Origin of the sequence: Nocardia caishijiensis NBRC 108228, assembly GCF_001612825.1 — a bacterium.
Lineage (GTDB): Bacteria > Actinomycetota > Actinomycetes > Mycobacteriales > Mycobacteriaceae > Nocardia > Nocardia caishijiensis.
On sequence record NZ_BDBE01000050.1, the window covers coordinates 1 to 57,671 of the forward strand.

Sequence of the window (57,671 nt, forward strand, 5' to 3'; positions counted from 1 at the left end):
GCCTCCATCTTCTTCACCACGCGCTGGACGGTGAGCCAGGTGCGGGTGGTGATGTCCTTGCCGTAGGTCTTCTCCAGGCGGGCCATGAAGTCGGGGGTTTTGCCGGTGCTGTTGTCGATGACGGTGAGGAAAGCGCGGGCGGCGGGGTCGTAGCCGATCACGCGGGTGAGCGGGTCGTCGTCGAAGGCCTTCGTGTCCGCTCGGCGCATGGTGTGTTTGAAGAAGGTGACCGTGAGGTAGGAACCGCGTTCGTGGGTGAGGCCCTCGAACGGGTCGCGGTCGAGCAGTGCGCGCAGTTCGGGGTGGCTGCGCACGATGGTGCCGCCGGGGATGCCGAGTTCGGTCGCGAGTCCCTGCTGGATGCGGTCTTCGAGATCGTCGCGTTCGTCGTCGGTGCGGAACACGACGTTGCCGCTGCTCAGCACGGTCGCGACCCGGTCGAAGCCGAGCCCTTCGAACACCCAGCGCAACTTGTCGTTGCGCATGTTCGGGTTGGTCGGCATGATCCCGCGCAGCAGCGCCGCATAACTGTCCACGCCGCGACCGTACCGATCTCCACCGACAGCGGCCGGGCATGCCGGTGGAGTGTCGCTCAGGCTTGGGCGCCCGCGTTCTTCTTGCGTTCGATATCGGCCAGCGCCGCCAGGTACGCCTCGCGCTCGGCGGCACCGGCGTCCCAGGCCACCTTGCGGTTCTTCACGACCTTGGCGGGCGCGCCGACGGCGATGCTGTAGTCGGGGACATCGCCGCGCACCACCGCGTGCGCGCCGAGCACACAGCCGCGTCCCACCCGGGTGTCGCGCAACACCGTCACCTTGGCGGCGATCCAGGTGTCGGGGCCGATGCGCACGGGGCTCTTCACGATGCCCTGGTCCTTGATGGGCAGGGTGATGTCGTCCATCTTGTGGTCGAAGTCGCAGATGTAGCACCAGTCGGCGACCAGGGTCGATTCACCGATCTCGATGTCGAGGTAGGTGTTGACGACGTTGTCCTTGCCGAACACCACTTTGTCGCCGATGCGCAGCGAACCCTCGTGACAACGGATGGCGTTGCCGTCGCCGATATGCACCCAGCGGCCGATTTCCATGCGCGCGAATTCGGGGGTGGCGTGAATTTCGACATTGCGGCCGAGGAACACCATTCCGCGCAACACGATGTGCGGATTGGTGAGCCGGAATTTGAGCAGCCGGTAGTACCGCACCAGGTACCAGGGGGTGTAGGCGCGATTGGCGAGCACCCAGCGCAGCGAATCCCTGGTCAGAAAACGCGCCTGCTGCGGATCGCGGCGGCGTGATCCACGCCAGCGCGCGCTCAGCGGCGCGCCCCACATGCTCGTCACGAACTACTCTCCTCTTCCGACCGAGACGGCGTCCACCGGGTGAGCCCCGGGGATTCGGTCATCGGGTACACAGAGTACTTTCGCAGGGCACACTTACCGTGCCATACCCCGATCCTCGGCCCGATTACCCAGGAGATCAGCAGGTGCGAACTCGGACTCGCGTCGTGGCCTCGCTCGCTGCCGCCGGTGTGGTGGCGCTGGCCGGTTGCGGCACCGATGTGGACGACATCACCGTCGGCTCCGGAAAGGGTTGGCCCGCCGCCCATCACGACGGGCGCAACAGCGCCGCGAGCCCGGCGAGCGGTGCGTCGGCGATGACGTTGAGCTGGTCGCGTCCGGTCGGTGGGCCCATCGCCCAGCCGGTGACCATCGGTGGCGAGGGCCAGCTGTTCGTCACCACCAGCACCGGCAACTGCGCGGTGTTCTCCTATCAGATGCAGACCGGCCGTAAACGGTTCTGCAACCCACTCGGCCCCTCGACCATCGAGGCGCCCACCGTGGTCGATGGCATCAACAACGTCTACGTCGGCGACGACGGCGCGGTGAATTCGTTCAACTACCTCGGTCAGCCGCGCTGGCGCACGCCCGTGGCCGGGGTGCCGGTGGCGATCCAGTTCACCGGTGACGGTCGCGTGCTCACGGTGACCCAGTCCGGCCAGGTCGACGTGCTCAGTCGCCAGACCGGCGAACGCGAGGTGCCGACCCTGCAGTTGCTCGGCGAACCCGACTTCCTGAAGTACCCAGGCCTGACCCGTCCCGCCTCCGGCGACGGCCTGGACGACTGCCAGGTGGGCGGCCCCCGCTGCGCGGTCGCCAACACCACCGCCGTCGACCCCGACTCCGGTCGCTTCTTCGTCACCGTGTGGGAACCGGGCAAGGCGATGGCCTCGCTGCGGGCCATGTCCTACGCCGACGGCACCGTGACGCAGCTGTGGAGCGCCGACATGCTCACCGACGGCAGCGCGACCAGCCCGGCCCTGTCCGCCGACGGCACGACGGTGTACGTCGGCGACAACAGCGGTCGCCTGATCGCGGTGAACACCGAGGACGGCAGCACCCGCTGGACCCACGCGCTCGGTTGGACCCCGCGCGGTCGCATCGCCCTGGTCGACGACCTGATCCTCCCGTCCGGTGACGACGGCTACCTGGCCGCCATCCGCGACCACGGCGACCGCGCCGACCGCGCGTGGGAACGCAAGGACCTGGCCCAGCGCGGTAGCGCCGCCCTGACCTCCGGCGAGATCGGCTACACGGTCGCGGCCATCGGCGCGGGCCTGAACCTCATCACCTTCGACATCGCCACCGGCAACACCGTCGACTCCGATCCGCTGCCGAACGCCACCGGCACCACCACCGGCACGTCGATCGGACCCGAGGGGCAGGTCGTCGTCGCCACCCGGCTCGGCGAGATCTTCACCTTCACCCCGGACGAGTAGCTCAGTACGGGTTGGCCCGCGCGGTGAAGCGCGGGTTCAGCTCGCCCCCGCGGTCGCGCGGGAACGAGACCCGCGCGGGGTCGCCGTCGGCGGTGTAGCGGTCGGCGGGGTGGGCGGCGAGGTGATCGAGCCAATAAGCCGAGTCGAAGGGCACCGCGCCCCGGCCGGAACGGATGCGTGGCACCCCGGTCGGATCGAGCCCGGCGTAGGGCGCCGGGGCCGGGTTGGAGCCGACGAGCATCACTGCGTCGAAGGTGTAGGTCGTGCCCGCCCAGGTGCCCGAGGTGGTCAGGGCGGCGTTGTCGGGGTGGATGCCAAGTGGTAGCGCCATCGTCCGCACGGTGACCCCGGGGGCCGCGGCCGTCACCGCGCGCACGTTCTCGGCGAACTCGCGCCGCACGCTGTCGTCGTCGAGCGTCGACAGATTCGGGTGCGTGGCGGTGTGGGCGCCGATCTCGTGGCCGTTGGCCACCAGCCAGGGCAGGGCCCGTGGGTCGCCCCGGAACGGTTCGTTGTTCACGTAGAAGGTGGCGACCGGCCGGAAATCGGGGTAGCGGGCACCGAATTCGGCGAGGATGCCCGCCGCGCTGTCGGGCGCGACAGTGCCGGTTTCGGTGAAAGCGAGTTGGCTGGTGGTCGAGTCGTCGAAGGTGAGGACGACCGGGTGGGTGCCCGCGGGCAGGTCGAGGTCGCCGGACACATAGGCGGCGACGGTCACGGGGCGATAGCCCTCGCGATAGAGACGTTCGAGTTCGTCGCGGAATTCGGCTGGGGTCTGGTCGTATTCACCCGCCGGGTCCGCCGAGATCTGGTGATACATCAACACCGGAACGAGCCCGAGCTCGTTGGCGCCGACGTCGGCCGGGTTCGGTGGGGGTGTCGTCGTGGTGTGGGCGGCGGGTGGATCGACCGAGGCCGCCTCGGTACTCACGTCCGTGCACGCCGTGAGCGCGGTGGTCAGCGCGAGGATCGGCAGGAGCCGCGAAAGGGCAGGAGAACCGCCTGTCATCAATGCGATATTACGCGGCGGCCTCGGTTTACAGTTGATCTACCGATACCCGCCACATCCGTGTCGGAACCGCGAAATAGTTGGCGTGTCAACAGTATTGGAAGGCGGTGTTGGCGTTGGGTTTCTCATTCCGTTCGGCCGTACGGTGGCGGTGGACCCGCACCGTCGTCGGTGTCGGTCTCGCGATCGTCGCCGTCGCTCTCGTTGCCGGATTCGCGTTGAGCAGATCGGCCGTGGTGCCGCTCGCCGACACCGTGCCGCCGACATTGACCGTGACTCCGGCCGAACCGGTGACCTCGTATCGGTCACCGGTGGTGGTGCGCGGCACCGCCGTCGACGCCACCCGGGTATCCATCGGCGAGAAGTCGGTGACTCCCGGCGAGGACGGGTCCTTCGAACTCGCGGTGCCGTGGGCGCCCGCCTTCGACGTGGTCGCGGCCGACGCCGACGGCAACGCGGCCCGCAGCACCGTCGTCACCGCGCGGACCCTGCCGAGGATGCGGGCCGTGCACGTCACCGCGCACGCGTGGTCGCACGACGGTTTGCGTGAATCCGTTCTCGAACTGGCCCGTCAGGGTCGCATCGACACCGTGCAGCTCGACATCAAGGACGAGGACGGTGTCGTCGGCTACGACTCGCAGGTTCCGCTCGCCCGGGAATCGGGTGCCGCCACCACGATCTACGACGCGCCCGCCGCGCTTCGCCAGCTGCACGACATGGGTGTGCAGGTGGTCGGGCGCATCGTCGCGTTCCGTGATCCGGCGCTCGCTTCCTGGGCCTGGCACAGCGGACGTCACGACTGGGTCGTCCAGAATCCTTCCGGCCAGCCGTATTCCAGCCATTACGGGCCGATCGCCTTCACCAATTTCGCGAACCCCGACGTGCGCCGCTACAACATCGACCTGGCCGTGGAAGCCGCCCGGCTCGGGTTCGACGGTGTCATGTACGACTACGTCCGCCGCCCCGACGGCAGCCTCACCAGCATGATCTTCACCGGCCTCACCGACACCCCGTCGGTGGCGATCGCGGCGTTCCTCGCCGAGAGCAGGCATCCGGTGAACAGCGCGGGCGCCCATCAGAGCGCCGCCGTCTACGGCATCGCCTCCACCCGCCCCGACCAGATCGCCCAGGACATCCCCCTCATCGCCCGCCACGTCGACTTCGTCGCGCCCATGATCTACCCCTCGCACTGGAACCCCGGCGAATACGGCGTGGCCAACCCCAACGCCCAGCCCTACGACATCGTCTACCGCTCGCTGCAGGACTTCATCACCCAGACCAAGGGCACGAATGCCGGTATCATCCCGTGGCTGCAGGACTTCTCCCTCGGCGTCGCCTACAACGACGCCGAGGTCCAGGCCCAGATCGACGCCACCCGAGCAGCGGGCATCGACGGCTTCTTCCTCTGGAACGCGGCAACCCGCTACCACGGCGGCGGAATCCACCCGGCGTGACCGGGGTCGCCCTACGACTCTTCCTGACCGATATCCGCCTGCCGAGGCGCGGCGGGAACCCATTCGCGTAGCGGCTGAACCACCGACCCGTAGAAGGTGTCCGTCGCGGAGGTGACGCTGGAGATGAAGCTGGCCGCCGTCCCGGCGCGCCGGTTGCCCATCGGGAAGCTCTGTTCGAGGGTGAACGAGACGATGGCGCCTGCTCGCCCGTCGGTGAGCGATTTCGGATTCGCCCGAACGACGTCGAGCAGTTCGCAGCTCTCGTTGCCGCGTTCGGAGAACACGGCCTCCACCTGAACCCGGCCCGGCGCCTCGGTGAGCTGCTTGAGCAACCACGACACGCGCCGCGCGGAGGTGCCTTCGTCGGGTGCGGTTACGCCGACCCGGCAGCGCACCTTGTTGGTTCGCACGTCGGCGACCACCGTGAGATCGCCGACGGTATCGGGAATGCGCAGCACCGCCTCGAAGCACCCGTCGGCGGCCAGCCGTTCGGCGATGGCGGTGGCGCGAGCGGCCGGGTCGGCGTGGAACTTGCGGGGCATGATGTGTTTGACCTCGACCCCGAGTTCGGCGGTGAGCCGCAGCGCGAGGTGCCTGCTCAGCGAGACCCAGGTGTCGGCGACGGTCAGGGCCTTCTGATCACCCGCGCGCAAGGTTCCCGCCGTGACCGCGTCCCGCACGACCACCCAATGCCTGCCCATGTCGACGAATTCGGCCGCCCCGGAACGTGGATGGTCGAGGTAACGCAGGAACTCGCCGAGGATCCAGGTCTGCAGCGGGTCATCGATACTGCCGTGCGAAAGCAACATGCGTGCTTCGTGCGCCACCTCGGCCCACGACAGATGCCGCAGCGCGACCTTCGCCAGTTTGCGGCGGTCCACCTGCACCGGCAGCTCGCCCGGACCGGCCGGGATGTCGTTGGACAGGCTGACGACAACGTCGTACTTGCGCCGCCGGGCGATATCGAGATAGCTCTCGAGCTGGTCCTTGCGGAGCTTGCCGTTACCGGTCTTCACCTCGAGCAGTCCGGTCCACTGCTTGCTGCCACGGCTCACCCGAAGGACGGCATCCGGAATCACCGTCGAATCGCCCGCCTCGTACTGCACTTCGATATACCCCTCGAACGCGCCGACCGGCGCGCCCATCCTGGCACAGACCGCCCGTGCGAACGGCCGCACGGCCTGCATCGTCGCGACGAGAGCCGAGGTGGTCCGCCGTTCCTGCTCCTCGCCCGCACCGATCCCGAAAACCGAGAACAGCCGGGCGGGCTGCCACGAGTCCGCTTCGGCCTGACGGAACTCGATCGGCTTGCCTCAACCCCGATTCCCAGCCCTGACCGACGGCCCGCACCTTCCACGCGCCGTCCCGGCGGTAGACCTCACCGAACACGAAGGCCGACTCGGTATCGGCGTCGGCGGTCACGTACTCGGCGAGGGACCGCCCCGCCGCGTCGATCACATGCAGGGCGAGTTTGCCGAGGGTCCCGAAGGTGCCCGTCCCGACGCTGCCCGCCGGCGCGACGGCGTGGATGCCAGCGGGAATGGCGGCGAGATCGATCGAGATCCTGGCCTGTCGCCCTTCGTCGGTCACGCTCGTCCCGAGGAATCTGACCGAGCCGTCGCGAGATTCGGGCTGGTTGTAGAAGACGAGATCGGCGTCGGAGCCGACGCGGCGATCCGTGCCGAGCAGCAGGGCCGAGGCATCGAGTTCGACGGCCGGTTCGGGCCAGCCGATGACGATGTCGATGCGGTCGACATCAGCAGGCAACGCGATGTTCTGGCCCTTGGACAACAGTGGAGACGACACAGAAGCTCACCCTTCGAGGCTCGGCACGGCAGACACCGCAAGGTGAATACGGCTGACCGGCCGCCGACCCCCTTGCCGCACACCGCGATTCAGCGATGCCGAGGGTTATCGGTTCCGAATGGGAACTGTTACACAGATCACGTTCGAATGGTGACGATGGTGAGATCGCGCTGACGGAAGCGGGACGCTACTTCGGATCCCGTTCCGGCAGCGGACGTTCGGGGATGGTGGGGCGGCCGAGGGGAGTGCGGACCCGGCGTTTGGCGGTGGTGTACACCTGGGTGGTTTCGGCGGCGACCACGTCCCAGGCGAAGTCGGCGGTGAGGCGTTCGCGGGCGGTGTAGGCGCGGTCCTGGGCGGTGAGCGGGTCGTCGAGGACGGCGCGGGTGGCGTCGACCAGGCCGTCGATGTCGGCGGGGGCGAAGGAGGCGCCGGTGACGCCGTCGATCACCGCTTCGCCGAGTCCGCCCGCGGTGGAGGCGATCAGGGGCACGCCCGCTGCCGCCGCCTCGAGGGCGACGATGCCGAACGGCTCGTAGCGGCTCGGCAGGACGATGGCGTCGGCGCCGTGCAGCCAGCCGAGCAGTTCGGTGTGGCCGAGATTGCCGACGAAGTTCACCGCACGCGCCACCCGATGCACCCTGGCGCGCTCACGCAACCAGTCGAACTGGGTGCCGACACCGGCAACGGTGAGTGTGGTTCCGGGGTGGGCGCGCCGGATTCGTGGCAGCGCCGCGATCGCGTCCTGCACACCCTTCTCGTACTCGAGCCTGCCCACGTACAGCAGCCGGGGCGGCCCGGAGCGTGGCGCGCGCGGCCGGAATGTCCACGAGCCGACGTCGATGCCGTTGCGGATCACCGTGATCGGCGGAAGTTCAGGACCGTAGAGCCGCTCCACCTCGTCCTGCATCGACGTCGAGCAGGTGATGAGCTGATCGGATTCGTTGGCGAGCCACCACTCCACCGAGTGCACCTGCCGGTTGACCCGCCCCGACACCCAGCCGCTGTGGCGTCCGGCCTCGGTGGCGTGGATGGTCGACACCAGCGGTACGTCGTAGAACTCGGCCAGCGCGATCGCCGGATGGGCGACGAGCCAGTCGTGGGCGTGCACCACGTCCGGCGTCCAGCCGTCACCGACACCCGGCTTGCCGAGGGAAACGCCCGCGCGCACCATCGCATGCCCCATGGCCAGCGTCCAGGCGAGCATGTCCTCGCCGAAGTCGAAGCACGGCGAGTCCTCGGCCACCGCGACGACCAGGACACCATCGGCGATATAGGAGTGGGTCGGGTGCGTGAGCGCGTCGGTGCCGGTTGGCCTGCGGGCGAGTACGACCACTTCGTGCCCGGCCGCGGCCAGTTCGACGGCAAGGTGATGCACATGCCGACCGAGCCCACCGACCACGACCGGCGGGTACTCCCACGACACCATCAAAATCTTCATGACGATCCTTCGGCGACCGACGGGACGGCGGTCGGCAACCGCCGTGCGTCCAGACCTGGGAAGAGTCCGTCGGCCGCGCTCCATCCTGCCGCGAGACGGGTGGCTTTGGCGAACTGACCGGCACCGATCGCCTCGGCGAGCTCCCGCACGGCGTGCGCGTGTTCGTGCGCGCGGTCGCGTGCGTAACCCGCGGCGGAGTCCTTGCTGACCATGAACGCCCAGTCGCTGGAGGCGGTGAGAATGGCTTCGCGCAGCAATTGATCGGCGACCGGATCGCGCGGCGAACCGTCGCGGCGCACCTTGTCGAGGGTGTCCAGCGCCAGCCGCACCACGTCGGCGTTGAGCTCCACGAGGTCGGCGACCTGGTCTCCGGCCCACACCCGCCAGTCCTTGCCCGATCCCCACGACGAGTCGTTGAGCTGCACGGGTTCGCCGACGAACCCGTTCGCGCGGGCGTCGGCGAGGGTGCCGACGGTGACCCCGGCTTCGGGCAGCGCACGCAGTACCTGCTCGAGCCACTGCGGTCCCTCGTGCCACCAGTGGCCGAACAGTTCGGTGTCGAACGCGGCGACCACGAGCGCCGGACGGCCGATCCGTTCGGACTCCTCGAACAGTCGGGCGCGCACGGTCTCGACGAAGTCGGCGACGTCGCGGGTGACGGCTTCGGCGGCGAGGTCGGGATCGTAAGGGGCCTTGTCAGGACCGGCGACCGTTTTGCCGGTGACCCGCGACGGCTTGAGCCCCGTCGCATGGTCGTAATGGTGGAAATCGCGGTAGGCGCTCTGCCCCGGGTAGCCCTGCTTGGGCGACCACACCCGGTAACTCACCTGCAGATCCCGCCCGAAGGCGACCACGTCGGCGTCACGCACCGGCCTACCGAGGCTGGTGTCGCCGCGCAGCGACGGACCGTCGACCATGAAATGTGTCACACCCGCGGCGTCGTAGCCGAGTTCCATGCCGGGGGTGTAACCGCATTCCGGCGCCCAGATCCCGGTGGGGGTGGTGCCCCAGCGCAATCGCGCGTCGGCCAAGCCCTCGGTGAGCTGGAACTGGCGCAGTCGTGCGTCGAGCAGCGGCTGGAAGGGGTGGGCCAGCGGGCCGCCGAGCAGTTCGATGGCGTCGGCGTCGATCAGGGAACGCCAGACGGGTGCGCTGCCGTGGCGCCAGTCCTGCTCGAAATCGGCCAGAGCCCTTGCGGCGAGCCGATGTTCGTGCCTGCCGAGCGCCACATTGCCCGCCATGGACGCCTCGTCGGCGCGCAACTGCCAGTTGCCGAGCCAGTGATGCATGCCCGCCAGGCAGTGCGGGTCGTCGAGCTGGGCGGCGAGCACCGGCGTGATACCGAGGCTCAACAGGTGCGAACGACCTTCGGCGGCAAGGGTTTTCAAGACCCGGACCAGGGGGAGGTAGGACGCGGCCCAGGACTGGTACAGCCATTCCTCGCCTACCGGCCAGCGACCGTGATGGGCCAGCCAGGGCAGGTGGGAGTGCAGGACGAGGGTGAACTGGCCCGGCACGGAACCGGACCCGGCGGAGCGAGAGTCGGTCAATTTCTTGCCGCTCCGGCGCTTGCCTTCTCGGCGATCGCGACCAGGTCGAGGCTGGCGTCGATATCGCCCGCGCGCAGGTCGAAATCATCGATGGTCACGGCGGCGACGTCGGCGGTGAGGTCGGCGGGCCACGGCTCACCGGCCAGCGCACGCTCGATCTGGGCGTCGATGAACGACCCACCGTGCTTGGCGTCCAACGCTTTCAGGCTCGCGCCGTGATGCACACCGAGCATCTCCGACACCACGAAACCGGCCTCCACGAGCAGTTCGGTGAGCTCGGCGGCATCGAGTTCGCGCGTGTGGAACGGGTTGAGGGGGGTGTCACGGCCGGGGGAGAAGGTGATGCGGTTCGGGGTGCTGATCAGCAGCGTGCCGCCCGGCCGCAGCACGCGCAGGCACTCGCGCAGGAACTGCGCCTGGTCCCACAGGTGTTCGATGACCTGGAAATTCACCACCACGTCGACGGATTCGTCGTCCAGCGGAAGTTCGGCGAGGTTGCCCTGGATCATCTCCACGCGCGGGTAGCGCGCGCGGACGTGCGCGACGGCGCCCTCGTCGTAGTCCACGCCGATGACCCGCGCGGCGACACCGGCGATCATGTCGGCGCCGTAGCCCTCGCCGGATCCCGCCTCGAGCACGGTCTTGTCGACGCAGTGGTCGAGCAGCCGGGCGTAGGCGATCTCGTGCCGACGGAACCAGTAGTTCTCCTCGGCGATACCCGGCACCGTCCGCTCACCGGTCAGCGGCAGTGGTTCATGTGTTGCGTCCACCGGTGCGGCAGGGATCACAGCCTCGCTCATGGCCTCGACGTTACTGGTACCGGTGGTCCGCTCAGGAGTCAGGGACCTGTTGTCAAAGAGGTTACCCACGGGTAACTTAGCGTAGGGTACTGTTCCCCTCTGAGCACCCACACGGACGTACGGCCCAGCTCGTGCGGCCAACCACTCACGTGTAACCCAGAAGGAGGTCGACGAAGACCGATGCCGAACATCGTCGTACTCATCAAGCAGGTCCCCGACACCTGGTCCGAGCGCAAGCTGACCGATGGTGACTACACCCTCGACCGTGAGGCCGCCGACGCCGTCCTCGACGAGATCAACGAGCGCGCCGTCGAGGAAGCGCTGCTGATCAAGGAGGCCCAGGGCGGCGAGGTCACCGTGCTTGCAGCCGGTCCGGATCGCGCCACCGAGGCCATCCGCAAGGCGCTGTCCATGGGTGCCGACAAGGCCATCCACATCAACGACCCGGCCATCCACGGCTCCGACGCCGTGCAGACCGCCTGGGTGCTCGCCGGTGCGCTCGGCCAGGTCGAGGGCGTCGAGCTGGTCATCGCGGGCAACGAGTCCACCGACGGTCGCGCGGGTGCGGTCCCGGCGATCATCGCCGAGTACCTGGGCATCCCGCAGCTGACCCACCTGCGCAAGCTCACCGTCGACGGCGACAAGATCACCGGCGAGCGCGAGACCGACGAGGGCGTGTTCAAGCTCGAGGCGAGCCTGCCCGCGATCGTCTCGGTGAACGAGAAGATCAACGAGCCGCGCTTCCCGTCCTTCAAGGGCATCATGGCCGCCAAGAAGAAGGAAGTTCAGGTCTTCACCCTCGCCGACCTGGGCATCGACCCGTCGACCGTCGGTGTGGCCAACGCGGGCACCGCGGTCACCGCCGCCACCCCGAAGCCCGCTCGCACCGCGGGCGAGAAGATCGCGGACGAGGGCGAGGGCGGCAACCAGATCGCCACCTACCTCATCGGCCAGAAGATCATCTGATCCGGACCGTCCGAGAACTTCCTAGGAGAAAGAACAATGGCTGAAGTACTTGTGCTCGTCGAGCACGCCGACGGTGCCGTGAAGAAGGTCAGCACCGAACTGCTCACCGCCGCGCGCTCCCTCGGCACCCCGGCCGCCGTCGTGACCGGTGCCCCCGGCACCGCCGACAAGCTGGCCGCCGCCCTGGCCGCCGCGGGCGCCGAGAAGATCTACGTCGCCGAGGGCGACGAGGTCGAGAGCTTCCTGGTCACCCCGAAGGTCGACGTGCTCGCCTCGCTGGTCGAGTCCGCCGCCCCCGCCGCCGTGATCGTCGCCGCCACCGCCGAGGGCAAGGAGGTGTCGGGCCGCCTCGCCGCGCGCATCGGCTCCGGTCTGCTCGTCGACGTCATCGGCGTCAACGAGGACGGCTCCGCCCTGCACTCCATCTTCGGTGGCGCGTTCACCGTCGATGCCAAGGCCACCGGCGACGTGCCGGTGATCTCGGTGCGCCCCGGCTCCATCGAGGCTGCCCCGCAGGCCGGTGCCGGTGAGCAGGTCGCCGTGGCCGTGCCCGCGCAGGAAGAGGGCGTCGTCAAGGTCGTCTCCCGTGAGCCGGTCGTCGCCGGTGACCGTCCGGAGCTCACCGAGGCGAGCATCGTCGTCTCCGGTGGTCGCGGTGTCGGTTCCGCCGACAACTTCTCGGTCGTCGAGGCGCTGGCCGACTCGCTCGGTGCCGCCGTCGGCGCCTCGCGTGCCGCCGTCGACTCGGGCTACTACCCGGGCCAGTTCCAGGTGGGCCAGACCGGCAAGACGGTCTCCCCGCAGCTCTACATCGCCCTCGGCATCTCCGGTGCCATCCAGCATCGCGCGGGCATGCAGACCTCGAAGACCATCGTCGCGGTCAACAAGGACGAAGAGGCCCCCATCTTCGAGATCGCCGACTACGGCATCGTGGGCGACCTGTTCAACGTCGCCCCGCAGCTGACCGAGGCCGTCAAGTCCCACAAGGGCTAGGCTTCTCCGCCTCTCCGGGCCTTTTGGAGGGCCGGTCGTGCGCGGCGTACGTTGTGCACCCGGCCCGCGTCCGGAGTGGGTTGCGGTAGTTCGTCCCCGATGAGTTACCCCTGACTCGCCAGATCTGTCGTCGCTGGACGGCAGCTCTGGCGAGTTTTCGTTTTCTGCTGCGTAGCATGGGGGAATGGCTATGTCGAGTGTCGATCGCCCTGATCTTCCCGAGACGATGACCTGGGAGGAACTCGAGGCGCTACCGGAGGAGATTGCCGCTCAGATCGAGCTGTGGGAGGGGCGTGTGGTGTTCGTGCGGCGCGGGCCGGGTGAGCATCAAACGGCCACGCGTCGTCTGACCAACGAACTCGAACTCAGCGCCCGGCGGGAGATGTCCACGCACCCTGACCGGTGCTGGCGGGTGAATCTCGAGACGAACGTATTTTTCGGCTCCACCGGCAAGTCGGACTTCGTGACGCCGGACTTCCTCGTGCACCGCTGTCTGCCGCCGGGCTCCGACGTCCGTGCCTCCGACACTGTTCTGGTCGGGGAAGTATTGTCGCCGTCCAATACCCCGGCCGACATAGAAGCGAAGAAGGCGCGCTACGCGGGCGCAGGCATCCCTTCGTACTGGGAAGTGGACCTGACCAAGGACCTCACCGGTATCGGCGCCCTGCGCGTGTACATCCTCGAAACCGGCCATGCGCAACTTCCCCCCGGCGTTCGTCCACTCCGCAACGCCAACTATCTGCTGGCGGGGGAGTGGGCTCGCGGTTCCGCGCCGGGCATCTCGTTCCCGTACCCCTTCCCCATCGAAATCGATTGGCCGTCCTTGGATTTCTGACCTGGCGAGCCGCGGTCACTGCGTTTCGAGGGCCATCCAGTGCTCCGGGTTGTCGAGGGGTGCGAAGCCGAGTTTCTCGTAGATGCCGTGGGCGTCGTGGGTGGCGAGCATGATGCGGCGCAGGCCGTAGGGGGCGAGGTGGTCGCGGACGGCGGTGACCAGGGCGGTGCCGAGGCCCTTGCCTCGGACCGAGCGGTCGACGTACACGTCGCAGAGCCAGGCGAAGGTGGCGCGGTCGGTCACGACGCGGGCGTAGGCCACCTGCTCGCCCGACATCGTTTCGTAGACACCGAAATTGAGGGAACCGGCGATCGCGCTGTCCTGCTTCTCCCGTGATCTGCCCTCGGCCCAGTACGAGTCGGTGGACAGCCAGGTGTGGACGCGGGCGGCGTCGATGCGGTCGGCATCGGTGCCGATGTGGTAACCGGGTGGGAATTCGGGGTCGGGCGAATTCGTCATGTGCGGAAGGCTGTCAGGTTCGGTGGTGGTCTGTCGAGGACTGGTGAATTCGATTGACCACGGGAACGGGCATCGGCAGGGTGGACTGATGGTGCCTGTGGAGTTGCCGTCGGCGGTCGAGGAGACGGTTCGTGCGGTGTTCGGTGCGGCCGGTGCGCGGTGGATCGTCGAGTTGCCCGGTGTGGTGGCCGAGTTGGCCGCACGGTGGGGACTCAGCGAGTTCACCGCGCCGTTCGGTGGCGGAACGCACGCCTACGTGGCGGGGGTGAGCCGAGGCGGCCGACCGGCGGTGCTGAAAGTGCCGATGGTCGACGAGGAGAACGTCGCCGAGGCCACCGCGCTGTACGCCTACGACGGCGACGGCGCTGTCCGGTTGCTCGACTTCGATGTCGACAGCGGTGCGATGCTGCTCGAATGGGCCCGTCCCGGAACGGAATTGCTCAACCAACCCGGGTTCCCGAGTCTCGAGGGCCACCCGGAGAACGCGGCGAAGGTGCGGTCGGCGTGCCAGCTCTACCGCAGACTGCGGCGTCCGGCACCCGCCGTCCTCGACGGTTTCCCGGCGTTCCCGCTCGCCACCGACCTCGTCGCCGGTCTCCGCGAACGTCTCGCCACCCCGAACCCCGCTCTGGCGCAACACGTCTCCGCTCAACTACGGGAGATGGTGCGACAGTGGTGCGACACCCTCGGCGAGTCAGGCGAACCGGTACTGATCGTCAACCGCGACACCCACCTCGGCAATATTGTCGCCGCCGAACGCGAACCATGGCTACTGATCGATCCGAAACCCTGCCTCGGCGAAGCCGCCTTCGACGCGGGCTTCCTGCTGATGATCCAGGTCCAGTCCGACCCGACCCCCGAACATGCCGCCACGGTGATCGCCGCCACGGCGGCAGCACTCGACGTAGACCCCGAACGCGCCTGCGGTTGGGCCCTGATCCGCACCGTCGAGGAACTCACCTGGGCCGTCGAAGACAACGACCGGGAAATGCGCGATCTCCACGCCGCAGTCGCCAACGCGCTGGCGCGGCCCCCGCTCGAACGCCCTGCCGAGTGATCGTTCGAACGTCGAGAAGAGAACCGCAAGCAGGCGCGGGTAACGTGCACACTGCGAGCGGGGAGCGTGAGGAGTGACGGTGCTGCAGACGGGGGCGAGTTTCGCCGGGTACCACCTGGAAGGTGTGCTGGGACAAGGTGGCATGGGGACGGTCTATCTGGCCAGGCATCCCCGCCTGCCGCGCAGTGTCGCGTTGAAGGTACTGAATCGGGAGTTCGGTGCCGATCACGAACTGCAGCGACGATTCGAGCGGGAAGCCGATGTCGTCGCGCAATTGGAGCATCCGGGGATCGTCGGGATCTACGATCGCGGGACCGACGACGGGTACCTGTGGATCGCGATGCAGTGCGTCCGCGGCACCGATGCCGCCACCTGGGACGCGCGGGCGCACGACCCGGCGGTGACCGCCCGGCTGGTCGGGGAGACTGCCTCGGCGCTCGACTACGCCAACCAGCACGGCGTCCTGCACCGTGATGTGAAGCCGGGCAACATCCTCATCGCCGAGGCCGACCACGGTCGCGAAATACGCTCAGTGCTAACCGATTTCGGCATCGCCCGCGTCACCACGGCCAACACCCAGCTCACGGCCACTGGCACCTTCACCGCCACTCTTGCCTACGCCTCTCCCGAACAACTCTCCGGCGAAGTAGTCGACCACCGCAGCGACCAGTACTCACTGGCCTGCACCGTGTTCGCCATGTACGCAGGCCACCCGCCCTACACCGCGACCAACCCCGGTCAGGTCGTGGCGGGCCACCTCTCGCAACCGGTGCCCCGACTCACCTCTGTGAGACCCGATCTGCCGCAGGCCGTCGACGTCGTCATCGCCCGCGCCATGGCCAAACGCCGGGACGAAAGGTTCGTCAGTTCAACAGAATTCGCCTCTGCGCTGCGCGATGCGATCGAAGGCAGGCCGATCACCACGGGCCGGCCCCCGGCGCACATCTCCGACGGACATCTGCTGCAACCGAGGCCCGCACTCCCCGCGTACGGGCCGCACACACCCGAATCCAGTGCGCAGCAGTTGTGGGTCGGCCCCGGACAGCACACGCCCGTCGGGAGCCACGCACAGCAGCCATGGGTCGATTTCGCGTCCCAGCCCGGCGACGCGCGCAACGGATACCAGCCATCGGGAATGAAACAGTCTGCGCCGGTGGGCAATGCGTGGCAACAACCCACGGCCGCAGCGAACCCGTGGAACCCTGCGCCGGTACATGAACCCGCGCCGTCGAAAGCCGGGGCCGTGTTCTCGGGCGTGCTGTCGTTGCTGATCAGCCTCGGTTTCCTGATGTTCTTGCTCTACGGGATCAGCGAAACGCTCGTCCAGTTGGAGGAAGGCAGCGATCCACGAGGCTCGTTCATCGCGATCGCGGTCATCATCGGCATCATCACGTTCACAGCGGCCGGCGGCATCCTGCTGCTCTGTGCGCGCACCGCCGGTCGGGTCATGACGATCATGACCGCCGGGTTCGTCGCCCTGATCGCCGCGATCGCGGGCGCCGGTTCCATAGTGGAGAAGGTGTACGCCGGAACCGCCGTTGCCGTGTTGGTGCTCGCCCTCATGGTGGCGATGGTCGTCGGTGTGGCCGCGCCCGCCACCGGCCGCTGGGTCCGGCACCGCAAGGAACTGCGCGCTCGCTGGTGAGGCTCAGTCGTGATGCAGGGCGTCCAGCAGCGTCTTGACGATCGTGTTCTCCCGGGCATCCTCGCGCAGCACTGCCGACACCGGGATCCGCAACCGGTGGTCGGTGAGGTCGAGGGTGAGCAACCCCTTGGTCGGTCCCTCGTAGAGGATCGTCCAGGACTCCGGCCGGTTGAGTAGCTCCATGGTCGCTGTGTGGTCGGGTGGGATGGGCGGGCCGAACGTCGGGCCGGTCGGCAGGTCGGCGAAGGCCGAGCGGATGAGTGTGTGCAACAACACCTGCTCCTGTTCCGGGGGGAGCAGCAGGGGGTAGGGGCTGAGTTCGGCCAGCGTGACCGCACCGCGCTCGGCGAGCGGATGACTGCTGGAGATGGCGATCACGAGATCCTCCACCCACAGCTGTTCCACGGCCAGCCCTGGCTGCTCCACGCTGCCGCGGATCAAGGCCAGATCGCAGTCACCGTCGGCGACGGCGGTGATCCGCTGACGGAACGGTTTGATGACGTATTCGATCTCGGCATCGGGGTGCGCCGCCCGCGCGGTCGCGATCGCGGACAGCGACGGCGCCGCGAAAGACATGTTGGCGGCCAATCGAATTCGCGGGCCGGTGGTGCGCACGGCCGCCCGGATCGCCGACTCGAGACTCAGCATCTGCTTGGCCAGGGGGAGCAGTCGCAGCGTCGCTTCGGTGGGTACAACGGCCCGGGTGGTCCGTTCGAAAAGCTGCGCGCCGAGGTCGCGTTCCAGGCGGGCGATCTGGTGGCTGATGGCCGACTGTGAGATGAAGCAGCGGCTGGCCGCCCGACTGAAACTGAGCTCCTCGCAGACCGCCACGAAGTACGAAAGTTGACGCAGCTCCACCGGCTGACCTCCCATATATTAGTTATGCAGATAAGAGTCATCTTCATTATGCGCCCACGCGGGGGAAACGTTTGCGTTCCGCATCGCGTTTACTCATAGGAAAGAATTCATTACCGATCTTGGAGAGCGCGCGATCATGGAACACACCGATGTCGTCATCGTCGGCTCGGGCTTCGGCGGACTTGCCGCGGCCAAGCAGCTGGCCAAGTCGCGAATCAACTTCGTGTTGATCTCGAGCACCCCGGAGCACCTGTTTCAGCCGCTGCTGTACCAGGTGGCGACCGGCGTACTCGACTCCGAGGAAATCGCCCCGCCGATCAAGAACGTACTGCGCCGCCACCCCGAGGCCGACGTCCGCCTCGGCAAGGTCACCGGCATCGACGCCGACGCCGCCGTGCTCACCTACGAGACCGCCGAGGGCACCCGCCAGATCCGCTACGGCTCGCTGATCGCGGCCACCGGCGCCAGCCAGAGCTACTTCGGCCGCGACGACTTCGCCGACAAGACCTTCTCGCTCAAGACCATCGACGACGCCGAACGCCTGCGCGACCAGATCGCAGGCGTCTTCGCCAAAGCCGAGCACGCCGACGAGGCGACCAAGCGCAAGCTGCTCAGCTTCGTGGTCGTCGGCGCGGGCGCGACCGGTGTCGAGGTGGCGGGCCAGATCAAGGAACTCGCGAAGCGCCACTTCCACCAGAAGGTGTCGGTCACCCTGGTCGAGGGCGCCGACGCGGTCCTGCCGCCGTTCGGTGGTGGGCTCTCGGAATACGCCAAGCGTTCGCTCGAGGGTAGCGGCGTGCAGGTGCTGCTCGGTACCTTCGTCACCGACATCGCCGAGGGCAAGGTGACGGTCCGCGACAAGGAGGGCATCGAACGCGGTATCGCCGCCGAGACCGTCGTGTGGTCGGCGGGCGTGCAGGCGGGCGGCTTCGCGACCATGCTCGCCGAGGCCACCGGCGCCGAGACCGACCGCGCGGGCCGCATCCTGATCAACCCCGACCTGACCGTGGGCGGGCACGCCGACATCTACGCCATCGGCGACATGACCTCGCTCAACGGCTACCCCGGCCAGTCGCCGGTGGCCATGCAGGAGGGCCGTCACGCCGCCGACATCATTCGCGGCAAGAAGGACGCGGGCACCCCCTTCGTCTACTGGGACAAGGGCAGCATGGCGGTGATCAGCCGGTTCAGCGCCGTGGTGAAACTCAACGAGCGCATCACCTTCCGCGGCACCATCGCCTGGGCGATGTGGCTGGCCGTGCACCTGATGTACCTGGTCGGGTTCCGCAACCGCTTCGCGGCGGTGGCCTCCTGGCTGGTCGCGTTCGCCGGTACCGCCCGCCCCGGTTTCGCCGAGGCCGAGGTGCGTGAGCTCCCGGCGAGCACGCCCGACGCCGAGCCGACCACGACCGACGACCGTACGCCGAGCGACGAGAAGGACCGCGTCGCGGCCTGATCCGACCCCGAACGACCCGCCGACGACTCGGCGGGTCGTTCGCATTCCGCAAGCCACGCGCTGCGCGTCGGCAGGGCGGATCTCCCGCGAAATCCACCGACTTCGACCGGAAACCCGCAGGTGGGCGAACGATGGGCAGCGGGTCGGTGAACGCCGGGTGTGACGGGTGTCTCGTTCACCGAACGGGCATCGACACGACACTGCGGCGTCGCCCCGATGCCAAGTCGGGCTGGCTTCATCAGCGGTATGACAATTTCGTCCGTGTTGACCGCGCCTGCGCCGGACTCCGGGGTGGGGAAGTCTCGCTACTCGCTCGTCGTCGCCTCCGACGCCGAGCATCGCGAAGCCGCGCAGCGCCTGCGCTTCCAGGTCTTCGCCGCCGAACCCGGTTTCCAGATGCCCGACAACGGTACCGGTCTCGACGCCGACCGGTTCGACGAGCACTGCGATCACCTGCTCGTCCGGGACGAGTTCACCGAACAGTTCGTCGGCTGCTACCGGATGTTGCCGCCGGACAAGGTGATCGCGGCGGGCGGGTACTACACCGCCACCGAATTCGACCTCACCCGGCTCGACCCCGAGGGTCACCGCATCGTGGAGATGGGCCGTGCGTGTGTGGTGCCCGACCACCGCAACGGGTCGGTGCTCACCCTCATGTGGGCGGGCATCCTGCACTACATCCAGCTCACCGGCTACGACTGGGTGATGGGGTGTGTGTCGGTGCCCATGCGCGACACCCCGCAGGACCCCGCCGGGGTGAATGTGCGTGGCGTGCGCGACATGCTGCTGGGTCGCCACTCCTGCGACCCGGAACGCTATGTGGAGCCGTACAACCCGGTCGTCGTCGACGGACTGTCGCTCGACCAACTGACTCCGCCGAGCCGCCCGAAGCTACCGCCGCTGTTACGCGGCTACCTGCGCCTTGGTGCCGAGATCTGCGGCGAACCGGCGCACGACCCCGATTTCGCGGTCGCCGACTTCGTCGCGCTGCTCGGTATGGAAACCATCAACACCCGGTACCTGGAGCGGCTGCAGAGCGCGGCCGCCAATTTCGACGGGAAGTAACCGCCATGGTGTTCGACGCGCCGCCCGCCCCCCACTCGCACTCGTGGATGCCGTCGAGCCCCTGTGGTTCCGGCTGTATCGAACCGATCGACCAGGTCGGTACCGCCAGAATGGTGACCCGACTGGCCGGGATGGCCGGGCTGGTGCTCGGCTTCCCGGTCCTCACCATCGCCACCCCGAAGGCACGCCGCGAGGACATGCAGCGCCGCTACGCGCGAGCCGCGTTGCGCTGCTTGGGGATGCGGCTGCGCGTCATCGACAATCGCGGCACCGAGGCCGCGGCGGCCGGGTTCGCCGACCCGGGCACGCCGATGATGGTGGTGGCCGGGCACATCGGCTGGGCGGATGTGGTCGCGCTGGCCGCCGTGCAGCCGGTGAGTTTCGTGGCGCGCGCCGACATGGTCGAATGGCCGCTGCTGGGCAAGCTGGCCCAGCTCACCCGGGTGATCCCGATCGAGCGGGCTCGGTTGCGCGAACTACCCGGCGTGGTCGGGCAGGTCGCGCAGCGGTTGAGTGCCGGTAACCGGATCGTGGTGTTCCCCGAGGGCACCACGTGGTGCGGTAGGGCTTACGGCTCGCTGCGCCCCGCCATGTTCCAGGCCGCCGTCGACACCGGCACCCCGGTACAGCCGGTGCGGTTGCGCTACCTGGACAGCCACGGAACGCCGTGCACCGTACCGGGTTTCGTCGGTGACGACACCTTCGCCGACTCGGCGAAACGGGTACTGCGCAGCAAGGGGATGACGGTCGAGATCGTGCTCGAACCGCGCGAACATCCCGGCACCGACCGCCGTGACCTGGCCCGCCGGTGCGAGCGCGCGATTCGCGGCGCCGATCACTCGCGCCACGGTGTGCTCGACACGGAGTGGATCGAATCGGGCAATACGCGCGTGCAGGATCCCTCGGCGGCGCAGCAGGATCCGGTGCCCGCCAGAGCTACCGCCTGGTAACCCCTTCCGGTCTGTTTTCCCAGCGGAGGTCGCGAGCGCGGCCTCCGCTGCCGTTTTTGTCCTGCCCCGAGGGGCCCGTGGGCCGCAAATGTGAAAAGGGCTCTACCGCAGGGCGTGCGTGTCATGCTGCCCTGACCGCCGCGTGACCTGCACGGCTGACCGAAGAGTCCCCTTTACCCACTTCGGTGTGAACTGAAACCTCCGAATTGGCGATGCCGTGAACTAAATGAGATATTTGCGGTACCGTCACGCAGGATTTTCCCGATACGCCGGGTGTAGTCGTCGCCCGGCGGCGCGTGAGCAGTGCGAACGCATGGGTTGATCCATGGTGAAGGGAAGCGTTTCCGGTGACCGAGCAAGTTTCTGGCGTCCGTCGTCCCCGCCCCGTTCGACGTGGACGAGTGTCGGCGTCCGCCACCCTGCCCCGGCTGCTGACGGCGGCCGTCGAGCGAGCCCCCGAGGCCACCGCGCTGCGGTTCGCCGGGCGCTCGCTCACCTACACCGAGCTGGACCAGTGGTCCTCGCGGCTGGCTCGCGTGCTCATCGCCCGTGGTCTCGGTCCCGGTGACCGCGTCGTCCTCGCGCTGACCCGCTCGATCGAGTCGGTGGTCGCGGTGTGGGCGTCGGCCAAGTGTGGTGTCACCTTCGTGCCGGTCGACCCGCGCTATCCGGCCGAGCGCGTCGCCCACATGCTCGGCGACTCCGGTGCGGGCTTCGGCTTGGCGAAGGCCGACGACGCCGCCCGCCTCGACACCGGAATCCGTTGGCTGGCCATCGATTCCACTGCCCACGCGACGGAACTCGCCGCGGTCTCCGACGCGCCGGTGTGCGCCGACGAGCGCACCGGTCCGCTGCGTCCCGACGAGCTGGCCTACATCATCTACACCTCGGGCTCCACCGGCGTGCCCAAGGGCGTCTCGGTCACCCACACCGGTCTCGCGGGGCTGTGCGTCGAGCAGGTCCGCCGCTTCGGCATCGACTCCGACTCGCGCACACTGCATTTCTCCTCACCCAGCTTCGATGCCAGCATGCTCGAATTGCTGCTGGCGGTGGGTGCGAGCGCCACGATGGTCATCGCGCCGCCGCAGGTGTACGGCGGCGACGAGCTCACCGAGCTGCTGCGCACCGAGCGGGTGACCCACGCCTTCATCACCCCCGCCGCCCTGGCCGGTCTCGACGCTTCGGTGCTGCCCGAGCTGCGGGCGCTCGCCGTCGGCGGCGAGGCCTATCCGCCGGAACTGATCGCGCAGTGGGCACCGGGCCGCTCCTTCTTCAACGTCTACGGCCCGACCGAAACCACCATCGTGTGTGCCATGAGCGACCGGCTCGATCCGGGCGACGTGGTGACGATCGGCGACACCATCCCCGGCATGAGGGCCGTCGTCCTCGACGCCCGGCTGCATCCGGTGCCCGACCGCGTTCCCGGCGAGTTGTACCTGGCCGGGGCCGGGCTCGCCCGCTGCTACCACGATCGCGCCGGGCTCACCGCGAGCCGTTTCGTCGCCGATCCGGTGACCGGCGGCAGGCTGTACCGCACCGGTGACCTGGTGCAATGGGTTCCGGTGCCCGGCGGGATGGGTCTGCGGTTCCTCGGTCGCACCGACGCCCAGGTGAAGCTGCGTGGTTTCCGCATCGAGCTGGGCGAGATCGACGCGGTGCTCGCGGCCGACGACACGGTGCACTTCGCCGCGACGCTGATCAGGACGCTGCCCAGTGGGGTCGACGCCCTCGTCGCCTATGTGGTGCCAGCACCCGGTGCCACCGTCGACACCGCCTCGCTCACCCACCGCGCCGAGCAGCGGCTGCCCCAGCACGCGGTGCCGTCGGCCATCGTGGTGCTCGACGAGCTGCCGCTCACCCCGGTCGGCAAACTCGATCACCGTGCCCTGCCCGATCCGGACCTGGCCACCCGCGAATTCGCCGAGCCGCGCACCGAAGCCGAACGCACCGTCGCCCAGGTCTTCGCCGAGCTGCTCGGCGCCGACCGGGTCGGTCGCGACGACGACTTCTTCGCCCTCGGCGGCAACTCCCTGCTCGCCACCCGCCTGGCCGGGCGGCTCGGCGCCCTCACCGGCGTGCGGGTGCCCGCGCGCACCGTGTTCGAACACGCGAGCGTCGCCGCGCTGGCGACCGCGCTGGCCGGTCTGGTCGCCGATACCCGCGTCCCGCTCACCCGTCGTGCGCGCGGTGCCCGCGTCCCGCTGTCGTTGGCCCAGCAGCGCATGTGGTTCATGGCCCGCCTCGATCCCGACGCGAGCACCTACAACATCCCGGTCGCGTTGCGCCTGTCCGGTCCACTCGACACCGCCGCGCTGACCGCCGCCCTCGACGATGTGCTCGAGCGCCACGAGGTGTTGCGCACCGTCTACCCCGAGCACGACGGCCAGGGTTTCCAGCGTGTGCTGTCCGTGGCCGAGGCCGGTCTGGACGTGGCGGTGACCGCGATCGACGAGGCCGACCTGCGCGGTGGACTCGCCCGGCTCACTGTCGGCGGTTTCGACGTGTGCGCGCGGGTGCCGGTGCGCGCCACGGTCTTCCAGCTCTCGGCGACCGAACACGTCCTGGCCGTGGTCGTCCACCACATCGCCACCGACGGATTCTCGCTCGGCCCGCTCACTCGCGACCTGATGACGGCCTACATCGCCCGCACCGAGGGGCGCGCCCCCGGGTGGGAGCCGCTGCCGGTGCAGTACGCCGACTACACCCTGTGGCAGCACGAACTGCTCGGCGCCGCCGACGATCCCGACTCGATGCTGTCGCGCCAGCTCGGCTATTGGCGCACCGCCCTCGCGGGAGCGCCCGCGCTGCTCGAACTTCCCACCGACCGTCCCCGTCCCCCGATCGCGGGCACCAGGGGCGCCGCGCACCATTTCGCCCTCGACGCGGACCTGCATCGCGGCCTGGAAAACCTTGCCCGCGAACACAACGCGTCGCTGTTCATGGTGGTGCGCACGGCACTGGCCGTACTGCTGGCCCGGCTGGCGGACACCGACGACATCACCCTCGGCGCACCGGTGGCGGGGCGGGGTGAGCCCGAACTCGACGATCTGGTAGGTATGTTCGTCAACACCGTCGTCCTGCGCACCCGGATCGCCGCCGGTGAACCGTTCGCCGCGCTGCTCGACCGGGTCCGCGAGAGCGACCTGGCCGCCTTCGGCCACGCCGATGTGCCGTTCGAACGTCTTGTCGCCGAACTGGATCCGCCGCGCACCCAGGCGCATCATCCGCTCTACCAGGTGGCGCTGTCGTTCCAGAACTTCGGCGCCGCGCGGCTGGACCTGCCCGAATTGAGTGTGGCGGCAGTGGATCTCGGCGACGACGTGGCCCCCGTCGACCTGCAGCTGACGGTCGTTCCCCAGGACGACGGCGACGGCCCCGCCGGTCTGCGGTGTTCGTGGCGTTACGCCACCGCCCTGTTCGACGCCTCGACCATGGCGGCCCTCGGCGCTCGCCTCGGCACCCTGCTCGCGGCCGCTGTCGACCACCCGCACAGCGCGGTGGGTGACCTGCCCCTGCTCACCGAGTTCGAGCGGACGGAACCGGCGGGCGAGATCCGGCTGGTCCCCGATGTGACCCTGCTGGACGAGTTCCGCGCGCAGGCCGCGCGCAGGCCCGAGGCGCCCGCGGTGACCTTCGCCGATCGGACCCTGACCTACCGCGAGCTCGCGAGCCGGGTCAACCGGCTGGCCCGGCTGCTCGTGGCCACCGGGGTCGGCCCCGGCAGCACGGTCGGAGTGGCGATCCGGCCCTCGCTCGACCTGGTCGTGGCCATGTACGCGGTCTTCGCCTCGGGCGGTGCGTACGTGCCGATCGACCCGGAGTCGCCCGCCGAACGCCGCGCCGACATCCTGGCCGTCGCGCGTCCGGTCTGCGTGCTCACCACGGTGTCCGACACCGTCGAGGTCGACGGACCGCCCGTGATCTCGGTGGACCTGGTCGCGAATTCCGGTGCGCTGAACGCTTTCTCGGACAGCTGGCTCACCGACGCCGACCGGCTGCGCCCGCTGCGCACCCTCGACCTGGCGTACGTGATCTTCACCTCGGGCTCCACCGGTAAGCCCAAGGGTGTCGGGGTGCCGCACTCGGCCATCGTGAACCAGGCCGCGTTCATGGTCGGCGAGTACGCCGTCGGCGCCGCCGATGTGGTGCTGCAGTCGATTCCGTTCACCTTCGACGCCTCGATGATCGGCTTCGCGACCCCGCTGCGCGCGGGCGCGCACATGGTCGTCGCCGCCGCGCACGGGCTCACCGACCCGGCCTATCTGGCGGATCTCCTCGCACGTCACGGTGTCACCGGCACGACGATCGTGCCGTCGGTGCTGCAGATGCTCCTCGACGCCGCGCCCGCGGGCACGCTGCGATCGCTGCGTGCGGTGTGGGTGGGTGGTGAGGCGCTGCCGAACGCGACCATCGCCCGCTTCGCCGCCGTCACCTCGGGTCGGCTGCACAACCTGTACGGGCCGACCGAGGCGACCGTGTCGATCACCGCCGCCGACGTCACCGACGTGGGTGAGCGCATCGTCCCGATCGGCTTGCCGCACTGGAACTCTCGTGCTTACGTGCTCGACGCCCGGCTGCGGCCGGTACCCCCCGGCACGCCCGGTGAGTTGTATCTGGCCGGTGCCCAGCTGGCGCGCGGCTATCTCGGTAGTCCTGGTCGCACGACGGAGCGGTTCGTCGCCGACCCGTACGGTCCGGTCGGCGAACGCATGTACCGCACCGGTGATCTGGTGCGCCGCCTGCCCACCGGTCGGTTGACCTATCTCGGCCGCACCGACGTGCAGCTCAAGCTGCACGGGCTGCGTATCGAGCCCGGGGAGATCGAAGCCGCGCTGCGCGCGCATCCCTCGGTGGCCGGTGCGGCGGTGACGGTGCATCACGAACAACTCGTCGGCTACGTCACGCCATCGGGCGCCGATGTCGCCGAGGTACTGGCCACCGCGCGAACCCTGTTGCCCCCCTACATGATTCCGCACCGGGTGCTGGTGCTCGACGAGTTCCCGCTCGGCGCCACCGGCAAGCTCGATCGCAAGGCGCTGCCCGCGCCCGCGCGGGAGATCCGCGAGTACCAGGCGCCGGTCACCGACGACGAGCGGGCGGTCGCCGAGGTGTTCGCGACCGTACTCGAGCTCGAGCGGGTCGGCCGCGACGACGACTTCTTCGTCCTCGGCGGTACCTCGCTGTCGGCGATCCGGGTACGCGCGGGACTGGCGCACCGGCTCGGCATCGAGGTCGCCTTGCGCCTGCTGTTCAGCTATCCGCTGGTCAGCGACCTGGCGCTGGCCCTGCGCGACGAGAAGGCGGCCTCCTCGACCGGGCCCGATCCGGCGCTGGACCGGGCGCTCGATCCGTCGATCACGCTCGACGGATGCGCCCCACCGCGCTCGGGCGAACCGGCGAACATCCTGCTCACCGGCGCCACCGGCTTCCTCGGCAGCTTCCTGCTGCGCGAACTGCTCGACCACACCACCGCGACCATCCACTGCCTGGTGCGTGCCGCCGACGCCACCGCCGCGTTGGACCGGGTGGTCGCCACGGCCGCCGGTTACGGCATCGCGGTCGACCGGGCCCGATTGGCCGGTGTCCCCGGCGATCTCGCCCGCCCGCGGCTCGGCATCGACCCGCGTCACTTCGCCGACCTGGCCGACCGGATCGACGTGATCTACCACAACGGCGCGCTGGTGAACCATCTCGAACCGTACGGACGGATGCGTGAGGCCAACGTCGGCGGAACCACCGAGGTGCTGCGGCTGGCCACCACCACCCGCGTCAAACCGGTGCACTACGTGTCGACGACGTCGGTGCTGGCGGGCATTCCGCAGGCGGACGGCGTCCCGGCCGGGCTTCCGGGCTATGCGCTCACCAAGTGGGTCGCCGAACAGCTGATGCACACGGCCGCCGAGCGCGGTCTGCCGATCGCGGTCTACCGGCCCGGCCTGATCACCGGCGATTCCCGCACCGGCGTGGCCCCGGCCGAGGACGCCTGGTGGACGATGCTGCGTTCGATGCTCGTGCTCGGTTCGGCCGTCGACGTGCGCGCGGTCGCGATCGGGATGGCACCGGTCGACTACGTCGCGGCGGGCATCGTGCGTCGGTCACGTGATGATTCGGCACTGGGGCGAGTGTTCCGGGCGGCCGGTCCGGAGATTCCGCTCGGTCTCGTCTACGACGAGATCCTCCGTCGCGGTTACCGTTTCGACTTCATCGATCCGATGGAGTTCGGGCACCTGCTCACGACGGCCGCCGAACAGCCGGGTGTCGACCCGATCCTGGCGCGCGCATCGGCGCTGAGCGGCAACTATGTGGCGGCGGTCGCGGCGGCGAACCCGGCTTCGGTGCTCGGCGCCGTCGAGTCGAGCGCTGTCGAGACCGCCGAGGCTTTGCCGATCGATATTCCGGCGGTCGACGGAACAGTCATCGCCCGCTATTTCGACCACTACATCGAGACCGGGTTCTTCCCGGCCCCGGCGAGCGTCGCCTGAGCAGGTCCCGCGCCGAGACGGGCGCGGGACCTGGTGCTCACTTGGCGTAGTCGTAGAACCCGCGACCGGTCTTGCGGCCAAGTCGACCCGCGTCGACCATCCGGCGCAGCAGCGCGGGCGGGGCGTAGTGCGGCTCGGCGAACTCGGCGTAGAGCGACTCGGCGGCGGCCAGCGCGATGTCGAGGCCGACGGTGTCGAGCAGCGTCAGCGGGCCCATCGGGTAACCGCAGCCGCCCTTCATCGCGGTGTCGATGTCCTCGGCGGTGGCGTAACCCGACTCCAGCATCCGGATGGCGGAGCACAGGTAGGGGATGAGCAGCGCGTTGACGATGAACCCGGAACGGTCACCGGCCTGCACGGTCAGCTTGCCGAGGGTGTTCTTCGCGTAGTCGGTGACGGCCTCGGCCGCCTCCGGCGCGGTCACCAGGGTGGAGATGATCTCGACCAGCGGCATCACCGGCACCGGGTTGAAGAAGTGCACGCCGACCACACGCTCGGGACGCTCGGTGGCACCGGCCACCTTGATCACCGGGATCGAGGAGGTGTTGGTGGCCAGGATGCCCTCGGGCTTGACGATCTTGTCCAGCTTGCCGAAGATCTCGTACTTGAGCGACTCGATCTCCGGGGCGGCCTCGATCACCAGGTCGCGATCGGCGAACTCGTCCATGTCCAGGGTCACCCGCACGCGGGCGATGGCCGCGTCGGCGTCTTCCTGGGAGATCTTGCCCCGGGCCACACCCTTGCCGATCGAGGTGGCGATGCGCTGCTGCGCCGCGTCGGCGAACTCCTGCTTGGTCTCGAGCACGAGCACCGAGCTGCCCGCCTTGGCACACACCTCGGCGATACCCGCACCCATCGTGCCGCCACCGATGACACCGATCAACTCCACTGCTGAACTCCCAACATCGCGATTTCCCTGGTTGTCGCGTCGATTATTTCATCCAGGCTGGCACTCAGTGCCACAGGCGTCGGAACGTGGCCTATCCCACTGTCGTCAGTTCCGGCTGGTCCGGATCCGGCCTCTGGCGACCGAGGACGGAATGGCTGCGGCCGTAGGCGACGTAGACGACGACACCGAGTGCCATCCAGGTGACGAAGCGCAGCCAGGTCTCGATCGAGAGGTTGACCATCAGCCACAGGCAGGCCAGGGCGCCGAGGATCGGGACCACCGGGACGAACGGGACGCGGAAGCCGCGCGGCAGGTCGGGGCGGGTGCGACGCAGGACGAGCACACCGACAGCCACCAGCACGAAGGCGACGAGCGTACCGATATTGACCATTTCCTCCAGCGTGCCGAAGTCGACGAACCCGGCCAGGAGCGCGCACACCACACCGACGATCACGGTGAGCCGCACCGGCGTGCCTTTGCGTCCGGTCTGCGCGAGGCCGCGGGGGAGCAGGCCGTCGCGGGCCATGGCGAACAGCACCCGGGTCTGTCCGAGGAACATCACCATCACCACTGTCGACAGCCCGGCGAGTGCCCCGATCGCGATGATGTTCTTCACCCAGGTGGCGCCGTGGATGGCGAATGCCGTTGCCAGGGTGGCGTTTCCGTCGGCGAGTTGGGTGTAGGACACCATGCCGGTGAGGATCAGCGACACCGCGATGTAGAGGACCGTCACGATGGCGAGGGAACCGAGGATGCCGCGGGGGATGTCGCGCTGCGGGTTGCGGGTCTCCTCTGCGGTGGTGGCGACCACGTCGAAACCGATGAAGGCGAAGAAGACCAGGCTGGCGGCGGCGAGCAGGCCGTACCAGCCGAAGCTGGTGTCACCGGCGCCGGTGGTGAACGAGAACAGCGATTGGTGCAGGCCGCCGGCGCCGTCGTCGGCGGGTTGCGACGGCGGAATGTAGGGCGTCAGGTTCGACGGCGTGAAATAGGTCGCGCCGACCACCAGTACCAGCGCGATCACGCCGAGCTTGATGGCGACGGCGATGGCCGAGACCCGCGACGACAGCTTCGTCCCGGTCGCCAGCAGCGCACCGACCACGGCGATGATCACCACCGCGCCCCAGTCGAAACTCACCGACCCGAGGTGGACCACCGGCGCCGACGACCCGAGCACGTCGCCCAGATATTGCGACCACCCCTTGGCGACCACCGACACCGCGAGCGCGAATTCCAGGATCAGGTCCCAGCCGATGATCCAGGCGATCACCTCACCGAAGGTGGCGTAGGCGAAGGTGTACGCGCTGCCCGCCACCGGGACGGTCGAGGCGAACTCGGCGTAGCACAGCGCGGTGAGCCCGCAGGCGATCGCCGCGAAGACGAACGCGAGCGAGACCGCGGGCCCGGCCACCGTGCCCGCCGTGCGCGCGGTGAGGGTGAAGATGCCCGCACCGATCACCACCGCGACACCGAAGATCGTGAGGTCCTTCGCCGTCAGGTCCTTGCGCAGCTTGGCGTCGGGGTCATCGGTGTCCCGGATCGACTGCTCGACAGATTTCGTGCGGAACAACCCGCTCGTGATCGCCACTGTGTCTCCTCCTCGAAACTCGGGCGCGCTCAGAGCGAGCGGGGGATGGCGTCGAGACGGCGTTCGGCGAACCGGTTGGCGGCGGCGCCGGTGCCGATACCGTCGGCGATCGCCGCGGCGATGATCTCGCGACAGCGCGGGAAGATGTCGGCCACCTCGGCTTCCACCTCGGCCGGTGGAGGGCGCGCAATTCGCCCGCCACCTGGATGAGCCCACCGCTGTTGGCGACGAAGTCGGGAACCCAGGTGATGCCGCGGCCGGTGAGCGCGGCCTCCACGTCGGGGGTGGCGAGTTGGTTGTTCGCCGCGCCGCAGACGAGTTCGGCCTCGATCGTCGCTGCGGTCGCGGTCGTGAGGGTGGCGCCGAGCGCGCAGGGTGCGTACACATCGACCGGCGCGGTGGCGACGGTGGAGAGCAGGCGCACCTCGGGGTGCTCGGTGGCGATGCGACGCAGCGCGGCCTCGTTCACATCGGTGACGCAGACCTCGGCACCGTCGGCGAGCAGCAGCGCCGTGAGCTCGCGACCCACCTTGCCGACGCCCTCCACGCCGACGGTGCGTCCGGCCAGCGTCGGTGCACCCCAGACCGATTCGGCTCCCGCGCGCATCGCGTGGAACACACCGAGCGCGGTCAGGGTGGCGCTGTCGCCGCTACCACCCGCGCCGACACTGCGACCGGTGACGTGGCGGGTGTGCCTGCCGATGACGTCCAGATCGTCGGTATCGGTGCCCACGTCTCCGGCGGTGATATAGCGGCCGCCGAGGGTGTCGACGAAGCGCGCGTAGGCGGCGAGCAGTTCCTCGCTCTTCGCCGTCGCCGGGTCACCGATGATGACCGCCTTCCCACCACCGAGATCGACGCCCGCGGCCGCGGCCTTGTAGGTCATGCCCCACGACAGTCGCAGCACGTCCTGCAATGCCGCGGATTCGTCGGCGTACGGGTAGAAGCGGGTCCCCCCGAGTGCCGGACCGAGCGCCGTGGAGTGGACGGCGATGATCGCCTTCAGGCCGGACCGGTCGTCCTCACAGAACACCACCTGTTCGTGGGCGCGGGCGCTGAGCTCGTGCGATCGGTTGAAAACTCCTGCTTCGGGGTGTACGACGGTCACTGTCGGTCCTTTCCGGTTGGGTCGACCACAGGTTGTGTCCGGGCGGTTGGTTCGTGCCGCGGGTATGCGGCCTGGTGTTGTCGGGCGCCGAGGTATTCGGCGCCGTGCGCACGGGTGTGGCTCACCTCGCGTTCACGAACGCGGGCATGGTCCCGGTGCCCGTGGAGGTGTGGTCGGCGCGAGTCGAGGAAGACCGCGCGAGCTGTGTGCCGTCGTCAGAAGTCGATCCCGAGATCGTGCAGCCCGGCGCGGTACAGCTCGACATTGGCGAGCTTGATGTCCTCGTAACCGCGCACGACATCGGCGAGAGCTGCTGCGGCAGTGGCCATCTCGTAGTTCTCTACGGTCAGTTCAGCGGCCAGCCGCGTCACCGTGGCGGTGTAATGGGCCAGCAGTTCGCGTTCGACCTTGCGCACGTGGGCGTAGCCGAAGGGGTCGAGCTTCGTGCCGCGCAGGAACTTGCCTTTGGCGAGAAGTTTCAGCGCCACATGGGATTTCGGTGTGAGTCCGATCTTCCTCGTTCTGCCCATGGCGCGCAGGACGGGCGGGTGGAGTTTGTAGGTGAGCTTCTCGCCGCCGGGCACCTTGGCCTGGACCTCGGCGAGGAAAGCCGGGTCGACCAGCAGGCGCGCCACTTCGTACTCGTCCTTGTAGGCGGTGAACTTGTACAGCCCGCGCGCCACCGCCTCGCTGAAGTCGGTTCGCTCGGTAACGGAACGTTCTGCCGCCCAAACGGATTCGACGGTGTGGAGGTAGCCGCGCGCGACCTTGGTGTTCTGGTAGCCGATCAACTCGGCGGTCCGTCGCTCCACGATCCGCCGTACCTCGCCCTCGAAGCCGGTGTGCGCCAGGAGTTCCGCCGGTGCGGTCGGCGCGACTCGCCGCGGCTGCCCCTCCTCGACGGCCGAGGCGAAGGCCGCCGGATCGGCGACGGCGACCCGGCCCCAGCGGAACGCGGCCAGGGTGGCCGACACGGCAACGCCGTTGATCCTGATGGCTTCCTCGATCGCCGCAACGGGCAACCGCAGTCCACCGGCCTGCACGGCCGCGCCGACGATCAGGAAATTCGCCGCGGCGGTATTGCCGAACAAGGTCTCGGCGGCAGCGAGCGCGTCGAAATGGTTGATCGAATGAGTCACCGCCGCGAGGCGTTCCAGTAAGGAAGCTGTCTCGGGGTAGGAGACAGACTTGTCGTAGACCATGTCACCGGTCGGCGTCTTGCTCGTCGACGCCACGGCGACCGTGCTCGCCGCATTGCCGTAGCGCAGGTACCGGGGGTCGGTGGCGGTGAGCAGATCGACGGCGAGCAGGCAGTCCGCGCCGCCCGGGGTGAGCCGGTTGGCCGGTTCCAGCTGCGAACCGGCGAACCGCAGGTGCGACACCACGGGCCCGGCCTTCTGGCTCAACCCGATCTGATCGAGGGTTTCCACCTCGTATCCGGCGCGCAGGGCGGCGGTGGCCAGCACCTGGTTCACCGTCACGATGCCGGTGCCGCCGATGCCTGCGATGAGCACGTTCTGGGTGCGTTGCGGGGTTTGTGCTCGCGGATCGGCAACCGCGGGCGGCTCGACCATGGTGCGACCGACGCGCCGGTCCGGCGAAACCTCCACCGTCACGAACGACGGGCAATCACCGTCGAGGCAGCTGTAGTCGGTATTGCAGGAGGTCTGGTCGATGCGGGTCTTGCGCCCGAATTCGGTGTCGACGGGCTGCAGGGACAGGCAGTTCGACTTGGTACCGCAATCACCGCAGCCCTCGCAGACGGCTTCGTTGATCACCACGCGCGTGGTGCGGACCGGCAGTGTGCCGCGTTTGCGCTGCCTGCGCGCGTCGGCCGCGCAGTGCTGGTCGTAGATCAGCACCGTGACGCCCTCGATCTCGCGCAGCATCCGCTGCGCCTCGTCGAGCCGGTCGCGATGCCACAGCAGCGTCCCCTTGGCCAGGTCCCGCTTGCGATGCCGTTGCGGCTCGTCGGCGCAGACGATGATCTGCCGCACGCCTTCGACGGTGAGCTTGTGGGTGAGCTGGGCGACGGTGAGCATGCCGCCCACTTCCTGCGCACCGGTCATCGCGACGACTTCGTTGTAGAGCAGCTTGTAGGTGATGTTCACTCCCGCCGCCACGCATGCCTGCACGGCCAGCTGCCCGGAGTGGAAGAACGTGCCGTCGCCGATGTTCTGGAACAGGTGCGGCACGTCGGTGAACGGCGCCTGCCCGATCCATTGACTGCCCTCGCCACCCATCTGCGTCAGTCCGGTGACGGCGCTGTCGGTGCGCCCGGACATGGTGACCAGCGTGTGGCAACCGATGCCACCGCCGCCGAGCGAACCCTCGGGCAGGGCGGTCGACCGGTTGTGCGGGCAGCCGCTGCAGAAGTACGGCGTGCGCTTGGTGTCGAGAACCTCCAGCGGAAGAGCGGGTGGCGCGGCCCTTTTCAGCTCGACGCGCTCGCGCAGCACGCGGCGCAGCGGGGCGAGCAGCCGCCCGGCGTCCAGCTCACCGTCGACCGGCATCAGCCGTCCACCGCGCTGGTCGTGCTTGCCGAGAATGCGCGGCGCGGCGGCGGTGCCGTAGAGGATCTCGCGAATCTGGGTTTCGAGGAAGGCGGTCTTGTCCTCGACCACGATCAAGTCGTCGAGACCACGGGCGAATTCGGTGACCTCGGCCGCGCCGAGGGGATAGGGCATGCCGATGCGCAGCAACCGGATTCCGGCTCGATGCATCGCGGGCTCGTCGACGCCGAGCTCCAGCAAGGCTTGGCGCACGGCGTCGAATGTGGTTCCGGTGGCGGCGATTCCGATCTTGGCATCGGTCGGGTTCACCTCGATGCTGTCGATGGCGTTGGCGGCGCCGTAAGCCCGCACCATTGCCCAGCGCGGCCCGTACAGATCCGCCTCGGCGAGCAAGCTGTCGGTCGGCGCGGCCATCGGGCGCTGCCGGTAGGTGAAGGGTCTGCCCTCCCAGATGATCTCGGGAGTGGAGATGGCAAGGTCTGCCACGTCGGAGTCGACCGTCCACGCGCCGTCGGCGACGTCGGCGACGATCTTCAACGCCACCACACACCCCGAGGCTCGCGACAACGCGATGCCTTGCATGCCGAGGGTGATGATCTCGGCCGCATTGCGCGGGAACAACACTGGCACGCCCATCGCGGCCAGCGAGCGTTCGCTCACGGCGGGCACCGTCGAGGACCTCGACGATGGATCGTCACCGACCAGCAACAACACCCCGCCGCGCGGATTCACGCCGTACATGTTCGCGTGGCGGATCGCATCGGTCGCTCGGTCGACACCGGGGCCCTTCCCGTACCAGATGCCCACCACACCGTCGTGGGTCGGGCGACCGGCGGGCAGGTCGGCCTGGCTGCCCCATACCGAGGTCGCGGCCAGCTCCTCGTTGAGCCCCGGTACGAAGGTGATGTCGTGTTCGGTGAGCACCTCGGGCATGCCGAGCAGCATCTTGTCGACCCCGCCCAGCGGGCTGCCCTGATAGCCGGAGACGAAGGTCGCCACGCGACGCCCGGCGCGGATGTCGCGCACATGCTGTTCCACCAGCAGGCGGGCGATCGCCTGCACCCCGGTGAGCAGCACCGGGCCCGCCCCGGAGCGGTACCGGTCGGCGAGATCGTAGGGGGCGGCCGGTTCGGCCAGCGGTCGGGCGGTGGAACAGACGACGCTGGTCATGAACACCTCACTACACGTAGGAAAACTGCTACCTGTGCTGCGAAATGTGCCGTGAAGCGGTGAACTGTGTCAACAGTCACATGAAAGGTTGATCAGACTGCTCAAAAGTGATCCACGCCACTGCCTTGGATGTGTCAATCTGCTCGAGCGACGAGACCTAGCTCACCTCGTCGCCGGATCGTCGGGCCGTCAGATCCTCGACCAGCGGCAGGCTCCGGTACTCGATCGGCGTGGCCAGGGCGAGCATCGTCTCGGTGTGGTTGACCCCGTCGATGGCGTGCACCCGCTGAATGATCTCCAGCAGATCCTGCTGTGAGCGCGCGGCCACCCGGACGAGCAGGTCGGCGCGACCCGTGGTCGCGTGCACCTCGAGCACGTGCGGGAAGTCGCGCAACCGCTCGATGATCGGGTCCATCTTGTTCTGATCGAGCTCGATCCCGAGAAACGCGTGCACCGCGAACCCGATCGCCGCCACGTCGATATCCGGCGGGTACCCCCGCACCGCCCCCGAAGCCTCGAGCCGCTTCATCCGCGCCTGCACCGTATTCCGCGCGATCCCCAGCCGCTGCGCCAACTCCAGAATCGGCGCCCGAGGATCCCGCGCCAACTCGGCGAGCAACGCGGCATCGACAGCATCGAACTTGATGGCCATCCGCGCATTCTGGCACAGCGGAACCGGACTGAAAGAGCGATGAACGCGGTGGAGCGCACCGGCTGAGGTGGCCGCGTCGACTTCTGACGGCGTGGCGGATGTGATGGAGGCACCGCGCTCGTCGCGTGGCAGGGCGCGGCGGTTGCTGCTGTCGTGTGCCCGGCGGTCGGTGGTGTCACGGCGCTGTTCGCGGTCGTCGGGCTCTGTCGCTTGGCGAGGGAAGCGGACGTGTGTCACTCTAGTTACGAAACGAATCGTTCCGTTAATGGAGGACATCATGCTCGATGGTTGGTTGCCCACGCGTCGAAGGGGCACGTGGCGCCTGCGAGTGGTCGGTGCGCGGGCGGGGGAGTGGAAGTGACTGCTCTGGCCGATCCGCCGGTGGTCACCGGCCGACTCCGCACCACGTGGCGAGCCGTGCACACCCCGGTGGCGGGAGTGCCGTCCTGGGCCGCGACCGCCGCCCTCGCCATTCCGCTGACCGTCCTGCCGTCCGGGCTCTGGCGGATCGGCGTGGCCTTCTTCGACGACGAGGCGGCGGGCAAGCGTGGGGACCTCCCCGCCTGGCTGCCCGGCGAGCTCTACGTCATCGCCTTGACGCTGGTGTCGGAGCTGTTGGCCTTCACCGCCGTCGGGCTCATCGCGGCGTGGGGCGAATGGTTCCCCCGCTGGTTCCCGTGGCTGCACGGTCGACGAATCCCGACTCCGGTCGCCGTCGTCCCCGCCGCGCTCGGCGCCGTGACGCTGACGATCATGTGGACCGCGGCCTTCGTCACCGAGCTCGCCGGTGTCACCCTGCGCGGGGAACCGACTCCCGAAGACTTCCCGTCCCGGGCGGGCGGCTGGGAGTCGGCCGTCTACTACCTCTGCTACACCCCGCTCCTGCTGTGGGGTCCGCTTCTGGCCGCTGTCACCGTCGCCTATCACCGACGTCGACGCACCGAAATCTCGTAGCCGCCAAAGGGGGCCGCCGCGAGCCTCGCGGAGCCGGGCGCCTCGGCCGGGGACGACTCCGAGTGCGACAGAGGTCGATCACGGCTGGTCGAGGACGTCGAGAATGCGCGTCACCAGCCGTCGTCGGCCTTCCTGGGTCAGCGGGGCCGCGAGAGTGCTCTCGTACCCCCACGCCCCGTCGGCGGCCATCCGGGCGACCAGGCAGCGCAGTGCCACTTCGTCGAGTTCCTCGACCGGTTGTTCTCCCTCGGGGAACCAGCGGCGGTAGACCCGCAGCCAAGGCTCCATCCATTCGGGCTCGTTGGCCGCCTCCATGATGAGACGCATCTCCACGGTCGTCGGCGCCCGGAGTGCCGCTCGCACATACCCTTTCGTGCGCTCCACGAGACTCGCCTCTTCGGGTTCCCCCCCGGTGGCCTCGACCAGTTCTCGCTCGATCCGGGCGGCGAGGTCCTCGTGGATTCCGGTGATCAGGTCGTGCTTGCTCGGGAAGTGGTAAATGAGGCCGCGCTTGGTCATCCCGGCCTCGTCGGCCACCGCGTCCAACGTGAGCGCGGTGATGCCGCGCTCTTCCACGACACGCAGTGCCGCCTCGATCAGTTTGGGTCGTGCGCTCGGTCGGGCCACCAGGTCTCCTCTCGCCCTCATTAGTATACCGCCCGGTGTAGTACACTGATTGGTGAAGTAAATAGTGAAAGTGGGAGCTGATGAACGACACCGCACACCGGGCGACGGTCCGCACCTGGGTCGGCCTGGCGGTCCTCGTGCTGCCCATGCTGCTCATCGCGATCGATGGCATGGTGCTGATCTTCGCGCTGCCCGACATCACCGCCGACCTGGAACCCTCCGGCACTCAGCAACTGTGGATGCTCGACATCTACTCGCTGATGCTCGCCGGGCTGCTCATCACCATGTCGTCGCTCGGCGACCGTTTCGGTAGACGGAAAGTCCTCCTGATCGGCGCGGTCCTCTTCGCGATCGCGTCCGTCCTCGGTGCGCTCTCGACCGAACCGTTGATGCTGATCGCCGCCCGTGCCCTGCTCGGCATCGGCGGCGCGACGATCATGCCGGGCACGCTCTCCCTCATCCGCAACATGTTCCTCGACCGGGCCCAGCGCCGAACGGCCATGGCGGTCTGGTCCGCGACGGGTGCGCTCGGCGCCGCGGCTGGGCCGATCATCGGCGGCTGGATCATCGAGGTGTTCAGCTGGCACGCGGCGTTTCTCATGAATATCCCGGTGATGGTGCTGTTGCTCGTGCTGGCGCCGATCTTCGTTCCGGAGAGCAGAAATCCGAACCCGGGCCGCATCGATGTCCTCAGCATCGTGCTCTCCCTCGCGGGCATGATCTCGTTCGTCTACGGCGTGAAGACCTTCGCCGAGGGCACGGAGCCCGGCATCGCGTTCCTCACGTTCTTCGCGGGCCTGCTCCTGGTCGCGCTGTTCGTCGTGCGTCAGCTGCGGATGCCGGTGCCCATGATCAACGTCCGACTCTTCCGGGTGCGGGCCTTCACGGGCGCTGTCGTCACCGATCTGCTGTCGATATTCTCGCTGGTCGGCGCCCTGTTCGCCCTCACCCAGTTCCTGCAGCTCGTCGTGGGTCTCAGTGTTGTCCAGTCGGCGCTGTGGATGTTGCCGCAAGCCGCGGTCTCCGCCTTCGCCGGGTTCATCGCCGCGGCGCTCGTCAAGCGGATGCCCACCTCGATCATCGTCGCCGCCGGGGTCCTGATCACCGCGGGCGGTTTCGCGACGCTGCTCACCCTCACCCCGGCCACCCAGCCGTGGGTCATCGCTGTCGCACTGTGTCTGGTCGGCCTCGGCGCCGGAGTGGGACTGACCCTCACCAACGACCTCATCATGAGCTCGGTCCGCCCCGAGCAGTCGGGCCAGGCCGCCGCGATCAGCGAAACCGCCTACGAACTCGGCACCGCCTTCGGCACGGCGATCCTGGGCTCAGCGCTGCTCGGCTTCTACCGCTCCGGACTCGCCGACACCGCACCGGCCGGGCTACCGACCGGCGTGCTCGAATCCGCGAAGGAGACCCTCGGCGCGGCGCTGCTGTACGCCGAGGAACTACCCGGCGCGCTCGGCACAGCGCTGTCCACGGCCGCGACGGAGTCGTTCACCACCGCGCTCGCCTGGACCGGCGGCCTCGCCGCCCTGATCCTGCTCGCCGTGGCGATCTTCGCGGGCGTCATGCTGCGCGGTGTCTCGGCCCAAGCCGACCTCGCCACCCACGACCACTGATGACGACCGGCCCACCCAGCCGCTGGTACCAGTACAGCGCGCCGTCGAGGTTCCCCGGCCGGTCAGCGGGTGCGCGGATCCCGCAGCGACGCCATTGCTTCCATGAGCGAGGAATGAACGGCGGTCAATTCCGGTGTCGCGAACGCCTCCCAGGATTGCTCACCCGCACCAGCCTCGGCGGAACGGGCCTGCCCCCAGTCGTTTTCGCCGGTTTCGTCCACCGTCCCTTCCTCCCATGCCGTGTTTTCCGGATTGTGCTTGTACACCCACCACAGGTGGCCGAACGGGTCGGCGAAGCGCGACAGTACGTCGCCCCAGAAATCCGTCGGCTCGGTGACGATCCGTGCACCACGCGCGGCGGCTCGTTTCAGCGTGGCGGCCGGATCGTCGACATAGACGCGGACGAAGGACGGCATGTACGGCCAGTCCGGTTTGCGGTCGGCGATCGTCAGCGTCGAATCGCCGATCCGCAATTCGGAATGCAGAATCAGGCCGTCGGTGTCGGCGGTCCGCGCCTCGGGGACCTCGATCGCTCCGAACACATCGACCAGGAAGTCGAGCAGACCTGCCGCGTCATCGGTCCAGATGAAGGGGTCGGCCGTTGCGGATCCGGCGGGCGCGGCGGGGACTGCGGGAGTGGTGGACATACTGTTCCTTTCGCTCGGTGCCTCAAGATTCGCCGCAGTTGCGGACAGGATATGGCCACAAGGGCGCCTAGCCTCGTGGTGTGTCCACCGGTACTCGCACCCTCGCGCTTCTCGGTCTGCTGCAAAGTCGTCGCCACTGGTCCGGTGCCGACTTGGCGCGTCGGCTCGATGTCAGCGAGCGGACCGTCCGGCGCGATGTGCTCAGCCTCCAGGAGATCGGCTATCCGATCGTCACCACGCGCGGTACCGGCGGCGGCTACCAGCTCAGCGCGGGTGCCTGCCTGCCGCCGCTGGTGCTGGGAGAAGAGGAGGCCGCCGCGACGGTGCTGGGGCTGAAGGAGATCGCCACCGGCGTCCACCCCGCCTCCGCGGAAGCCGCGATGAGCGCTATGGCCAAGATCGTCCAGGTCCTGCCGACTCGTATCCGCCGCCGGATCGACAGTCTGCGGACCGTCGCGACCCCCGCCGGTGAGGGATCCCACCGCGCCGGAATAGACGATGTCACCGCGTTGACCACCCTCGCGTTGGCCTGTCGGGACGCCGATACCGTCTCGTTCTCCTACCGCGGCAGCGACTCGGCCCCTTCGCAGCGCACCACCCAACCGCATCAGATCGTCAATGTCGAAAGTCGCCTCTACCTGGTGGCCTGGGACCTCGATCGCACCGACTGGCGTACCTTCCGAATCGACCGGATCGCGCATCCACACCGCACCGGTGCACATTTCGCACGGCGCGGCCTGCCCGGGGGCGACCCGGTGGAATACGTTCGCGACCGGATCAGGTCGATGCCGTCGAGGTACCGGGTCCACGCCACCATCCGAGCTTCCGCCGAACGTGTCAGAGCCGAAATCGTCCACCACGGCACCGTCGCAGCCATCGACCCTGACTCGTGCGAGGTCCACATCGCCGCCGAATCCCTGGACTGGGCAACCTTCTGCCTCGTCTCGATCGGCGCGCCGTTCGTCGTGCACGGACCACCCGAAGCCATCGACCTCGTGAAGGACTGGGGATCCAGGCTCCTCCTCGCCACACCCGCACCGACGCCCAGTCGCTGAGCAAACGCAATCCCTCTTGGTCGGCGCACAGTCGCGGTCACCAGCTCGGCCCCTCGACTCCCACCCGTCTCGACCTTCTCACCGCCCGGCTCTTCGCCGATTCGGGAATGAAACTAGGTGATACAGCTGTTGAGATTCCTGGGTAAATCGTAGAAAAATCGTAGAGAGCAGGGGTGGACCCCGAAGATGACCAGGTCAGCGGGGGTGTAGGCTTTGTCGGTCATGAAGTCGGCTTATTCGGGTGCGCCCAAGACGGTCTACCTCGATCACGCGGCGACCACCCCGATGTTGCCCGACGCGGTCGAGGCGATGACGGCTGCGCTGGGGATGGTGGGGAATGCCTCGTCGCTGCACGGGTCGGGGCGGGCGGCGCGGCGGACGTTGGAGGAGGCGCGCGAGTCGATCGCGGCCGAGTTGGGGGCGCGGCCGTCGGAGGTGATCTTCACCTCCGGGGGGACCGAAAGCGACAATCTCGCGATCAAGGGCATTTTCTGGGGGCGACGGGCGGCGGATCCGCGCCGGACCCGGTTGGTGGTGAGCTCGGTCGAGCATCACGCGGTGCTCGACGCGGTGGAGTGGCTCGAGCAGCACGAGGGTGCGCGGGTGAGCTGGTTGCCGGTCGACGACGAGGGCGTGGTGTCGCCGCAGGCGCTGCGTGAGGTGCTCGCGGCGTACGGTGACGAGGTCGCGCTCGTGAGCGTGATGTGGGCCAACAACGAGGTCGGCACCGTGCAGCCGATCGCCGAATTGGCCGCCGTCGCACAGGAATTCGACATCCCGATGCACAGCGACGCGATCCAGGCGGTGACCCAGGTTCCGGTCGACTTCGCGGCGAGCGGGCTCGCGGCGCTGAGTGTCGCGGGGCACAAGGTCGGCGGGCCGCACGGCATCGGTGTGCTGCTGCTCGGTCGGCAGGTGCCGTGTGTGCCGCTGATCCACGGTGGTGGCCACGAGCGCGACCTGCGGTCGGGGACTTCCGACGTGGCGGCCGCCGTCGGGTTCGCCGCCGCGTTGCGCGCCGCCTCCGCCGACGCGGTACTGCGCCTGAAAGCGTTGCGCGACAAGCTGATCGCCGGTGTCCGTGAGCTCGAGCCGGATGCCGTGCTCAACGGTCCCGCCGACGAACGCAGATTGCCAGGCAACGCCCACTTCACCTTCCCCGGCTGCGAGGGCGACTCGCTGCTCATGCTGCTCGACGCCGCCGGTGTCGAATGCTCCACCGGCTCGGCGTGCAACGCGGGTGTCGCCTCGCCGAGCCATGTCCTGATCGCGATGGGGGTGCAACCGTGGCAGGCACGCAGTTCGCTGCGGTTCTCGCTTGGCCACACCTCGACCGAATCCGATGTCGAGACATTGCTGACCGTGCTGCCGCAGGTCATCGAAAGGGCCAGGGCCGCGGGCCTGGCCGGCGCTAGAGGAGGTGCCTGATGCGAGTACTTGCCGCCATGAGTGGTGGAGTCGATTCGGCGGTGGCCGCGGCGCGGGCCGTGGACGCGGGCCACGAGGTGGTCGGGGTGCATCTGGCGCTGTCGGCCTCGCCCGGAACCTTGCGCACCGGCTCGCGCGGCTGCTGCTCCAAGGAGGACGCCGGTGACGCCCGTCGCGCCGCCGATGTGCTCGGAATCCCGTTCTACGTCTGGGATTTCGCCGACCGCTTCAAAGAAGACGTGATCGACGACTTCGTCGCCGCCTACGCCGCGGGCGAGACACCGAACCCGTGCCTGCGCTGCAACGAGAAGATCAAGTTCTCCGCGCTGGCCGACCGGGCACAGGCGCTCGGCTTCGACGCCGTGGTCACCGGCCACTACGCCCGCCTCGAGGACGGCGTGCTGCGCCGCGCGGTCGACGCCGACAAGGACCAGTCCTACGTGCTCGCGGTGCTCACCGCCGAGCAGCTCTCGCGCGCCATGTTCCCGGTCGGTGACACCCCCAAGCCGCGCATCCGTGAGGAAGCGGCCGAGCGTGGTCTCGCCGTGGCGAACAAGCCCGACAGCCACGACATCTGCTTCATCCCCTCCGGCGACACCCGGGCGTTCCTCGGCGCCAAGATCGGTATCCGGCCCGGTGCGCTCGTCGACTCCGACGGCACTGTCCTCGGCACCCACGAGGGCGTGCACGGGTTCACCGTCGGCCAGCGCAAGGGCCTCGGCCTGAGCCACACCGCCGCCGACGGCAAGCCGCGCTACGTCACCGGGATCGACCCCGATTCCGGCACGGTGAAGGTCGGTTCGGTGGAAGACCTGCAGGTCGACGTCATCACCGCCGACCGTGCCATCTGGACCTCCGGCGTGCGACCGACCGAACCGGTCGAGTGCGTGGTGCAGGTGCGCGCCCACGGCGGCACCGCGCCCGCTGTGGTCGAACCGGTGGGTGACGGGCTGGTCGCGCGGCTGCGTGAACCGCTCAGCGGCGTCGCGAAGGGGCAGGCCATCGTGCTCTACCTGCCCGATGCCGACGGTGGCGACACCGTGGTCGGCAGCGGCACCATCGACGGCACCGATCGCGCCGGGGCCGTCGCGGGAACAACCGACGCCTCCGCCTGAGGCGTACTGTCTCACGGCGTCGATCGCGGTTCGGTGCCGGTCGACGCGTGCGCGCTCGGGCCGTGCGGGCAGGATGACAGGGGGCGGGTCCGTGCGTCGCACGATCGGCGGGTGCGATCCGTCGATGTTGCTCGCCGACCGGTGAGCGCACCGTTCGATGACACGAAAGGTGTTGTGCACGTGACACTGTCGCGAAGCGAGAACTCCGGTGAGAGCACGCCGACCGACCTGCTCGTCGGCGGGGTCGCCACGGGTGTCGGCTCCTGGCCCGGCACCGATCCGCGCGAAGCCGCCGCGACGATCATCGGCGAGCTACCCGACCTCGCGCACCTGGTCGAGCTGCCGCAGCGGGGGATCGGCGCCGACATGATCGGGCGGGTGTCGGCACTGCTGGTCGACCTGCGCTTCGATTCGACCACGCGTGGGTACCGGCTTGGCGCCCGACCGGGCGCGGTGTCGCGCCGGGCGCGCGACCTGCTCCGGTTCGATCTCGATGCGATCGAAGAAGCATGGGAGACAGCGGGTCTGGTGGGCTCCGGGCGGCCGGTGAAGCTGCAGTCGGCCGGTCCGCTCACCCTGGCCGCCGAGGTGGAACTGCCCGGCGGTCACCGGATTCTCACCGATTCCGGTGCGATGCGCGATCTTTCGGAATCCCTCGCCGAGGGACTGGCGCGGCACGCGGACGAGGTGCGCAGACGACTGGGCGCACAGGTCGTCATCCAGCTCGACGAACCGCGACTCACCACCGTGCTCGACGGTTCGCTGCGTGGCCCGAGCATCCTCAACACCATCAGCGCCCTCCCCGAGCCCGAGGCGCAGCGCATTCTCGACACCGTGATCGAGGCGCAGAACGCCCCGGTTCTGTTGCACACCTGCGCTTCTCGTCCCGCCCTCGCCACCATCGGCCGCACCGCCGCCGCCGGAATCTCCTTCGACGCCTCCACCATCACCACCGCCGACCTCGACGTCCTCGGCGACATCGTGGACCGCGGCAAGAAGATCGCTCTCGGCCTCGTTCCGACGGAGCAACCGGCCGCGCCGACCACCTGGCGGGCGATCGCGGAACCCGCCGTCCGCCTGATCGACCGCCTCGGCTTCCCGCGCACCACCCTGACCACTCAGGTGTTGGTGACCCCGGGGTGCGGGCTGGCAGGCGCACCGCTGGACTGGGCCCGCAAAGCCCTCTCTCTCAGCACCGACGTCGCCCGCGCGTTCACCGAGGACCCGGAGTCGATCAACTCCGAATAGCTTTCCGCTGGTCGGCTCATCAGAGGTACCATCTATTACGTAGTTGCCTAATAGATGGAGTCCGACATGCGCATGAACGCGAACGGCCAGGTCACCATCCCCGCTGAGCTGCGGGCGAAGTTCAATCTCAAAGAAGGCGACGAACTCGACGTGATCGAGGACGGCGGCGCGTTGCGCATCGTGGTTCGTGGTGGCGAGGACAGCCCCGGCGAGCGGCTCGTTCGCCAGATGCGTCGGCATCGATTCGACAATCCTGAGGTCGCGGAGTTGACGACCGATGAGATCATGGCGCTGCTGCGTGACTGAATCAGTTACCGCCCTGCGGCGAACCACTTTGGTCGACAGCTGTGTGCTCATTGATGTGCTGGACGGCGACCCCACCTGGGAACAATGGTCGGCTTCGGAGTTGTCCGCCGCTCGCAACTCCGGGCGAGTGGTGATCAATCCGTTGATCTACGCGGAGGTCTCGATCGGCTATTCGACGAAGGAAGCGGTGGAGGCCGCGTTGCCGCCTCAGGCGTTCGAGCGTGAACCGCTGCCGTGGGACGCGGCCTTTCTGGCTGCTCGGGCCTTTCTCGCTTACCGTCGGCGGGGCGGTGAGAAGCGGTCACCTCTGCCTGACTTCTATATCGGTGCGCACGCCGCGATCAGCGGATACCGGCTGCTCACTCGCGATGCGGCACGCTATCGCAGCTACTTTCCCACCGTCGAGGTCATCTCGCCGGTATGAGGCCGCGACGTGCGGGAACGGTCGCCGAAAGTGTCGGTGGCCTCCACTAATGTGCTGGGTGTGAGTGAGAGCGACAGCGCGGTTTCCGTGAGTGCCGAAGGTGCCAGCCCCGAGCAGCGGGTGCGGTGGCAGCAGTTGGCCGACGAGGTGCGCGAGCACCAGTTCCGCTACTACGTGCGGGACTCGCCGATCATCACCGACGGTGAGTTCGACACCCTCCTGCGCGAATTGCAGGCGATGGAGGAAGCGCACCCCGACCTGCGCACACCCGATTCGCCCACCCAATTGGTCGGCGGCGGATTCGCCACCGAGTTCACCGCGGTCGACCACCTCGAGCGCATGTTGTCGCTGGACAACGTGTTCGACTTCGACGAACTGCGCGCCTGGGCCGCCCGGGTGGAGGCCGAAACCGGTCCCGACCTGCACTATCTGTGCGAGGTGAAGATCGACGGTGTGGCACTGAACCTGGTGTACGAGAACGGCAAGCTGGTGCGCGCGGCCACCCGTGGCGACGGGCGAACCGGTGAGGACGTCACCCTCAACGCCCGCACCATCGACGACATCCCCACCGAGCTCACCGCCACCGAGCAGTTCCCGATCCCGGACCTGCTCGAGGTGCGCGGCGAGGTGTACTTCCGGCTCGAGGATTTCCAGACGCTCAACGCCCAGATCGTCGCCGAAGGCAAACCGCCCTACGCCAACCCGCGCAACACCGCCGCCGGATCGCTGCGCCAGAAGAATCCCGCGATCACCGCTCAGCGCAGGCTGCGGATGATCTGCCACGGTTTCGGCCGCATCGACGGCTACCGCCCCGACTCCATGCACGAGGCCTACCAGGCGCTCGCCGCGTGGGGGCTGCCGGTGTCGGAACACACCCGGCTGGTGCGGGGCGTCGACGCGGTGATCGAGCGGGTCGCGTATTGGGGCGAGCACCGCCACGACATCGAGCACGAACTCGACGGGCAGGTCATCAAGGTCGACGAGATGGCCTTGCAGCGACGCCTCGGCTCCACCTCTCGTGCGCCGCGCTGGGCCATCGCCTACAAGTACCCGCCGGAGGAGGCGACGACGACGCTGCTGAACATCGAGGTGAATGTCGGCCGTACCGGACGGGTCACCCCGTTCGCCGTGATGGCGCCCGTCACCATCGCGGGATCGACGGTCTCGATGGCCACGCTGCACAACGCCTCGGAGGTCAAGCGCAAGGGTGTGCTGATCGGCGACACCGTCACCATCCGCAAGGCCGGTGACGTGATCCCCGAGGTACTCGGCCCGGTGGTCGACGCCCGCACCGGCGACGAACGCGAGTTCGTGATGCCGACGCACTGCCCCAACTGTGGCACCGAACTGGCGCCCGCGAAGGAGGGCGACGCCGACATCCGCTGCCCCAACCAGCAGTTCTGCCCCGCCCAGCTGCGCGAGCGGGTGTTCCACCTGGCCGGACGAGGCGCCTTCGACATCGAGGCACTCGGCGACAAGGCGGCCGACGCGTTGCTGCGCTCCGGCGCCATCACCGACGAAGGCGATCTGTTCGACCTCGACGAGCAGAAACTGCTGTCGGTTCCGCTGTTCACCAACAAGGAAGGCGGCTTGTCCGCCAACGGCAGGCGGCTGCTGGAAAACTTGCAGGCGGTGAAGGACCGGCCGCTGTGGCGGGTGCTGGTCGGGCTGTCCATCCGGCACGTCGGCCCGACCGCCGCCCGCGCGCTGGCCGCCGAGTTCGGCAGCTTGGAGCGCATCGAATCCGCGACGGTGGAAGAACTTTCGTCGACCGACGGCGTCGGCCCGACTATCGCCGCGGCGGCGGCCGAATGGTTCACCGTCGACTGGCATCGCGCCATCGTCGACAAGTGGCGCGCCGCCGGTGTGCGCATGGAGGACGAGCGCGACGCCTCGATCGAACGCACCCTCGAAGGGCTGTCGATCGTGGTCACCGGTTCGCTGCAGACCTTCACCCGCGACGGCGCCAAGGAGGCGATCCTGGTCCGCGGCGGCAAGGCGGCGAGCTCGGTGTCGAAGAAGACCGCGTTCGTGGTGATCGGCGATTCACCCGGTTCCAAGGCCGCCAAGGCCGAAGAACTCGGTGTCACGATCCTCGACGAAGACGGGTTCCGGCTACTGCTCGAGCAAGGTCCGGAAGCGGTGACGCCTCCGGTCGACACGGATACTGCCGAAGAACCGACAACCTGATCGCTCAGGCCGCCGGGCCGGTCGGTGGCGGCCGGTCCGGCCGTTGTGCAGTCGGACCCGTCACCCGCGAGGCGGTCGAGCCCGACCGCCGTGAAGTCGGGCCCGCCACCGGGCGTCGACTCAGCGCGGGGTGACGGTGACCGTGTTCGCCATCTGGGTGCGAATGTCGAATTGGGCGCACTGGCCGTTGGTCAGCTCCACATGCCGGTGCGTCTTCTTCGAGTTCCCCTCGATGTCGACCACGACATCACTGCCGGTCATCGAGCACACCTTCGACACCGGCGCGTCGGTGTAACTGACGGTTCCAGCTCCCTGGCAGCTGTTCGTCGAGTTCCCCAGGAACACCCGTGCGGTTCCGTCCGGACACGGATCGGCCACCGCGTTCGGTGCCCCGACCACCAGCACCGGCACCACGGCCCCGGCCCCCAACGCCGCCACAACCAGTCCGCGCATCATCACTGTCGCTCCGCCTCTCGCCGATTTCCGGCCAGACTAACCGAGACCCCGCCACCCCGCGCGACGTGCACACGATCGCAACCTGAACCGGCGATCACCACACTCTGGTGGCGTTGCCGACTCGTCCGCCAGGGCGCGGTGGTCAACCGTCCGACATCCTGGCTCACGTTTCCGTGGGATCTGGTGAGAACATGGGTGACTCATCGGGTACGACCGCGACCTGCTGTATGGTCCGGCCGCCGACCCAAGAGCTTCCCCGCACCTGAATCCGGCCTGGATTCTCGGGGAGGCGGATCAGAGAGGCGGGGCAGTCCATCTTGTTGCGGAGTTTTCAGGTGGCCAATCACGGGTCGTTGGCCGAGGCGCAGCAACTGCGGCTGACCAAGGGCGCGGGTGCGCCGCTGCCGGTGCCGGTGACGGCGGTGTACGGGGTGGCGGCGTCGGGGAAGACGAGTGTGGTCGACGCGCTCGCGCAGATGCGTGACGCGGTGCTGAACTCGGTGAGCGGCTGGGACCCCTATGCGGGTCCGGTGCGACGGCCCCACCTCGGATTCGCCGATCGGCCGACCGAATTCGTCACCGGTTTCGTGGCGGAGGGTGTGCCGTACACCTACGGCTTCCGCCTCGACAGCGCCGATGTGATCGCGGAATGGCTCTACACCCATCCGCGCTCGCGCAAGCGAATCGTGTTCGAGCGCAACGGGGATCGGGTCAAGATCGGGCCGATGTTCGAGGCGGCGCGGTACGGCGTGGCGGCGCTGGTGCCGCTACTGCGGCCCAACGCGTTGCTGTTGAGCCTGGCCGGTCAGTTGTACGCGGAGGCGCTGGTGCCCGCCTACCGCTGGTTCGCGGCGAATCTGCACGTGCAGCAGGGTGATATCGGGGTCGAGGCGCTGGCGCACGACCTCGGAAGCCACATCTCCCGGTCGCCCGACAACGCCGCGCGCCTGCTGATGTTGTTGCGCACCGCCGATCTGGGCATCGAGGACCTGCTGATCGCCGAGCACGACCCGATGTATGCCGACTACCTGCGGGACATGGATGCCGGAATCGCCGCGCTCACAGCGCAACTCGACCAGAACGGCGCCGATGCGGTGCTGGTGGAGCGGGAACTGAGCACACTGCGGGCTGCCCGCGACACCCTGTACCTTCGCATGGTCGAGCGCCGTGGTCCCGGCCTGAGCCTGGTGCACGAAGGCATCGACATCGCGTTCGATCTGGCCGACGAATCGACCGCGACGCGCGCGCTGCTGCGGGTGCTGCCCGCCATGCTCGAGGCGCTCGACACCGGCGGTGTCCTCGCCGTCGACGATCTCGGCGCCGGACTGCCGGTGGAGGAGACCGACCGGCTGGTGCAGCTGTTCCAGAACCCGGAGACCAACGCCCGCGGCGCCCAGTTGATCTACACCACCGCCGACCGCGCGCTCATCGACCGTAACAACGGCCGGTCCCAGCGCACCAGGACGGCGGTGTGGCAGGTGCGGCGGGCGCAGGGCGTCAGCGAACTCGTCGGTCTGTAGTCGGCCTACCATGGGGTCATGCTCGAAGTGGTGATGGCGGTGGCCATGGTGACGATGCTCGTGGTCATGATCGGCGCCCTCCTGACCAGGCGTGGCGGCGGTGGGGGGACCGGGCTCGAGCACGGGTCCATGACGGTGACCGGCGTGAGCCCGTTGCCCGCCATGACCGGCGAGCACTACGTGACCATCACCGGCACGCTCACCGGGCCGTCGGTGCCCGCGAAGGTGGTGTACGGGCGGTTCGCCTGGGACGCGGCGCACTGGCCCTCGATCGGCGACCAGCTCGACGTCGTCTACTCGCCGCGTAACCCCGATCGCTGGTCCGCCCAGCATCCTGGACTCCGCCCGTATCTCGGTAGCTGAGACGGTCCCGGTGGCCGGGACGGGTGCGTCGGAGCTCACAGCCGCCCGGGTGCGATCATGCGGGAATGCACGGCAACAACCACGCAACAGTGAGCGGTCCGCAGATCCGGACCGCGCAGCCCGACGAATACGCCGCGATCTCGGCCCTGACCGTCGAGGTGTACGTCGGCGACGGCTACGTCTCCGCAACCGACGACTACGCGCGCGAACTGGGTGACGCGGCGCACCGGGCCGCCCACGCCCAGGTGCTCGTCGCTCTGCACGACGGTCAGGTGGTGGGGTCGCTCACCATCGCCGAACCCGGCAACCCCTACGCCGAGATCGCCCGTCCCGGCGAGCTCGAGTTCCGGATGCTCGCCGTGTCGAAGCGCGCGCGTGGGCTCGGCGTGGGAACGGCGTTGGTGCGCACCGTGATCGAGGAGGCGAAGGCGGGTGGCTTCGAGGCGGTGGCGTTGACGACCATGGGCACCATGGTCGATGCCCATCGCATCTACGAACGCCTCGGCTTCGTCGCTGTGCCGGAACGCAATTGGAGCACCGACGACGGGCTGCCGCTGTTCGTGATGCGGTTGGCGCTCAGCTGAGGACGGTGGCGACGATGCCGGCGAGGTAGCCGAGCCGGGCCACCTCGGACGGGCGGAAATCGGGGCCGCCCGGGCGGCCGAGCAGCAGCGCCTTGCCGGACCCGCCGAGCGGGGCAGCCGCCAGCTTGGTGTCCATGTCGCGCCAGATCTGGGGCACCCACTCGGCTTCGCCGTCGAGCCACGTCGGCTTCTCGATGGGCATCCACGGCGCCGAACCCGCTTGTGTCTCAGGAGCACTCGGGCTGCCGACCACCCGGTAGGCACCCGAGGGGCCGAGCGCGATGATGGTCGACCAGCCCGCCCGTAACACCCGGGGCACACCGTCGACGAGGACCTGCATGCGATCGTCGCGCGCACCGGCCACCTGGTCGATCAGCTCGAGTTCGCGGTGGGTGTCGAGGACACCGGAGTATGGGCGGATGGAGTCGACGCTCACATCGCGCACGGATTCGGCGGCCGTGATGAGCGTGTCGGGCAGGGCGCCGGTCGGCACCTCGACCACGAGATCATCGATGGCGAATCCCGCGCCGCGCTCGACGACATCGAGCGAGAGGATGTCCGCGCCCACTCCGCCGAGGGCCAATGCGAGGGAACCGAGGCTTCCCGGTCGATCCGGAAGTTGCACGCGGAGCAGGTATGACACGTGCGTTCCTTTCCTTGACGGCCGAGGCTGTTCGAGAACGAATACCCGGTGAAGCAATACTTACACCCCCAACCGGGGGATCTCGACTCGAGTATGACGCCATCGCGCCGAGGAGGGCGAACTTTCGTGCGAGGCGGGTGCGTCCGGGGCTGCTCGCCCACCTCGTTAGGCTGTACCGGAAGTTCTGCCCACCCGAAGCCGAAAGGGGTCCCGCGGTGCCCGCAATCTCCCGCGACGAGGTCGCTCACCTCGCCCGGCTGTCCCGGCTGGCGTTGACCGACGCCGAACTCGACCAGTTCGCCGGTCAGCTGGATTCGATCCTCAGCCACGTCCGGACCATCACCGAGGTCGCCGCCGACGTCCCCGCCACCGCATCGCCGAACCCGACGACCAATGTCACCCGGCCCGACGTGGTCGTGCCCGGCCTCACCCCCGAGCAGGCGCTGGACCAGGCGCCCGCCGTGGAAGAACAGCGTTTCCTGGTCCCGCAGATCCTGGGAGAGGGCGAATGAGTGAGTTGACCACGCTGTCGGCGGCCGAGCTGGCGAGCAGGATCCACGGCGGCGAGGTGTCCTCCACCGAGGTCACCCAGGCCCACCTGGACCGCATCGGCAAGGTCGACGGCGAGCTCAACGCCTTCCTGCACGTCGCGAGCGAGCAGGCGCTGGCCGCCGCCGCCGTGGTCGACGCCGCGATCGCCTCGGGGGACCGGCCCGCCTCGGCGCTGGCGGGAGTTCCGTTGGCGCTCAAGGACGTTTTCACCACCACCGACATGCCGACCACGTGCGCGTCGAAGGTGCTCGAGGGGTGGATGTCGCCCTACGACGCCACCGTCACCGCGCGGCTGCGCGCCGCGGGGATCCCGATTCTCGGCAAGACCAACATGGACGAGTTCGCCATGGGATCGTCGACCGAGAACTCCGCGTACGGCCCCACCCGCAACCCTTGGGACACCACCCGCATCCCGGGTGGTTCCGGTGGTGGTTCGGCGGCCGCGCTCGCCTCGTTCCAGGCGCCGCTGGCCATCGGCACCGACACCGGTGGCTCGATCCGTCAGCCCGCTGCCGTCACCGCCACCGTCGGTGTGAAGCCCACCTACGGCACCGTGTCCAGGTACGGGCTCGTCGCGTGCGCGTCGTCGCTGGACCAGGGCGGTCCGTGTGGTCGCACCGTGCTCGACACCGCGCTGCTGCACGAGGTGATCGCCGGGCACGACCCACGCGACTCCACCTCGCGCGATGTGCCGGTGGCCCCGGTGGTCGAGGCCGCGCGTCAGGGCGCCACCGGCGATCTGACCGGGGTGCGGGTCGGCGTGGTGCGCGAATTGCATTCCGACAGTTACCAGCCCGGTGTGCTGTCCTCCTTCGACGCCGCCGTCGCGGTGCTGAAGGAACTCGGCGCCGAGGTGATCGAGGTGTCGTGCCCGAGCTTCGAGTACGCGCTGTCCTCGTACTACCTGGTGATGCCGTCGGAGGTGTCGTCGAACCTGGCCCGCTTCGATGCCATGCGCTACGGCCTGCGCGTCGGTGACGACGGCAGCCACAGTGCCGACCAGGTGATGTCGCTGACCCGCGAGGCCGGTTTCGGCCCGGAGGTCAAGCGCCGCATCATCATCGGCACCTACGCGCTCTCGGCCGGGTACTACGACGCCTACTACGGTCAGGCGCTCAAGGTGCGCACCATGATCGCGCGCGACTTCGACGCCGCCTACGAGAAGGTCGACGTGCTCGTCTCGCCGACCAGCCCGTTCACCCCGTGGAAGCTGGGCGAGAAGGTGGACGACCCGCTGGCGATGTACCTGTCGGACCTGTGCACCCTGCCGACCAACCTCGCCGGGCACCCCGGCATGTCGGTGCCGTCGGGGCTGTCGGCCGACGACAACCTGCCGGTGGGTCTGCAGATCATGGCACCCGCCCTGGCCGACGACCGGCTGTACCGGGTGGGCGCGGCCTACGAGGCGGCCCGTGGCCCGCTGCCCACGCCGGGCGCGGTCTGAGAGTTCGTACCGAGCGGGGCCCGTCGAGGAGGAGAATCCTTGGCGGGCCCCGCTTTCCGTCGACGAGGACAATGAGGCCGGTTCGCGACCGACGGCGGCTCCTGTGGCCCTCGCGCGCGATCCAGCGCGCGGGCGAGACTACGAGACGGCGCGAGCGGCGACTCCGGCCGTCATGGCGCCGAACCCGGCGCGCAGGTGCTTGCCGAGCGCCAGGGTGACCACGAGGCTGAGCCACCCGGCAAGCGTGAAGCGCGATTCGTAGCGGCAGCGGTCCTCGCCGAGCGGGACCACGGTGTGTGAGCGCAGGCTGTGCAGCGCGCCCAGTGGCACCGGCTTCATCGCATAGCTGAACTCGACGCCCGGCGTGTGGGTGCGGAGCCACTCGCGCTGGGCGCGCTTGTTGCCACCGAGATTCACCATCATGTCGATCGGCTCGCCGGGCACCAGCGTGCTCGAGGCCTCGTAGCAGAAGGTATTCCACTCGCCGTAGTGTGCGAAATCGGTGAGTACCTGCCAGACTTTCGCGGCGGGGGCATCGATCTCGACCGTCTCGTCGATCACCAGAGTCATGCGTGAAAGCTAGAACAAGTTCTAGAAATCGGCAATGCGCTCAGATCGCGCGGCGACGTTTGCGTAGCGCGTCGATGATCACCGCGCAGGCCGCCGTCACCGCGAACAAACCGAGCACCGTGCGCGCCAAGGGCCACAGGTTGGGCCGGTCGGCGGGGTCGGTCTCGGCGAAGACGTTCTCCACCACCGGTGCGGCGTAGTCCTGCCTGCGCGAATTCACGTCTACGGCGGTGAAGGCGATATCGGCCATCACGCCGCAGCGTGCCCGCGAGAACTCGTCGTCGCGCAGCTCACAGGCGGCATGGATGCGCCGGTTCAGAGCCGCGTCCACCGAGCGCCGGGCCCACGGGCCGAGCGGCTCGTCGACCCGTTCGGCGTAGCGCAGCATGTCGTAGCCGAGGTCGTGGGCCTTGCAGGCGGCCTCGAACTCGCCGGGCAATGTCACCGGGGAGGAGCAGCCGCCGTTCGGGTTCACCAGCATGCCGTCCTGTTCGGCGGGGTCGTACCCGAACTTGAAACCGAAATCGCGGGGGATGAGCGCGGGCACGTCCGGGTCGTCATCGGTGAGGGAGCGCACCACGGCGGTGGCGGCCGCGTTCTCGACCCCGCCGCCCGGGGTGGTACCCATCGCGCCCGGTGCCGACATGACGACCGCGGCGGCCATCGCGAGCCCGGCGGTGCACAGCGCGATGCCGCTGCGGCGGCGATGGGGAGTGGTGGTGTCGGCGGGCGACGCGGAACCTGTGGCACGGGCACGGCGAGCGGCGGGTGCCGGGCGAAGCGGGGTTTTCATGGCCTCCGACAGTAAGGAGCGGGTCGTACGGCGGGCATCCCGCTGCGGACCGGTTTCGCGAGGCGCGCGGGGGGTGTCCCGGCGCCGGGGTCACACCAGGGTAGGGGGTCGCAGTTCGTTCGTGGGTATGAGGTGGGTCGACGGCCCGTTTCCTAGGCTCGTGACCATGACCGGACAACTGCGCACCTCGGCACGCCGGATCGACGCGAACACCTGGTTCGATCTGGCGACCGTGCTGGTAGCGCTCATTTTGTACAGCGTCGCGTGGCCGACGCTGTTCGTCACCCACGAGGTGCCCGCGGCGGTGGCACCGCTGATCTCGGGGCTCGCGGTGTTCCCGCTCCTGCTCGTCCGGATCAACCCGGCCCTCGGCTGGGCCATCTCCGCGGGCGCGGCGCTGCTCATCTCGCTGGTGCTCGCGCCGACACCGGGCAACGACCTGCCGTTCCAGGTGGTGCACGTCATCGTGTTGTTCGTGCTGCTGTTCGCGGTGGCCGTGCGCGCGCCGCTGCCGGTGGTGGTCGTCGCCTGGGCGGGGCAGTCGATGTTGTTCGCCACGACCATGCCCGGTTCGGCCGACGGTCCGCTGTGGGGCTGGCCCATCGGGTTCGGTGCGCTGGCGTTGCTGGGCTACCTGCTCCAGACCGTCGTCGCCTCCCGGGCCAAACTCGAGCGACAGGCCGAGGTCACCGAGGTGGAACGCGCGCGCCGCGCCATCCTCGAGGAGAAGGCGCGCATCGCCCGTGACCTGCACGATGTGGTCGCCCACCACATGTCCATGGTGGTGGTGCAGGCCCAGACCGCGCCCTACCGGATCGCCGATCTGCACCCGGCGGCCGCGGCGGAATTCGAATCCATCGGCGTCTCCGCGCGCACCGCGCTCAACGAGATCCGCGGCATGCTCGGCGTGCTGCGCAGCGACGGGCAGTTGCCCGAACACGCGCCGCAACCGCGCGCCGCCGACGTGCCCGCGCTGTGCGAGTCGGCCGCGCGTGCCGGTCTGCCCGTCGAGTGGACCGTCGACGGTGACCTGTCGGCCGTGCCCGAGACCACCGGGCTGGTCGTGTACCGCGTCGTCCAGGAGTCGATGGCCAACTGCGCGCGGCACGCACCCGGCGCCCCCGTGCGCGTCGCGGTCGGAGTGCGGCCCGGCCTGGTGACGGTGACGGTCCACAACGACCCCGCCACCGGTGTGCCGAGCAAGAGCACGGGTGGCGGGCACGGCATCGACGGCATGCGTACCCGGGTGGTGGCGGTCGGCGGACAACTGCTCGCGGGACCCACCACGACCGGCGGATTCGAGGTCTCGGTGACGCTGCCGACCCCGTAAGGTGGTCGCGTGGCCATTACCGTCTTGATCGCCGACGACCAGGCGATGGTCCGGCAGGGTTTCGGTGCCCTGCTCGGTGCCCAACCCGACATCAGCGTCGTCGGTGACGCGCCCGACGGCAAAGTGGCGGTCGCCGAAGCCAAACGGCTGCGTCCCGACGTGGTGCTGATGGACGTGCGCATGCCCGAGATGAACGGACTCGACGCCGCCCGCGCCATCCTCGCCGCCGGTTTCGACCCGCCCGTGCGGGTGCTCATGCTCACCACCTTCGACATCGACGACTACGTGTACGAGGCGCTGAGCCTCGGCGCCAGCGGGTTCCTGCTCAAGGACGCACCCGCCGAGGAACTGGTGCGCGCGGTGCGGGTGGTCGCCGACGGCCAAGCCCTGCTCGCCCCGACGATCACGCGCCGCCTGATCGCCGACGTGACCCGTCGACGCAACACCGTGCGCACCGCACCCGCGCCCGCCCTGGCCACCCTGACCCCGCGCGAACGCGAGGTTCTCGAACTTGTCGCCAAGGGTCTGTCCAACACCGAGATCGCGAGCGAGCTGTTCGTCGCTGAGCAGACCGTGAAAACCCATGTGTCCAAGGTCTTTTCCAAGCTCGGCCTGCGCGACCGGGCCCAAGCGGTCGTCCTCGCCTATGAATCCGGTCTGGTCGTTCCCGGCTGAGCGGGTCCGCTCAGCGCGGGCACACTCCGCCGCGCAGATCGGGCAGGTGGCGTGCGAGCAGCAGCGCCATCCGGTCGAGCAGGGCGGTGGTGTCCTCGAAGGTGCCCGAATCCGCCTGTGCGGCAAGGGCGACCGCCAGTTGGCCGCTGCCGACCGGGATCAACCCGAACTGGCGGACCGTGTACACGCCGGTGTCGTCGTCGGGACCCCAACCACCCTTGAACTCCGCGTGGTCGAGCAGGCCGAGACCCCAGCCGTGCTCGGGGGTGATCTCGCCCATCAGTCGCATGACCACCTCGGTGTCGGGCAGGCACGGCAGTTTGGCGGCGAAGCGCACCTGGTTGGCCAGCGACCACTCGGTGACACCGAAGGCGGTGTAGTCGAGTTCGGTGCGCATGCCCGGCTTGTCGGCGCTCACGTCACCGGCCTCGTCGAGCACCTGCTGCACCGCCTCGGCCGCCTCGGTGCCGTCGCCGAGGGACTGCCACAGGCCGTAGGCGGCGTCGTTGTCCGACACCGTGATCGCGGCCTGCACCATCTCGAAGATGGACTGGTCGTGGTCGTGGCGCAGGGCGGCCACGGCCAGCGGAACCTTGATGGTGGACCAGGCGATGCCGGTGGTCCAGTCGCCGTAGATCGTCATCCGGCCGCCGCCGACCGGCATCAACGCCATGCCGACCTGGCCCGGCAGAGTCGCCTGCAACTGGGTGAACTCGGCGGCCAGCGAATCGGGCAGGATCACCGACTGGCCGGGGCGCCAGGCGTCGCCCTCGTCGCGCTGGACCGTGGGTGCCGGTTCGGCGGTCGGGGTGCCGGGTACGGCGCAGGAGCCGGACAGCGCCGCCGTCACCAGCAGCACACCCGATACGAGACCGCGACAGGCAGCCTTCACAGTAGAGCCAGCCACCTGAAAACCCTCCCCACCACCGGTTGCGCATGGGCGCGGTGCTCCGGCGGTGCAAACTACTCGTCTAGCGCGCCCGGACGATCTCGGGCGTATGCCAGTAAGTTTCGCATATGCCGGGACGGTCGCGCTGTCCGGCGACGGGCACGGAAAGGGGGTCGTGGTGCACGAGATCGGTGAGGTGTTCGCCGGGTTCACCATCGAACGGATGCTCGGGCAGGGCGGCATGGGCACGGTGTATCTTGCGCGCCATCCGCGCCTGGACCGGTTGACCGCGTTGAAGCTGCTCAATCGGGACCTGTTCGCGGACGCGCGGATTCGGGCCAGGTTCGAGCGGGAGGCCGATCTGGCCGCCGCGCTCGACCACCCCGGGATCGTCACGGTGTTCGATCGGGGGGCCGAGGACGAGCAGCTGTGGATCAGCATGCAGTACGTCGACGGGATCGACGCGGCCACCGTCGATCCACGCACGCTGCCACCGCAGCGGGCGGTGCAGATCATCGACGGTGTCGCCGACGCGCTCGACTACGCCCACGGGCACGGCGTGCTGCACCGGGATGTGAAACCGGCCAACATCCTGCTCGCGCGATCCGGCGGCGGGCAGGGGGAGCGAGTGTTCCTCACCGACTTCGGGATCGCCCGGCTGCGCGCCGACTCGACGCACCTCACTCAGCAGGGCATGTTCACCGCCACCCTTGCCTAC

The 57,671-nt window shown here is 68.8% G+C and carries 47 protein-coding genes and 2 pseudogenes (1 of these 49 running past the window's edge); 28 read left to right on the forward strand and 21 right to left on the reverse strand.

Features of this window, described 5'->3' with window-relative positions; translation table 11 throughout:
• Positions 1 to 536 (reverse strand): DUF1697 domain-containing protein (locus NC7_RS26005; RefSeq protein ID WP_084458794.1); only part of this gene is annotated, 536 nt, incomplete at its 3' end.
• 56 nt (positions 537 to 592) lie between these two features.
• Positions 593 to 1,330 carry an acyltransferase gene (locus NC7_RS26010; RefSeq protein WP_174550272.1) on the reverse strand — a complete coding sequence of 246 codons (738 nt, stop codon included), beginning with the start codon at positions 1,328 to 1,330 and terminating at the stop codon, positions 593 to 595.
• A 152-nt stretch (positions 1,331 to 1,482) separates the two neighbouring features.
• On the opposite strand from NC7_RS26010, the gene NC7_RS26015 reads away from it, so the two are divergent.
• Positions 1,483 to 2,775, forward strand: coding sequence for an outer membrane protein assembly factor BamB family protein (locus NC7_RS26015; protein WP_236573724.1), 1,293 nt, complete (start codon positions 1,483 to 1,485; stop codon positions 2,773 to 2,775).
• A 1-nt stretch (position 2,776) separates the two neighbouring features.
• Here NC7_RS26015 and NC7_RS26020 read toward each other — a convergent pair whose 3' ends face one another.
• Complete coding sequence (locus NC7_RS26020) at positions 2,777 to 3,784, reverse strand: polysaccharide deacetylase family protein (protein WP_067987887.1); 1,008 nt, start codon at positions 3,782 to 3,784, stop codon at positions 2,777 to 2,779.
• A gap of 116 nt (positions 3,785 to 3,900) precedes the next feature.
• Here NC7_RS26020 and NC7_RS26025 point away from each other — a divergent pair, with 116 nt between their 5' ends.
• Entirely contained in the window at positions 3,901 to 5,238 is a 1,338-nt protein-coding gene (locus NC7_RS26025) for a putative glycoside hydrolase (protein WP_236573725.1), read from the forward strand.
• An 11-nt stretch (positions 5,239 to 5,249) separates the two neighbouring features.
• On the opposite strand, the pseudogene NC7_RS26030 reads toward NC7_RS26025, so the two are convergent.
• The 4 genes and pseudogenes from NC7_RS26030 to NC7_RS26045 form a co-directional block, all read right to left on the reverse strand.
• Positions 5,250 to 7,044: pseudogene (locus NC7_RS26030) on the reverse strand (TerD family protein).
• Between the two features lie 187 nt (positions 7,045 to 7,231).
• Positions 7,232 to 8,485: a glycosyltransferase family 4 protein gene (locus NC7_RS26035; RefSeq protein WP_067987890.1), complete on the reverse strand. Its 1,254-nt coding sequence runs from the start codon at positions 8,483 to 8,485 to the stop codon at positions 7,232 to 7,234.
• On the reverse strand, positions 8,482 to 10,035 hold the full coding sequence (locus NC7_RS26040) for a 1,4-alpha-glucan branching protein domain-containing protein (RefSeq protein ID WP_067987891.1): 1,554 nt from the start codon (positions 10,033 to 10,035) through the stop codon (positions 8,482 to 8,484). Before NC7_RS26040 ends, NC7_RS26035 begins: the two co-directional genes overlap by 4 nt.
• Positions 10,032 to 10,835, reverse strand: coding sequence for a class I SAM-dependent methyltransferase (locus NC7_RS26045; RefSeq protein WP_067987894.1), 804 nt, complete (start codon positions 10,833 to 10,835; stop codon positions 10,032 to 10,034). Before NC7_RS26045 ends, NC7_RS26040 begins: the two co-directional genes overlap by 4 nt.
• Before the next feature lie 180 nt (positions 10,836 to 11,015).
• On the opposite strand from NC7_RS26045, the gene NC7_RS26050 reads away from it, so the two are divergent.
• The 3 genes from NC7_RS26050 to NC7_RS26060 all read left to right on the forward strand — a co-directional run bounded on the left by NC7_RS26050 (position 11,016) and on the right by NC7_RS26060 (position 13,629).
• Positions 11,016 to 11,801, forward strand: a complete 786-nt coding sequence (locus NC7_RS26050; RefSeq protein ID WP_067987896.1) for an electron transfer flavoprotein subunit beta/FixA family protein — start codon at positions 11,016 to 11,018, stop codon at positions 11,799 to 11,801.
• Positions 11,802 to 11,837: 36 nt separating this feature from the next.
• Positions 11,838 to 12,794 carry an electron transfer flavoprotein subunit alpha/FixB family protein gene (locus NC7_RS26055; RefSeq protein ID WP_067987899.1) on the forward strand — a complete coding sequence of 319 codons (957 nt, stop codon included), beginning with the start codon at positions 11,838 to 11,840 and terminating at the stop codon, positions 12,792 to 12,794.
• A 184-nt stretch (positions 12,795 to 12,978) separates the two neighbouring features.
• Positions 12,979 to 13,629, forward strand: a complete 651-nt coding sequence (locus NC7_RS26060) for a Uma2 family endonuclease (RefSeq protein ID WP_067987906.1) — start codon at positions 12,979 to 12,981, stop codon at positions 13,627 to 13,629.
• 15 nt (positions 13,630 to 13,644) lie between these two features.
• Here NC7_RS26060 and NC7_RS26065 read toward each other — a convergent pair whose 3' ends face one another.
• Positions 13,645 to 14,088: a GNAT family N-acetyltransferase gene (locus tag NC7_RS26065; RefSeq protein ID WP_067987909.1), complete on the reverse strand. Its 444-nt coding sequence runs from the start codon at positions 14,086 to 14,088 to the stop codon at positions 13,645 to 13,647.
• 88 nt (positions 14,089 to 14,176) lie between these two features.
• Between NC7_RS26065 and NC7_RS26070 the strand changes: the two genes are divergently transcribed.
• Both NC7_RS26070 and NC7_RS26075 read left to right on the forward strand, forming a co-directional pair.
• The gene (locus NC7_RS26070) at positions 14,177 to 15,145 is read left to right on the forward strand and encodes an aminoglycoside phosphotransferase family protein (protein ID WP_236573727.1); all 969 of its coding nucleotides are present in this window, start codon (positions 14,177 to 14,179) and stop codon (positions 15,143 to 15,145) included.
• 79 nt (positions 15,146 to 15,224) lie between these two features.
• Positions 15,225 to 16,790 carry a serine/threonine-protein kinase gene (locus NC7_RS26075; RefSeq protein WP_084458802.1) on the forward strand — a complete coding sequence of 522 codons (1,566 nt, stop codon included), beginning with the start codon at positions 15,225 to 15,227 and terminating at the stop codon, positions 16,788 to 16,790.
• Positions 16,791 to 16,793: 3 nt separating this feature from the next.
• Here the strand turns inward: NC7_RS26075 and NC7_RS26080 are convergent, their stop codons facing one another.
• Positions 16,794 to 17,648, reverse strand: a complete 855-nt coding sequence (locus NC7_RS26080; RefSeq protein WP_067988093.1) for a LysR family transcriptional regulator — start codon at positions 17,646 to 17,648, stop codon at positions 16,794 to 16,796.
• A gap of 136 nt (positions 17,649 to 17,784) precedes the next feature.
• On the opposite strand from NC7_RS26080, the gene NC7_RS26085 reads away from it, so the two are divergent.
• The 4 genes from NC7_RS26085 to NC7_RS26100 all read left to right on the forward strand — a co-directional run bounded on the left by NC7_RS26085 (position 17,785) and on the right by NC7_RS26100 (position 27,601).
• Positions 17,785 to 19,104, forward strand: a complete 1,320-nt coding sequence (locus NC7_RS26085; protein ID WP_067987914.1) for an NAD(P)/FAD-dependent oxidoreductase — start codon at positions 17,785 to 17,787, stop codon at positions 19,102 to 19,104.
• 246 nt (positions 19,105 to 19,350) lie between these two features.
• Positions 19,351 to 20,169 carry a GNAT family N-acetyltransferase gene (locus NC7_RS26090; protein WP_067987915.1) on the forward strand — a complete coding sequence of 273 codons (819 nt, stop codon included), beginning with the start codon at positions 19,351 to 19,353 and terminating at the stop codon, positions 20,167 to 20,169.
• A 5-nt stretch (positions 20,170 to 20,174) separates the two neighbouring features.
• Positions 20,175 to 21,119 carry a lysophospholipid acyltransferase family protein gene (locus tag NC7_RS26095; protein WP_067987919.1) on the forward strand — a complete coding sequence of 315 codons (945 nt, stop codon included), beginning with the start codon at positions 20,175 to 20,177 and terminating at the stop codon, positions 21,117 to 21,119.
• Positions 21,120 to 21,520: 401 nt separating this feature from the next.
• Entirely contained in the window at positions 21,521 to 27,601 is a 6,081-nt protein-coding gene (locus tag NC7_RS26100) for a non-ribosomal peptide synthetase (RefSeq protein ID WP_067987922.1), read from the forward strand.
• A gap of 37 nt (positions 27,602 to 27,638) precedes the next feature.
• On the opposite strand, the gene NC7_RS26105 is transcribed toward NC7_RS26100, so the two are convergent.
• From NC7_RS26105 to NC7_RS26125, 5 genes and pseudogenes are all read right to left on the reverse strand, one after another.
• Positions 27,639 to 28,490 (reverse strand): 3-hydroxybutyryl-CoA dehydrogenase, encoded by an 852-nt coding sequence (locus NC7_RS26105; RefSeq protein ID WP_067987925.1) that lies wholly within the window; start codon positions 28,488 to 28,490, stop codon positions 27,639 to 27,641.
• A gap of 91 nt (positions 28,491 to 28,581) precedes the next feature.
• Entirely contained in the window at positions 28,582 to 30,078 is a 1,497-nt protein-coding gene (locus NC7_RS26110) for an amino acid permease (protein ID WP_067987928.1), read from the reverse strand.
• 29 nt (positions 30,079 to 30,107) lie between these two features.
• A pseudogene (locus NC7_RS26115) lies at positions 30,108 to 31,186 on the reverse strand (Glu/Leu/Phe/Val dehydrogenase dimerization domain-containing protein).
• A 215-nt stretch (positions 31,187 to 31,401) separates the two neighbouring features.
• Complete coding sequence (locus NC7_RS26120; RefSeq protein WP_067988096.1) at positions 31,402 to 34,869, reverse strand: indolepyruvate ferredoxin oxidoreductase family protein; 3,468 nt, start codon at positions 34,867 to 34,869, stop codon at positions 31,402 to 31,404.
• A 157-nt stretch (positions 34,870 to 35,026) separates the two neighbouring features.
• Positions 35,027 to 35,521 (reverse strand): Lrp/AsnC family transcriptional regulator, encoded by a 495-nt coding sequence (locus tag NC7_RS26125; RefSeq protein ID WP_067988100.1) that lies wholly within the window; start codon positions 35,519 to 35,521, stop codon positions 35,027 to 35,029.
• Positions 35,522 to 35,878: 357 nt separating this feature from the next.
• Here NC7_RS26125 and NC7_RS26130 point away from each other — a divergent pair, with 357 nt between their 5' ends.
• The gene (locus NC7_RS26130) at positions 35,879 to 36,475 is read left to right on the forward strand and encodes a hypothetical protein (RefSeq protein ID WP_067988103.1); all 597 of its coding nucleotides are present in this window, start codon (positions 35,879 to 35,881) and stop codon (positions 36,473 to 36,475) included.
• 78 nt (positions 36,476 to 36,553) lie between these two features.
• Here the strand turns inward: NC7_RS26130 and NC7_RS26135 are convergent, their stop codons facing one another.
• Positions 36,554 to 37,102 (reverse strand): TetR/AcrR family transcriptional regulator, encoded by a 549-nt coding sequence (locus NC7_RS26135; RefSeq protein ID WP_067987931.1) that lies wholly within the window; start codon positions 37,100 to 37,102, stop codon positions 36,554 to 36,556.
• 80 nt (positions 37,103 to 37,182) lie between these two features.
• On the opposite strand from NC7_RS26135, the gene NC7_RS26140 reads away from it, so the two are divergent.
• Entirely contained in the window at positions 37,183 to 38,721 is a 1,539-nt protein-coding gene (locus NC7_RS26140) for an MFS transporter (protein WP_067987934.1), read from the forward strand.
• Between the two features lie 62 nt (positions 38,722 to 38,783).
• Here NC7_RS26140 and NC7_RS26145 read toward each other — a convergent pair whose 3' ends face one another.
• The gene (locus tag NC7_RS26145; protein ID WP_067987937.1) at positions 38,784 to 39,368 is read right to left on the reverse strand and encodes a VOC family protein; all 585 of its coding nucleotides are present in this window, start codon (positions 39,366 to 39,368) and stop codon (positions 38,784 to 38,786) included.
• Positions 39,369 to 39,448: 80 nt separating this feature from the next.
• Here NC7_RS26145 and NC7_RS26150 point away from each other — a divergent pair, with 80 nt between their 5' ends.
• The 7 genes from NC7_RS26150 (at position 39,449) to ligA (ending at position 47,134) form a co-directional block, all read left to right on the forward strand.
• A complete protein-coding gene (locus NC7_RS26150) occupies positions 39,449 to 40,423 on the forward strand; it encodes a helix-turn-helix transcriptional regulator (protein WP_067987938.1) in 975 nt (324 codons plus the stop codon).
• Positions 40,424 to 40,645: 222 nt separating this feature from the next.
• Positions 40,646 to 41,851 (forward strand): cysteine desulfurase family protein, encoded by a 1,206-nt coding sequence (locus NC7_RS26155; protein WP_067987941.1) that lies wholly within the window; start codon positions 40,646 to 40,648, stop codon positions 41,849 to 41,851.
• Positions 41,851 to 42,966 (forward strand): tRNA 2-thiouridine(34) synthase MnmA, encoded by a 1,116-nt coding sequence (gene mnmA, locus NC7_RS26160; protein WP_067987943.1) that lies wholly within the window; start codon positions 41,851 to 41,853, stop codon positions 42,964 to 42,966. Before NC7_RS26155 ends, mnmA begins: the two co-directional genes overlap by 1 nt.
• 180 nt (positions 42,967 to 43,146) lie before the next feature.
• A complete protein-coding gene (locus NC7_RS26165) occupies positions 43,147 to 44,214 on the forward strand; it encodes a methionine synthase (protein WP_084458803.1) in 1,068 nt (355 codons plus the stop codon).
• A gap of 66 nt (positions 44,215 to 44,280) precedes the next feature.
• Complete coding sequence (locus NC7_RS26170) at positions 44,281 to 44,520, forward strand: AbrB/MazE/SpoVT family DNA-binding domain-containing protein (RefSeq protein WP_067493448.1); 240 nt, start codon at positions 44,281 to 44,283, stop codon at positions 44,518 to 44,520.
• Positions 44,513 to 44,944 carry a type II toxin-antitoxin system VapC family toxin gene (locus tag NC7_RS26175; protein ID WP_201449940.1) on the forward strand — a complete coding sequence of 144 codons (432 nt, stop codon included), beginning with the start codon at positions 44,513 to 44,515 and terminating at the stop codon, positions 44,942 to 44,944. The genes NC7_RS26170 and NC7_RS26175 overlap by 8 nt, the downstream gene beginning before the upstream one ends.
• Before the next feature lie 87 nt (positions 44,945 to 45,031).
• On the forward strand, positions 45,032 to 47,134 hold the full coding sequence (gene ligA / locus NC7_RS26180) for an NAD-dependent DNA ligase LigA (RefSeq protein WP_067988107.1): 2,103 nt from the start codon (positions 45,032 to 45,034) through the stop codon (positions 47,132 to 47,134).
• Positions 47,135 to 47,254: 120 nt separating this feature from the next.
• On the opposite strand, the gene NC7_RS26185 is transcribed toward ligA, so the two are convergent.
• Positions 47,255 to 47,590 (reverse strand): hypothetical protein, encoded by a 336-nt coding sequence (locus tag NC7_RS26185; RefSeq protein WP_067987949.1) that lies wholly within the window; start codon positions 47,588 to 47,590, stop codon positions 47,255 to 47,257.
• 335 nt (positions 47,591 to 47,925) lie between these two features.
• Here NC7_RS26185 and NC7_RS26190 point away from each other — a divergent pair, with 335 nt between their 5' ends.
• The 3 genes from NC7_RS26190 to NC7_RS26200 all read left to right on the forward strand — a co-directional run bounded on the left by NC7_RS26190 (position 47,926) and on the right by NC7_RS26200 (position 50,057).
• Positions 47,926 to 49,110, forward strand: a complete 1,185-nt coding sequence (locus NC7_RS26190) for an AAA family ATPase (RefSeq protein WP_236573729.1) — start codon at positions 47,926 to 47,928, stop codon at positions 49,108 to 49,110.
• An 18-nt stretch (positions 49,111 to 49,128) separates the two neighbouring features.
• Positions 49,129 to 49,473, forward strand: a complete 345-nt coding sequence (locus NC7_RS26195; protein ID WP_067987954.1) for a hypothetical protein — start codon at positions 49,129 to 49,131, stop codon at positions 49,471 to 49,473.
• Positions 49,474 to 49,538: 65 nt separating this feature from the next.
• Complete coding sequence (locus tag NC7_RS26200; RefSeq protein WP_067987957.1) at positions 49,539 to 50,057, forward strand: GNAT family N-acetyltransferase; 519 nt, start codon at positions 49,539 to 49,541, stop codon at positions 50,055 to 50,057.
• On the opposite strand, the gene NC7_RS26205 is transcribed toward NC7_RS26200, so the two are convergent.
• Positions 50,050 to 50,700 carry an ACT domain-containing protein gene (locus NC7_RS26205; RefSeq protein WP_067987960.1) on the reverse strand — a complete coding sequence of 217 codons (651 nt, stop codon included), beginning with the start codon at positions 50,698 to 50,700 and terminating at the stop codon, positions 50,050 to 50,052. The two genes, NC7_RS26200 and NC7_RS26205, sit on opposite strands and share 8 nt — an antisense overlap.
• A 215-nt stretch (positions 50,701 to 50,915) precedes the next feature.
• On the opposite strand from NC7_RS26205, the gene gatC reads away from it, so the two are divergent.
• Positions 50,916 to 51,212 carry an Asp-tRNA(Asn)/Glu-tRNA(Gln) amidotransferase subunit GatC gene (gene gatC / locus NC7_RS26210; RefSeq protein ID WP_067987962.1) on the forward strand — a complete coding sequence of 99 codons (297 nt, stop codon included), beginning with the start codon at positions 50,916 to 50,918 and terminating at the stop codon, positions 51,210 to 51,212.
• Positions 51,209 to 52,696: an Asp-tRNA(Asn)/Glu-tRNA(Gln) amidotransferase subunit GatA gene (gene gatA, locus NC7_RS26215; protein ID WP_067987965.1), complete on the forward strand. Its 1,488-nt coding sequence runs from the start codon at positions 51,209 to 51,211 to the stop codon at positions 52,694 to 52,696. Before gatC ends, gatA begins: the two co-directional genes overlap by 4 nt.
• Before the next feature lie 138 nt (positions 52,697 to 52,834).
• On the opposite strand, the gene NC7_RS26220 is transcribed toward gatA, so the two are convergent.
• On the reverse strand, positions 52,835 to 53,266 hold the full coding sequence (locus NC7_RS26220; RefSeq protein ID WP_067987968.1) for an SRPBCC domain-containing protein: 432 nt from the start codon (positions 53,264 to 53,266) through the stop codon (positions 52,835 to 52,837).
• Positions 53,267 to 53,306: 40 nt separating this feature from the next.
• A complete protein-coding gene (locus tag NC7_RS26225; RefSeq protein WP_067987971.1) occupies positions 53,307 to 54,059 on the reverse strand; it encodes a hypothetical protein in 753 nt (250 codons plus the stop codon).
• 166 nt (positions 54,060 to 54,225) lie between these two features.
• On the opposite strand from NC7_RS26225, the gene NC7_RS26230 reads away from it, so the two are divergent.
• Together NC7_RS26230 and NC7_RS26235 are read left to right on the forward strand one after the other, a co-directional pair.
• Positions 54,226 to 55,389 (forward strand): sensor histidine kinase, encoded by a 1,164-nt coding sequence (locus NC7_RS26230; RefSeq protein ID WP_157102183.1) that lies wholly within the window; start codon positions 54,226 to 54,228, stop codon positions 55,387 to 55,389.
• A 9-nt stretch (positions 55,390 to 55,398) separates the two neighbouring features.
• Positions 55,399 to 56,064 (forward strand): response regulator, encoded by a 666-nt coding sequence (locus NC7_RS26235; protein WP_067987976.1) that lies wholly within the window; start codon positions 55,399 to 55,401, stop codon positions 56,062 to 56,064.
• A 10-nt stretch (positions 56,065 to 56,074) separates the two neighbouring features.
• Here the strand turns inward: NC7_RS26235 and NC7_RS26240 are convergent, their stop codons facing one another.
• Positions 56,075 to 56,971, reverse strand: coding sequence for a serine hydrolase (locus NC7_RS26240; RefSeq protein WP_236573731.1), 897 nt, complete (start codon positions 56,969 to 56,971; stop codon positions 56,075 to 56,077).
• A 91-nt stretch (positions 56,972 to 57,062) separates the two neighbouring features.
• Here NC7_RS26240 and NC7_RS30455 point away from each other — a divergent pair, with 91 nt between their 5' ends.
• On the forward strand, positions 57,063 to 57,671 hold the 5' portion of the coding sequence (locus NC7_RS30455; RefSeq protein WP_373861278.1) for a protein kinase domain-containing protein. It continues 2,931 nt past the right edge of the window; the window shows 609 of its 3,540 coding nt (coding positions 1–609); the start codon lies at positions 57,063 to 57,065; its stop codon lies beyond the right edge, outside the window.

Bases quoted from the DNA above. Each gene is read 5' to 3' on its own strand.
- NC7_RS26010 (WP_174550272.1), bottom strand. From the start codon at position 1,330: ATGTGGGGCGCGCCGCTGAGCGCGCGCTGGCGTGGATCACGCCGCCGC.
- NC7_RS26020 (WP_067987887.1), bottom strand. From the start codon at position 3,784: ATGACAGGCGGTTCTCCTGCCCTTTCGCGGCTCCTGCCGATCCTCGCG.
- NC7_RS26035 (WP_067987890.1), bottom strand. From the start codon at position 8,485: ATGAAGATTTTGATGGTGTCGTGGGAGTACCCGCCGGTCGTGGTCGGT.
- NC7_RS26045 (WP_067987894.1), bottom strand. From the start codon at position 10,835: ATGAGCGAGGCTGTGATCCCTGCCGCACCGGTGGACGCAACACATGAA.
- NC7_RS26050 (WP_067987896.1), top strand. From the start codon at position 11,016: ATGCCGAACATCGTCGTACTCATCAAGCAGGTCCCCGACACCTGGTCC.
- NC7_RS26055 (WP_067987899.1), top strand. From the start codon at position 11,838: ATGGCTGAAGTACTTGTGCTCGTCGAGCACGCCGACGGTGCCGTGAAG.
- NC7_RS26060 (WP_067987906.1), top strand. From the start codon at position 12,979: ATGGCTATGTCGAGTGTCGATCGCCCTGATCTTCCCGAGACGATGACC.
- NC7_RS26065 (WP_067987909.1), bottom strand. From the start codon at position 14,088: ATGACGAATTCGCCCGACCCCGAATTCCCACCCGGTTACCACATCGGC.
- NC7_RS26070 (WP_236573727.1), top strand. From the start codon at position 14,177: ATGGTGCCTGTGGAGTTGCCGTCGGCGGTCGAGGAGACGGTTCGTGCG.
- NC7_RS26085 (WP_067987914.1), top strand. From the start codon at position 17,785: ATGGAACACACCGATGTCGTCATCGTCGGCTCGGGCTTCGGCGGACTT.
- NC7_RS26090 (WP_067987915.1), top strand. From the start codon at position 19,351: ATGACAATTTCGTCCGTGTTGACCGCGCCTGCGCCGGACTCCGGGGTG.
- NC7_RS26095 (WP_067987919.1), top strand. From the start codon at position 20,175: ATGGTGTTCGACGCGCCGCCCGCCCCCCACTCGCACTCGTGGATGCCG.
- NC7_RS26120 (WP_067988096.1), bottom strand. From the start codon at position 34,869: ATGACCAGCGTCGTCTGTTCCACCGCCCGACCGCTGGCCGAACCGGCC.
- NC7_RS26125 (WP_067988100.1), bottom strand. From the start codon at position 35,521: ATGGCCATCAAGTTCGATGCTGTCGATGCCGCGTTGCTCGCCGAGTTG.
- NC7_RS26140 (WP_067987934.1), top strand. From the start codon at position 37,183: ATGAACGACACCGCACACCGGGCGACGGTCCGCACCTGGGTCGGCCTG.
- NC7_RS26145 (WP_067987937.1), bottom strand. From the start codon at position 39,368: ATGTCCACCACTCCCGCAGTCCCCGCCGCGCCCGCCGGATCCGCAACG.
- NC7_RS26155 (WP_067987941.1), top strand. From the start codon at position 40,646: ATGAAGTCGGCTTATTCGGGTGCGCCCAAGACGGTCTACCTCGATCAC.
- mnmA (WP_067987943.1), top strand. From the start codon at position 41,851: ATGCGAGTACTTGCCGCCATGAGTGGTGGAGTCGATTCGGCGGTGGCC.
- NC7_RS26170 (WP_067493448.1), top strand. From the start codon at position 44,281: ATGCGCATGAACGCGAACGGCCAGGTCACCATCCCCGCTGAGCTGCGG.
- NC7_RS26185 (WP_067987949.1), bottom strand. From the start codon at position 47,590: ATGATGCGCGGACTGGTTGTGGCGGCGTTGGGGGCCGGGGCCGTGGTG.
- NC7_RS26195 (WP_067987954.1), top strand. From the start codon at position 49,129: ATGCTCGAAGTGGTGATGGCGGTGGCCATGGTGACGATGCTCGTGGTC.
- NC7_RS26200 (WP_067987957.1), top strand. From the start codon at position 49,539: ATGCACGGCAACAACCACGCAACAGTGAGCGGTCCGCAGATCCGGACC.
- gatA (WP_067987965.1), top strand. From the start codon at position 51,209: ATGAGTGAGTTGACCACGCTGTCGGCGGCCGAGCTGGCGAGCAGGATC.
- NC7_RS26220 (WP_067987968.1), bottom strand. From the start codon at position 53,266: ATGACTCTGGTGATCGACGAGACGGTCGAGATCGATGCCCCCGCCGCG.
- NC7_RS26225 (WP_067987971.1), bottom strand. From the start codon at position 54,059: ATGAAAACCCCGCTTCGCCCGGCACCCGCCGCTCGCCGTGCCCGTGCC.
- NC7_RS26230 (WP_157102183.1), top strand. From the start codon at position 54,226: ATGACCGGACAACTGCGCACCTCGGCACGCCGGATCGACGCGAACACC.